Raw genomic sequence first — 56,990 nt, 5'->3', positions numbered from 1 at the left:
TTCACGTTCCATGAGCGGTACCCAGGCAGCGCCCCCGGGATCGCTTGCGTCGCTGGTCTCAAGGCTGCCTGGAACGGCTCGGGCTACGGCGTCACATGGAAGAATCGATGGGTACAAGACGGCGATCAGTTTCTCGCGGAGGCGGACCTCAAGGAGTTCGAGATTCGGAGGCGCAGGGGTGGAGGGCCGACCTCAAGGAGCAGGGTCCAGCATCTGGGGGTCATGAGTTACGCCGCTACCGCGGAGCGCTCGAAGTTCTTCGAGCGGAGCTTGAAGGACAAACTCCTGTCAGATCCGCAGGCTGCCTACGACTTGTTCGAGCTTGAGCCACTTGATGAGGACGAGACCGTCCTGCACCTGAAGCGCGGAGACGTCACCAAGACTTATGTGGTCGAGCGAGGGAACCTGCCCAAGGTTCACATCTCTCTGGGAGAGAACTTGAGCGACGAGGACTTCGTGGGCGCGTGTCTTCAGCACCTCGCGGGACTGGTTGATGTACCCTGGGATCGAAACTGGTGTTCGAAAATCGCCTAGGACGTGAGTCGTGTTCCTCAAGGATGTCGTTTACACCCATTGGAAGATCAGTCTCGCCGACGTAGACGGAAACGGGGGCGGAGACGGCCCCAGGCAACGATCGTGGGGAGTTCAGGTTCTTACACCTCTTGCAGCCGGTGCCCTCGCGCTTCTGCCGGGCCGTGTTTCTGCGTACTCTCTCGAGATACTCAACGGTGTGGCGATTGTGACCGGGTTGCTCTTCTCGACCTTGATCTTCTTGATTCAGTTGAGGCACCAGGTGCGTGTCGACCCAGCCACCAAGGCGGCGCGAAACGAACCCGACAGGGCAAACATCGACAACGGCTTCTTCAGTGCGGCCTACGCCATCGTGGTGGGTGTGGTCATCATCATCGGCCTGATCCTGCAGGGGATGCTTGCCCCGGCCGTCGCCTGGCCTTGGGCTCGGGTCGCTTCGAACTGGCTCATCTACGCCCTCTTCGCCCACTTCCTCATGACGATGTGGCTATGCGTCGTACGCCTCTGGCGCATGTACGAGGTGTTCGGGCTGAACAAGCCATAGGCCGGTGGGCGGTGCCGGTCGCCAAGAGATACGATGCCAGGCAGGCAGGAGGAGGATGGATGGACGCGTTGAGCACGACGGATACTCCCCACCTGCGTAAAGCTCGCGGCGCATACTTCACCCCCGACCTGATCACTCGCTTTGTCGCTCGATGGGCGCTTCGGTCAATGGGTGACCGAGTGCTTGAGCCCTCGGCCGGGGATGCGGCATTCATGGTCGCTGCCGTCGAACGGCTGGCAGAGTTGGGTGCAGCAGAGCCAGTGGTCGACGGCGTCGAACTCCATGAGGCCAGCACCAAGGTTGCACGGGCACGCGTTATGGAAGCAGGCGGGCGGCCGCGGGTCCGCCACAGCGACTTCTTCCTCGTTAATCCCGAGCCGACCTTCGATGCGGTAATTGGAAATCCACCGTACATCCGATACCAAGGGTTCAGCGGCGAGGCACGGGCGAGGTCAAGGGAGGCGGCTCTTCGGGCTGGGGTTGCGCTCACGGGGCTCGCCTCCAGCTGGGCCGCGTTCACCATCCACTCCGCCCTGTTCCTAAAGGAAGGCGGCCGGCTGGGGCTGGTCCTGCCCGCGGAGCTCCTAACAGTGAACTACGCTGCGCCGGTGAGGCGGTTCCTCTTCGACCATTTTCGCGACGTCCAACTGGTGCGCTTCGATGAGCAGGTGTTTCCGGAAGCGGAGGCCGACGTCGTACTTCTGTTGGCCGATGGGTACGGCCAAGGCCCAACCGATCACGCGATCTTCCGCCAGGCCAGGAACGCTGAACAGCTTGGCGTGATGACGACGGGTCAGCCCTGGAAGCCAGCCGACCCCTCAGGCAAGTGGACCGCCAGTCTTGTCGATGCCGGCGCGATGGACGTGTTCCGTGAACTGGCGAACTGCGGCAAGTTCACCACCCTGAGCGCGTGGGGGGAGACCAAGCTCGGAATCGTCACCGGAAGCAACAACTACTTCACGCTTTCGCCTGCACGGGTAGAGGAGTTAGGCCTCAATCGCAAGGAGCTCCTGCGCCTGTCCCCACCCGGCAGTTCCCACCTACGTGGTCTGACCCTCACGACCGCCGACCTCAAGAGGTTGGGCGGGGACGGCAAGCCGATATACCTGTTCCACCCGGGAGATCGGCCCTCCGAGGCTGCTGCCGCGTACATCGAGGACGGGTATCGCGCGGGGGTGGCGAACGCCTATAAGTGTCGCGTCCGGAAGGTTTGGTTCCGCGTTCCGATTGTTGCTCCGGCGGACCTGATGTTGACGTACATGAACGCGGACACCCCACGGCTCACCACGAACGAGGCAGGGGCCCACCACCTGAACTCTGTTCATGGCGTTTACCTGCATGACGCCGTGCGGCGACTCGGGCGGGACCTGCTGCCGATCGCGAGTCTTAACTCGGTGACGCTTCTCAGCGCCGAGATGGTCGGCCGCGCCTACGGCGGCGGCATCCTCAAGGTTGAACCCAGAGAAGCCGACGTGTGGGCCATGCCGTCTCCGGAGCTCGTCTCGGCAGCTGCCGAGGCTTTGAGGGGCATACGGCGGACGGTCGCGCGGCATCTCGCAACAGGTCAACTCACCCGTGCAGTGGAGTTGGTGGACCAAGTTCTGCTTTGCGATTCCTATGCCGGCGGGATCACCCCGCGCCGGTTGGATCTGGTTCGTGAAGCACATCGTGCGCTCTCGGATCGTCGGACATTGAGGGGGGCCAGTGGTCGCCAAGGAAACGGCTAAAGCCAAGGCGTGGGTGATGTTCGACAGGATTATCGCTGACGCGACTCCTGGGGGCCAGCACAGCAACCCCTGGAATACGGCTCCAACAGGGAAGGTGACTTATTCGCCCGACTACGCCACCCTCACGAGGCTTCTCGGTGTCCCACTCTTCATCCAAGCCACCACCCAATCTGGCGTCCCTGCGCTGGCGCTCGATGTATGGATCAGCTACGAACTTCGCCGTGCAGGATTCGATCACGATGCAGTTTGGCCGCGCGCGGTGCATCCGCGGATCCTGCCGCGGGCAGTCGCCAGCCTGCTGGAAAGTCTCCCCCGCAAGGAGCGGGCTCAGCTCGAAGCGCGGCTTGCTAGGACGACTGCGGTGAAGGGGGTGACTGGGTCGAGTGCGAACATCCTCGGCAAGAACTACTTGAAGCAGGTCGACGTCATCGTGACCGACTGGGCCACGGGCCCCGAAGTGCTGATCTCGACCAAGCGGATGGACTCATCCTACGGGAAGAACGCCGCCAATCGCGTCGAAGAGTCCTACGGTGACGCAAGGAACCTTCGGCTTAGGCATCCTTTGGCGGCCCTAGGGTTTGTGTTTGGCCTGCGATCCGACATCCTCACGAAGGAGCCCGAGACGGCCGAGTGGCTGATCGACCTACTCGGCAAACTCGGCCGCGAGGATGACGCTTATCACTCCACCGCTCTGCTCATGATCGAGTACGATGACGCGCTCGTGCCACCTGATGAGACTGGCGAGGAACCGACAAATCCGATCGTCACGCCGGAGGATATCGTGGACGACGAGGCTGAAGAGCCTTCACTGACTTTACCGACTTCGGAAGTGGACGCTGCCCTCGCAGCACTTCCGCCTGTGCGGCTCCGTCATGACGCCGTCCCGCAGGCCCTATCCGCAGCCAGCTTCCTGGAGACGATCGTGAAGCACGTCCTTCAGACCACGCCAGTGAACTACCATCGCGAGGCCCGGCGGAGAATCGGTGGCCTCCCGAACGCATAGTGACGCGGGCAAGTCGTCCGTGCTGCCGGTCACCCAGTTGGCGTGTTCGATCCGGGGGTGTCATATCATAGACCGTCTTCCTGATTGGCTTGTTGTACGGGCCTGGAATCCGGCCGTGTCACCTCGGTCGAACCGACGGCCAAGCAGATGGCGTCCATTCGCAATACTGCTCGCACAGAAGACCGAATATTCGGCGAGCCGTCACGGAAGGCGATGCGATCGGCTGCGCCGCCGGGGGGGCGACTAGCGGTGGCTCCGTGGCTGAGTATTTGCCCGTCTGAGCCGTTGGTTATCGCGTTTGAGCGCCACTGGGTATTGGGGTCGAGCGCCGGGTGGTAGTGCCGGTGAGCGCCACTGATGGTCCAGGCGACGCTCGGCCCATTTGTGGAACTCAGCTGTCCGGGGCTTCGCCCTCCGTGGGTGGGGAAAGGGTTGCTCTCGGGTGCGGGTGGGTGCATGGTGGGGTTGCCGGCTCGGGATCTCCCCGTCTGACCTCGGAGCGGGAGCGCCCGTAACTCAGCTTGGTGGATGAGGGTGTCATCACGGGTTTGGAACCGTGGATTGTTGCCACGCGCACGAACATCAGAATCGAACATTTCTTCCTCGCCCTCTCCCGAGGCGGCGCCGTGCCCTGTGTCCCCCCGGATCATGCGTGAGACACGGGCAGTAAGTCATGCCGGGCCCGGCGACCGTAACCCCTGTCAGCGCCGCCTGAATACTGACCCCCAGGTGCCGAGCGAAAGTTGACCCCCTCGGTCAGAGTGAGGGAGTGATCAGCGTGGAGGATTGGGCCGAGATCAGACGGCTTCATAAGTCGGAGAAGATGGCGATCAAGGCGATCGCGCGCCAGTTGGGGGTGGCGAGGAACACGGTCCGGGCGGCGTTGTCCTCCGATGGGCCCCCGAAGTATGAGCGTGTACCGGCGGGGTCTGTGGTCGATGAGTTCGAGCCGCAGATCCGGGCGTTGCTGTCGAAGACGCCGACGATGCCGGCCACGGTGATCGCGGAGCGGATCGGGTGGACCCGGTCGCCGTCGGTACTGCGGGCCAAAGTCGCCGAGCTGCGGCCGACAACTCGGCCTCATCGACTAGACGAAGGACACCGACCATGGTCGCCCAGCTCGAACCGTTCCCCGACCCCAGCGAACGCATGCTCGCCGCCTACGTCAACCTGGCCTACCTCGCCCGCGGTGGGACCGACGCTGAAGCGATCATGGCCAACGGCGAGATCCTGCCCCGACCCTGGGACCTCACCACCATCGCCGACCCCCACCTGCGATCAGACACCTGGCAGTGGCTCGACGCCTTCGTCATCTGGCTCAACACCCAACACGCCTGGTACTCCGCCGACCACACACCGCCCTGCTGGCCCGAACACCCAGGACTCGTCCGCGAACTCTCCACCCTCGCCGCGCTGCGCTACCAAGCCGGCGAAGCCCTCAGCCCCATCCCACTCGAGGAATGGCACCGCTACGCGCTCCCCAGCTACCTCGACCGCACCGCCGACGAGCGCCGAGCCTGCGACGAGAAGCACCAACCCTGGCCAGGCCGAGCCGCCCACACCCGCCACACAAGCGATGACGCCGCGGCCAGGCGCCTTCGGCTGTTCCGTGACGACGTCGACCCAACCCCCGACGCCGAGCAGACGGTCACCCTGCTGGCTCTCTAGACAAGGACCTGCCCCGATGACTCACCTTCTTCAGCCGTTCCCCGAACCCTCGGAGCGGATACTCGCCGCCCTGGTCGACCTCGCGATCCTCGCCCGCGGGGGAGAGGCCGCCGAGGCGATCATGGCCACCGGCGAGATCCTGCCCCGACCCTGGGACATCACCTCGATCGCCGACCCCGACCTCAGGTGGGACATCTGGCTATGGCTCGACGCCTTCGTCATCTGGCTCAACACCCAACACGCCTGGTACTCCGCAGACCACACCCCATCCTGTTGGCCTGAACATCCACCCCTGGTCCGGGAGCTCGGTACTCTCGCCTTCCTGCGGTTCCAGGCCGGGGAGGCCACCGGCCCGCTGCCGTCGGAGGAGTGGCACCGCTACGCCCTGCCCGGCTACCTCGACCGCAGCCGCGACCAACGCCGCGCGTGCGAGGAGAAGCACCAACCGTGGCCTGGTCGCGCCGCCCACACCCGCCACAACGGCGACGATGCGGTCGCGCGCCGGCTTCGCCTCTTCAGTCGTGATGTCGACCCAACCGCCGAGGTCGAGGACACGATGACACTCAGGGCTCTCTAGCCGCGTGCACTGGTAGAGGCGCCCGGGGCATGTCCATGTCATCTACGTCTCGAGGGTGGAGATCCTGTCGCCACCCACCCAGCCCACGGGGGATCGGTCATCCGCGCGACCTCGGTGGCGGATGCGGTCCCCCCGGTCCGGGGCTCGGAACCGGGCTGTCACGACCCGGTCCAACCCTGGGTCTGTGGTGCGGATGTCAGCCCTTGGTTGCACCGCTTGCCAGGCCGGCGACGATGTATCGCTGGAGGACGATGAAGAGGATGAGGACGGGTGCTGCGATGACGGCGGCTGTTGCCATGAGGTCGTTCCAGGCTGTTCCGTATTGGCCGATGATGCGGTTGAGGGCGACGGTGAGGGGTTGGATTGATTGTTCTGTGGTGAGGGTGAGGGCGAATGTGAACTCTCCCCAGGCCATGAGGAACGCGAAGGATCCGATCATGATGATCCCTGGGCGGATGGTGGGGATGACGATGCGGATGATGGTTCCGATGGCGCTGAGGCCGTCGATTCTGGCTGCTTCTTCGACTTCGTAGGGGAACATCTTGAAGTAGGGGCGGAGCAGGATCACGGCGAAGGGCAGTGTGACGGAGATGTCGGCCAGGATCATGGAGAGGTAGGAGTTGATCAGGCCGGCTTGTCGGAACATGACGAAGAGGGGGACGGATATCGCGATGGCTGGCAGCAGCTGCACGACGGTGAGCATGATCATCATCGAGGTGGTGACCCGGCCTCGGAGTCGGGCGACGGCGTAGCTGGCGGGGATCGCGATCAGCAGGGTCAGGACGAGGACGGATGTGGCGATGATGGTGCTGTTGAGGAACGCTTGCGGGATCCCGTAGGTGGGGGAGAAGACCGCGGCGTATGAGCCGAGGTAGAGGTCTTCTGGGACCATCTGGGGGGGTACGGCGAACATGTCTTTGCCGGTTTTGAGGGACGTGTTGATCATCCAGTAGACCGGGAACAGGTAGGCAGCTGCGATGAGCCACGCGATGGCGGACTTGAGTGCCGCTGAGCGTTTCGCGGTGGAGCGGCGCATTGGGGGGCGGGCGGCTCTCGGGGTGGTTGGAGGCGTGGTCATCTCTCCTCCTCGTTGAGGCTCTTGACGTAGAAGTAGGACAGTGCGAGCGGCAGGATCAGCGTCAGGGCTGATGCGGCTGCGCCGGTGCCGAACTGGAAGAAGCTGAAGGTTTCCAGGTAGGTGTAGATCGGCAGGGTGGTGGTGGAGTTGACGGGTCCTCCGCGGGTCATGGTGTAGATCAGGTCGAACACCTTGTAGGTGTTGATCACTCCGAGGAGCAGTACGGAGATGGACACCGGGGCCATGAGGGGGTAGGTGATGTTGGTGAACTGGCGCCAGCGTGACGCGCCGTCGACGGAGGCCGCTTCGTAGAGGGAGTCGTCGATGAGGTGGAGTCCGGAGAGCAGCAGCAGCATGTTGAAGGGGATGCCGACCCACAGGTTGGCGATGATGACAGCGATCATCGCGGTGGCGCCTTGGGAAAGCCAGCGGACGGGTTCGTCGATGAGGCCGAGAGTGGTCATGAAGTGGTTGAGGACGCCGTAGTCGGTGTCGAAGACCCATCGGAAGACGGTGGCGGTCACGACCGGGGGCAGGATCCAGCCCACCAGCAGCAGCGCGCGGATGGGTCCGTTGCCGGGGAAGGGCTTGCGGAAGAACAGCGCTAGAGCGAACCCGAACACGTACTGCAGCACGAGGCAGGCGACGGTGAAGATGAGGCTGAGGAGCCCGGAGTGCCAGAACTCGGGGTCGGCCAGGACTGTGCCGTAGTTCGCGGCGCCGATGAACTGGAGGGAGCCGGAGATGAGGTTGGCTCCCTGGGCGTCGGTGACGCTGAGGTAGAAGTTGTACAGCAGGGGGAACGCCAGGAACACGGCGATGTAGATGAGTGCGGGGGCGGCCAGGGCCAGGCCCAGGCGCCGCATGCTCGTTGCGTGAGCGGAGCGGCGGCGCCTGGCTGGCGTCGTGGCCTCGGGAGCGAGGCGGGTGGTCATGGGATCAGGGGAGCAGGGGGGTGATCGTCTGGGCGGCTTCGGAGGCGGCGTCTGCGGGGGAAGCTGCTCCGGTGAGGACCTTCTGGAGGGATTCCTGCACGGCGGCCGAGATCTCGTTGTACTTGGCTCCGTAGGCGCGGGCGTGAGCGGAGGCCATCTGGGCTTCGAAGACCTGCATGTCGGGATCCGACGACAGGGCCAGCTTGCCTTCGAGGTCGACGCGGCTGGAGAGCTGACCTGATTCGTCGCAGTAGATCTGTGCGCCTTCGGTGCTGGTGAGGTACTCGAGGAACTGGACCGCTGCTTCGGGCTGGGCGGCTTGGGCGAAGGTCACCACGTTCTCGCCGCCGAGTCCGGTGGCGGGTTCTTCTCCTGCGGCCAGGGGTGCGACACCGTAGTTGATGCCTGCTTCCTTGAGGTTCTGCAGTTCCCACGGTCCGTTGATCATCATGGCTGCCTTGCCGTTGACGAACTGGGTGCGGGCATCCTCCTGGGAGTAGTTCGCCACGGAGCTGGACATCGATCCGTCATCGACCAGGTCCTTGAGGAACTGCAGGGCGGTGGCGCCGTCGGTGTCGAAGCTGTCCAGATCGCCGCCGGTCTGCCACAGGAAGGGCAGGAACTGGAAGGTGCCCTGCTCGTTCTTGACGCCACTCATAGCGATTCCGGCGGTGTCGGCCGAGCTGAGGGCCTTGGCGGTGGAACGCAGTTCGTCCCACGTCGTCGGGGCTTCGAGGCCCGCCCCGTCGAACATGTCCTTGTTGTAGTAGAGGGCCAGGTTGTTGCTGTTCAGCGGCAGTCCGTAGGTTTTGCCGCCGACCTGCGTGCTCGACCAGGGGCCTTCGTAGAAGTCGCTGGCGAGGCCGCCGACCTGCTCGGTGACGTCCTGCAACAGCCCCAGCGAGGCGAAGTTCTGGGTGTCGACCACGTCGACGATGGCCACGTCGGGGACTGAGCCACCGACGCCACCCTGAACGATGGCCTTGGCGAGGTCGCCGTAGGCGAACGAGGTGCGCTTGACCGTGATGCCCGGGTTGGCCTCCTCGAAGGCCGCCACGGCACTCTCCATGGCGGTGTGGCTGGCGCCTTGGCCGAGGTAGTCCCACACTTCCAGGACCACTTCTTCGCTGCTGCCGGCGGCGGTGGCAGATGCGGGTGCGGTGCCTGTGGTGTCTTGGTTGGCGCCGCAGGCGGTGAGGGTCAGGGATGCCAGCGTCAGCGCTGCGATCCCGAATGTGCGCCACTTGGTGGTGCTGTTGCCCATGGAGGTGTCCTTTCGTGGGGCTGGGTTGATCCGGCTCATCCGAGACGGAAGATCAAGGTGTTGTCGTGGGGGGACAGGACGGTGCCCGAGGTGAGCTCGGACGCGGTGGGGGCGTCGCTGGTGGTCCCGGCGACGAGGTGGCTGGGGGAGTGGCCGACCAGGACTGCGTGCCAGGGACGCTGTGTTCCGGTCGCGGTCACGGTGACCTCGTCGCCGTCGCGGGTGACGCAGAACTCGGCGAATCCGCCGGATCGGTGGCGGACCCGCACTGTGCGGGTGCCTTCCTGCGGCCGAACGAGGTACAGGTTGAGCCCGTCGCACCAGTCGTAGTCGGGTCGGTCCGTCGTGGCGCCGATCGGCAGCACTGTGCCGTCGGGGACCAGCACCGGGAGGGTGGTCAGGTCGTGAACCTGACGTACCCAGCCGCGGGTCGGGAGGTGGTCGCCGGTGAGGATGTCGGTCCAGCCGTCGGTGGGGAGGTACACGTCGACGTCCCCGGACTCGGTGAAGACGGGGGCGACCAACAGATCTGGTCCCAGGAAGTACTGGGTGTCCACATGAACCGCGCCGAGGTCGGCCGGGTGCTCCAGGATCGTGTGGCGCATCAGCGGGACGCCGGCGTCGGTGACGTCCTGGGCATGGGTCATCAGGTACGGCATGAGACGGTTCTTCAGCGCGATGAACCGGCGGGCCACCTCGACGGCCGTCTCGCCGTAGTTCCAGGGCACACGGTAGGAGTGGGACCCGTGGAGACGGCTGTGTGAGGACAGCATCCCGAACGGGAACCACCGGATGAATACCTCGTCGTTGGGGGTGCCTTCGAAGCCGCCCATGTCGTGGCTCCAGTACCCGAATCCAGACATCCCGAGGGACAGGCCGCCGCGCAGCGTTTCGGCCATCGACACGAAGGTGGGCTCGGAGTCGCCGCCCCAGTGGACGGGGAAGGCCTGTCCGCCTGCCGTGGCTGCGCGGGCGAACACGATGGCTTCGTCCTGGCCGCGTTCCTCCGCGATGGCCTCGTACGCGGCCTGGTTGTAGAGGTAGGAGTAGTAGTTGTGCATCCGCTGAGGGTCAGACCCGTCATGCCACACCACATCGGTGGGGACGCGTTCTCCGAAGTCGGTCTTGAACGCGTCGACGCCCTGGCGCATCAGCTTCTTCAGTTCGTCCTTCCACCACTGCCGAGCTGCAGGATTGGTGAAGTCGACCCACGCCATGCCCGATTGCCAGTGATCCCACTGCCTGACCGTTCCGTCGGCCCGCTTCAGCAGGTAGCCGTGCTTCATCCCCTCAGCGAAGAGGTGGGACCGCTGTCCGATGTAGGGGTTGATCCACACGCACACCTTGAGACCACGGTCGTGGTAGCGGGCGAGCATCCCTTCGGGGTCACTGAACTTCTGCGGATCCCAGGTGAAGTCGCACCAGTGGGACGGGCGCATCCAGTAGCAGTCGAAATGGATGACGCTCAGCGGGAGCTCGAGCTCCTCCATCTTGTCGACGAAGCCGTTGACGGTCGCTTCGCTGTAGTCGGTGGTAAACGACGTCGACAGCCACAACCCGTAGGACCAGGCCGGGACCTGAGGAGCACGACCCGTCAGCGCGGTGTACTTGCGCAGGATGTCCTTGGGGGAAGGCCCGTAGATGACGAAGTACTCCAGCTGCTGGCCCGGAACGGAGAACTGCACACGCGTGTTGATCTCCGACGCCACCTCGAGCGAGACATGCTCAGGATGGTTGATGAAGACCCCGTATCCGGCTGTGGTGAAGTAGAAGGGAACGTTCTTGTAGGCGTGCTCAGTCGCCGTGCCGCCGTCGTCGTTCCAGATCTCGACACTTTGACCGTTGCGCACCACAGGACCGAAACGCTCACCGAGCCCATAGACACTCTCACCCACGGCAAGCGTCAGCTGCTCGTGCACATAGACCTGACCATCGGGGGCAGTGACCAGGCCGGTGCTGCGGGGAATGGCCGAGGTGAGGGTGCGGCCGCCGCCACGGAACGTCAACGTGTACTGATCGGCACCGGCAACGCTGACCTCCAAATCACCCGCCCGCACCGACCCGGTGCTGCCCTCTGCCTGTGCAGTGTGGGCGACCTCGGGATCAACGGTCAGCGGGAAGTGTGGCGTGCTGTCACCGGCCCCTTGGAAGTGCTCGATTCGCACCCGCACAATGTCAGCGGCAACCGCCTCAACGGTGGTGGTCACCATCGGCGAGTCGAGCTCGTCACCGTGCCGGCGCACCACACGGGTAGGCGAGTAGGCCACGAACCCCGCGCCGGACGGCACCACCTCCTGCACCTGGCGGGGGTGTTCCACGGTGAAGCCCTGCTTCTTCACCCAGTAGCCCTCGGTGAACTTCATGAATCTCCTTATTCGAACCGGTTCGAAGACGTGTCTGAGAACACGGCTTCACTTGTGTATTTGCTTCGTCAGGCCGTCGGCCTGGGGGGTGCCACCGTGGCCAGATCCCGATACTCGGGACTGATCAGGATGGAACGCGCTTCCAACGCGGGATCCTCGAGACGTTCGATCAGCAACGAGACGGCTTGCCGGGTGATCTCCGTAGACGAGTTCACGATCCCCGAGGTCGGAGGCGCGAACTGGAAGCCGAGTTTGTCAATCGACATGCCCACGACCGAGTAGTCCCGGGGGACTTCGTAGCCCGCGGTCTTGAGGGCAGAGAACACGGGCGCCACCGCGGCCTCATGCTGAATCACCAGGCCAGTGATGCCAGCCTCAGTCTCCAACAGCGCTCGGATCGTGGCGATGGTCTCGAAGAAGTCGTTGTGCGCCGGGACCTCGGTGACCCGGACCTGCATCCGTTGCGCGGCTGCAGCGACCCCGTCACGGAACCGGGCTGCGTAGGTCATCCCAAGGTCATACGCGACAGACGGGGCCCCGACCAAACCCACGTGACGATGACCCGCTCCCGCTAGCGCCTCGAGCAGGCTCGTACCGGCCTCCCGCCAGTCCAAGTCAACCCGGTCAAGATCCGTGACACCCTCGGGCATGCCCACCAGGACACAGGCAGCCCCGTTCTCCTGGAGCGCCAAAGCCCGCGGGTCCGAGTCCTCCACGTCGAGGATCACGAACCCGTCCACCTGCCTCGCCCGATCGAGGCGGTCGACACTGGTAAACGCCTCCTCGCCGGTGACCAGGAGGATGTCGTAGCCGAACGAGCGAGCAGACTGGACCACGCCGCTGACGAACTGCAGCGCCACCTCCGGCGTTGCGTTCTCCGCCATCGGGGCCAGAAGAGCAAGGGTGTTGGTCCGCGCGGTGGCCAGCGCGCGACCACTGGCCGACGGATAGAACTCCAACTCCCGGACAGCAGCCTGAACACGAGCTTTCATCTCCGACGAGATCGACCTCTTGCCGCTCAAAGCGTAGGACACCGTCGAGCGGCTCACACCCAAGTGTCGGGCCACATCGCCAATATTTGGCATCCTGCACCTCCTCGTGCGCGCTACTGTCGAACCGGATCGACACCTCATAATATGATTTGATCTGCGCCGTGTCAAATATTGAGAATCCTGGGGCGAGGACCTGTCTTAGTCGCTCTATGACGGAGGTGTGGACCTGCGGCGCGGCAGCCTGTGAGCGGCGTTCCCCGAAGGCGTCGCGTTGGTGCTTGTCGGGGTCTATCAAGTCACCGAAGTGGACACGCATGGCGGTCAGGGTCGACCGGTAGGCGAGTGCCGCCAGGTGGCGCTCCATGATGGCGTCCGGCGCTGCACTGTCGCCTTGATCGAGGGCGTCCATCACGACCTTCATGAGCGAGCCTTCCGCGAGTGGACCTCGCCAGTGGCCGTAGGGCTTCCGCTCCTCGCACAGCACCTCCACCTCATCGAGGAGCGCGTCGTTGACGAGTTCCTCCTTGCGGCAGAACCTGACGAGGGAGCCCAAGTCCCAGCGTTCCCAGCCAGTTGGAGGAGTCGACTGCATGAACAAGCTGTAGAGCAGCGCAGCGAGTCCGCGTTCGCAGGTCGCCTGGGCGGTCAGCACGGCTGCAACCCAGTTGCCCTGGACGAACGCGGTCAAGGTCGCGTCCCAGAGACGTCCACCTTCGACCTGAGAGATGAGCCAGACCGGCTTTCCTCCCTGAGCTCGACGAAGCCCGTCATAGTCGGCGTTCAAGAGGTCGAGGCGCTGCTGCTCGGTCATCACGGACACGTCCATCGCGCAAACGTACTGTCGACATGAGTATCTCAGTCTGTTCCGAGCGCCCCGTCAGTATCGCGGCTCAGCGCAACTAGGGCCGTCCGTGCGTCTCCATTGGGAAGCGTAGAGTCGTGTGACATGACGCCCAAGGCACGTCGGCAGTTCGTCACCCGTGACGACGTGCCGCTGCCGCCGTATGAGTGGAGCCATGTGCGCCGCGGCGCGCGTTCCGCGTGGGGGGTGAGCCTTGCGATCTCGGAGCGGCATGATCTTCAGTTGATGGCTCAGCGGGGCACCGCGGGCCGCTGGTCATGGACTGTCACCGTCTACCGCGCTGGCGGCAACGTCCATGTGACTCGTGTGGCAGGTGGCGTTGAGCCGACGCTGTCGGCCGCGAGACCTGCTGCCGAGGCCGCTGCCGGGCTGTGGGTGAGCGATCAGCTCGACCTCCCCGAGGACACGCTGTGCAAAGGGCTTTCGTCACCATCACCTGGTGACCGATAACCCTCGTTATGTCATTTCGTCGTCATCGTCCCGAGGTCGTTCGGCTGCAGCTGCGCGTTCCCGCCAGCGTTCTGCTCCCTCCGAGTCTCCGCGCGCCGCCGCCAGGTCGGCAAGTTGCACCATTGCTTGACTCAGGGTCTGGTCTGCGGCCATCAGCCACAGCTCAGCTCTGTCGATCTCGTCGGCGGCAACCAGCGCCATGCCTACCGTAGCCATCGCCTTCTTGGCGTCCTCGCCGTCCATCAAGGTGAGCTTCGCCCACCACTTTTGGGCTTCTTCTCGGTTCCCCGCATCCCATTCGACGATCCCGCGCAGCGCGGTGGCTCCGGGGTCGTGAAGGTGCGTGGCCTTCGTCAGCCACGGGTCAGCTTGGGTTGTGTCGCCGCGAGCACTGTAGAGGGCGTACAGCGCAATCATGGCGTCTGCACTCCCGCGGATGCTGGCCTTCTTGAACCAAACCTCGGCCTGATCGGTGTTCCCTTCGCTCCAGTAGTGACGTGCGAGGCCCAGGTAGCTGTCCAAGTCGAACAGCTCGGCACCTTGCCGCCACCAATGCTCAGCCTCGGCGGGATCCTCGGCATGGAGCGCAAGGAGGTGAAAGGCATAGCGGTCATGTTGTGCTGCTGCCCGAAGCCACCAACTCCTAGCTTCGTCACTCTCTCCCCGCGTCGACAGGATCGCGCCAAGCCAGGCCATCGCCCCGGCATGTCCCAGGTTTGACGCTCGGGTGAACCAGGTCTCACGCTGATCGGGTGGCTGCAGTGTGCCGAGGAGGAACAGCGCTTCGGGTTCCTCGAGCTCCGCACTGCGCGACAACCACACTTTGGCGGCGTCATTCTCGTTGCGCACGTAGTGCATCACTCCCCGTGCGAGCAGGTCCCGCGGGTCACTCGGATTATTCGCACGCTCCAGCAGGTCAGCTGCCCGCTCGTGGTCGCCCTCCGCGTCAAGGGTCTCGGCGAGATGCCGCATCGCTTCAGGGTGTCGCATGAATGCTGCCTGATCGAGGAGGTTGCTGCGCATTGTGGCGGACGGGTACTTCAGGCTCCAGGCGTAGCAGTAGTCACCGTAGGGTGTCGCTATCGCTCGGGAGAGCCAGCGCTGACCAAGCTCGGACTCGTGACGCTCAAAGTACATCCGAGCGACTTGGTATTTGGCTCGCGTGTCCTCAGTCCAGGCCGCTCGTAGAAGCCACCGCTCCTCGGCGTCCCGGTCACCCCGGTTCCTGTGATACGCCGCGATATGGCCGAGGGGACTGGCCAGGTTGGGATCGATCTCGGCGGCCCGGAGCAGGTAGTTCTCAGCGTTGACCAGATCTCCCCGCTCGGCATGCAGCTCTGCGAGATCGAAGAGGCTCATGGAAGCTGACAGTTGATCATCGCCGTCGGCGGCCTTCAGGTACCACGCTTCGGCCAAACCAACATTCCCAGCGCGCCGAAACAGACCTGCGAGGACGAGCATCGCATCTGGGTTCCCGGACTCCGCTGCCCGCTCCGCCCACCGCATCTCTTCGGCCAAACCCATGACAGATGCATGTCGAATGACCATGTGGCACGTCTCGGGATCAAAAAGTTCCACGTGGGGAGTGAGGTGTGTCACATCCCAGCGGCCGGGGACCAGGCGCCGAACCAGTGGGTCGAAGAGCCCGTACTGCGGGGCTCCTGGGGAGGTTGGAACAAGGAGCGCATGGGCCGAGCCGGCTCCACCGATGGCTGTTGTCGCCCACTCGAACGCAGGGGGGAACATGAACGGATCCCAGTGACGGGTGGGGAACAGGTGCTGGAAGGCCCAGTGGGTCAGCTGCTCCAACTCGGAGAGCGTCGCTCCAGCCCGATACAGGTAGTGGGCGTCGATCCCCGCCAGCAGGATAGCGGCCAACTCCGGCCTGGCGCGGTTCGCTTTCCCCTGCAGCGCCCGCTCCTCGAGAGCGTCGACCGCTGCGAGAAGCTCGGGCAAGCGCGCCCGCCGCACCCCGATCACCTCACGGAGCCCGTCTCGTTGGGACAACTCTTCAGGGACTCCGTCGAGCTCCTCGTGGCTCAGGGAGGGGAGCAGATCCATCCGGGCGTCGGTCAACATGGCGATCAGCTTTGGAGTGGCGCCGATGGACAACTCCTCACTCCTGCTTGCGCGCGTGCGGTCACGGGCGTAGGAACGCATTTCGTCCAGAGTCTCCTGGTGCAGGGTGGCCACCACGAGCAGTCCCGCAGCCACCGCCCGCCCGAGTGTCTTGTCGTTGACGCCAGACGCGGTGTGGAAGTTGTGACGTTGTAGGTCGTCGAGCAGCACCACGACCTCATCTGCCTCGAATGGCCCACGACGCCCACCATCACTGGCGACGGCGGCGACGGCTGCATCGAGCGCGCCGTCGACGGCGTTGAGCTGCCAGAGCCGACGGTGGGGCAGTGTCGCACGAAGAGCCTCCAGCACACAGCGTGTCTTCCCCGACTTCGGCGGCCCGACGACGACGACCAGCCCGCCGCTCCTGGAGCCTGCCGCATCCTGGATCCGGGTGCGCAGGGCATTGTCGAGCGTGCGGGGAACGTACGGCGGCGTCGCGTCATCGGTCACCCAGGACCCCTGCCAGAAGCCGGCCCGCATCCCTTCAGCTGTTGTGGCCTCCTCGACCCTTCGGTCCGCACTGCCGATGAGGACATCTGCCAGGCGCTCGGTCTTGCGCGCATTGGCCTCCACTGTCCGCGGCACTGGCGCGTCCTCCAAGGCCGCACGAGCAGCGACCCACGCACGATGCAACTCGCCGGGGGCAGTCCACCTGCCCACGCCCTCGGGGGCCCCGGCCGTTCGAGCCGTCTGCTCCATGAGTTGGACCACAGCCGCTTGGAGTCGGGGGTCCTGGGGTGGGAACTGACCTCGGGAGCGCCATGCCGAGACGTTCTTCCGATCCACCGGCTGCGGGGCGCCGCCACCCGCACGCCACGCCAGCGCCTCGATCCGTGAGGCGATCTCCTCGTCGGAGACACCCAGGTGAGCCTTGAGTCCCCGCCACCACGCGGTGATCGACTGACTGAGCTCCTTCGACATCGCATCCCCCCTCGCCAGTCCCATGGTGGCAGAGGCGATCCAATCGCGGCGGCCGACAACCCGCTGATGAGTTCGACGGGACATCACGCCGCCACCAACCAATCGATTCCATCGGGCGATCCGGGCATCCAAGCGGTTTGGGAGGTGAGGTGCCAGCCTCGGCACCACTCACACTGATAGGCACGGATCTCGCGCCGGCCGGTCGTGGCGCCATCGAGCTGAGCGCGGCGTCGTGCGTTGACGGCGTGATGCAGAGACGCGATCGCTTCGTCATGGTCTCGGAATCGGAGCTTCGAGGAGGCGTCGCAGCGCCGGAGATGCTTCGGCTTCCTGCTGGGGCGAGCGGTGGTGACGGACACTTCTAGGACCTTCCTGTGAGCCGCCGGTTGCGGCTGGTAAGTCCACACTCGCGCGTCACAGGCACCAGATCGACGGCTGTAGCGCTGTGACACGGGCCGGTCTACGGGTCCTCGATTTAGCCTCGTCTTGTCTTGGATCGCGGCGTGGGCCTCCATCGCCAGCGCCGAGATTGCCACACGTTGGCTGGTGCTGGAGCGCGCAGAACGACCCGCCCACCTGACGCTGAGTTGGGTGCGCGCTCGTGAGGAAGTCCGGACTGTCCCTCGTTGGGACGCAGGCGGCCGCGTGGCGTGCCCGGCAGAAGCAGGCGGATACGCCTCGGCTCGTTGAGGCGTATCCGGTCGACGCGGCCCGGCAGCGGGCGAGTTTGATCACCGGTCAGGTCACGGGGATGATCGAGCACCTGGGTCAGCAGCTCAGTGTCCTGGTCGACGAGCTCCGCACCGTCGGGGACCCGGAGGCTGTCGAGGCGCAACTTGAAGCGGTTTCCAGCGAGGCCGCCGAGCAGGTCGCGAGCGCCCACGCCCGCGCCACCCGGGCCGAGCAGGCCCAGCGCCGCGCCGAAGCGGAGAAGGCCGAAGCGGACGCGGCCGCTTCCGAGGCCACAGTGTCTCTCGAGCAGCTCACTGCCACCCTCGACCAGGTACGCCTCGACCTGGCCGAGACGACCCAGGCCCGTGACCAGCTGTCGGATGAACTCGCCGCTTTGCGTGCCGCGATGGCCCCCGACCAGGAAGCGGCTCGGGAGGTTCAGGCGAGCTGCGCGGCGACCATGAGGTTGCCCAGAGCGAGCTGCTGGACGCCGTTGAGCAGCGCGACGCTGCCCTCGGTCGCGTCGATGAGGTGCAGCGCGCTCGTGACTCTGCCGAGTCACGCGCCGAGACTGCGATCGCTGAGGCGGAGAACCTCCGGGCGACGGTGGGTGAGCTGCACGGTGTGGTTGCGGGGTTGACTGCGGAACGTGCGATGGGTGGCGGAGCCAGATGGCTCCGCCACCCATCCACGTGCGTCTGCACACAACCCAATCGGAGAAGGCGAGTCGGGGGACGAGGGAGGTCGGGGGGTCGCAGACCCTCGTCCGCACCGCGAGGGGTATTCGTAGGGGCTGGCTAGAGAAGTTGTGCGACCCTGGGTCAGGAACTGTCTTCCCCTGTGGCTAGGTTGATATCGCCTACTCAAGGGGGATGAATGGCCGGCTACACCGTCATTGACTTCGAAACCACGGGGCTCAGCCCGCGCTACGGCGACAGGATCGTCGAGATCGGCGTCGTGAAGGTCAGCCATGAGGGGGAGGTGTACGACGCGTGGAGCACGCTTGTCAATCCCCAGCGGGATGTCGGCGCCTCGAGGATCCACGGAATCACCGCGAAGGACGTGCTGACCGCGCCGACGTTTGATGATGTCGCTCCGGCACTGCTCGACGCTGTTGCCGGCAGGATCGTGGCGGCGCACAACGCGAGCTTCGACATGCGGTTCCTGGCGGCGGAGTTGGAGCGCGTGGGCTACGTGGTGGGGGAGCGGACGCCGCCGTCGGTGTGCACCATGCGCTGGTCCGGAGCGTTCCTCCCGGGATCGAGCCGCCGCCTGCGCGATTGCTGCGCCAGCGCGGGTATCGAGATCGTCGGGGAGCACAGCGCCCTGGCGGACGCCTTCGCCACGGCCCAGCTCCTCGCGAGCTACCTGGACCGATGCGGCGGGCGGCCGATGTGGGGGGACGAGATCAGCGCTGCCCGGGCGTTCCGCTGGCCCGCACCCCGTCCGGCGGCGCACACGCTGACCTACAAGGTGCGGGCGGATCGCCAGCCGGAACGGGCCGACGGGTGGCTCGACCGGATCGTCGCGCGGATGCCACGTTCGGCTGACTCGCGGGTCGACTCATACCTCGCGGTGCTCGAGATGGCCATGCTCGACGGGTACCTATCGCTCCACGAGCAGGATCAGCTTGTGGAGGCGGCGCAGTCCTCGGTGCTGAGCAGGCCGCAGGTGTTGGCGCTCCACGCGGAATACCTGCACGCGATGGCCGCCGTCGCGCTTGAGGATGGAATCCTCACCGCAGACGAACGATCAGAACTGGATCGGGCGGCAGCCTGCCTGGGATTGGCGCAGCACGACGTTGACGACGCCCTGGCAGGTGCGGCCGGCGACGATGGCGCCGATGGGCTTGTCATCTCGGGTATCTCGCTGACGGTTGGGGATCGCGTGACGTTCACCGGTGAGATGCGCATGGAACGCTCAGTGTGGGAGGCGCGTGCGCGCGCGGTCGGGCTGCAGCCTGCCGGCCTGGCGAGGTCGACGAAACTCCTGGTGGCCGCGGATCCGGACTCGCTCAGCGGCAAGGCGTCGAAGGCGCGTTCGTACGGTGTGCCGATTGTTGACGAGGCGGCGTTCGCGAAGCTCATGGATCGCCTTGAGGCTAGCGCTGACTGAACACCCATGGGGTCGGTGCACAAGCAACTCGAGGTCGAGTACTTCCCCGGGGTGCCGATCTGGCGATCGGCGGACCTGGTGGGCTGGACCCAGATCGGCAACGTGCCGGATCGGGTGGAGCAGCGCTGGCAGCTGGGCCCTCGCGCAGGATCTCCGCGTCCACGATCCGGCGCCACGCCGGCAAGTTCTGGGCCGTCACACCAACCTCTCGGACGCGCCAAGCCAGCCCTTCGTCGGGGGCGATGGCGGAGGGTCCTGGTCCGCGCCGCTGCGAATCCCAGGGGGTCAGCTGCCGGTAGACTGGCTTGGCGCGTCCGAGAGGTCCGAGGCGCTGCTGGAACTGCCCACTGTCACCGCGGTCGACCAGGCTGCCACCGTGGCGGCGCTGCGCGGGCTGGGCGTCGAGGCCCGCGCCGGGTTCGCCGACGAGAACCGCAGCGTCCTCACCCACCTGCGCGACGACGGCGACCTCACCCACCTGTACGCGTATCACTTCCTGTACGAGACCGGGGAGCCGACGACGGTGACGCTGAGGCTCCCGGGACTTGGGGTCGTTCACCGCATCGATCCCTGGAGCGGAGCCATCCGTTCGCACGCCTCCCGAGGGTACGGTGACCACACCCTGGTCACGGTCACTCTGGCGCCCGGTGAGGTCGCGCTCTTCACCCTGGATCGCAGTGACGCCCCGACGGACGTGCCCGGAAAGCGGACTGAGGTCATGGCCGATCTGGAGGCCTGGATCGAGAGCTGGGATGCCGGCGACGACGTCACCCTTCCGGAGGACCGGGGCCTGGGGTACGAGACTCGGGAGGTCCTCCCGACGACGGCCGTGACCCGGATCGAGGTGGGTCCCAGTCCGCCGCTCCCGTGGCGGGATATCGACGAGGTGGGGCCCGAGGTGTCGGGCATCGGCGAGTACACGACGACGCTGTCCCTCGACCATGCGCCGCGCCCCGAGGAGCGCCTTACCTCGGCTCCACTGCGGGCGGGCTGGGAGCGGTGAGCGTCAACGGCGCGCGGTGGCACGGCTTCGACACCTCCTGCCCGCGCGTCGACATCTCCGACGAGGTCCGCAGCGGCGAAAACGACCTCCGGGTCCGAGTGGCGAGCTCCCTCAACAACCGGCTCCTCGCGCGCGGCTACTACGACGACACCACGGACTTCCTGGCCATGATGCTGGCGGGCGAGTCCCTGCCCCAGCAAACCCAGGTGCGCGACCATGGCCTCCTGGGACCGGTGCGTCTCCTCAGGATCGGCCAGGATGCGGCCGTGGTCGACGACCAGAGCTCAGAGGGGGAGCTTCAGGAAGCGTGAGTCTCCGCTCGGGCAAGCCGCCGCGGAGGCCTTCGCCCGCCTCGTCGATGCGACCTACGAACGTCGCCGCCCAGCCGTGACGAGCACCATCCACCCCGCCGGGTTCGACACCATCATGCCCACGACCGTGGCCACCGCCGGACGAGGAGTGATCCGACGACCCTCAGGGAGATCGGCCTTCCGCGGCCAAGGTAATGAGCTGTCCGACTACAGGGGAGTGTGACGCTCGGTGAAGGCTGTTACGACCGGAGCGGCGCACCACCCGAGACAAGTGGGTTCCGCTACCCGTCGGCTCGTCGGGGGTTCTTTAGCAGTATAAGGACGGACTGCCGGTCCTCCGTCGCACTGGAAGGAGCCCTGTGATGTCTCAGAGCGCCCGTAGCGAGGCCCGCCTCAAGGTACAAAGCCAGCTCGTGAGACGGCATGAGGAACTGATGGCACGGGAGGCGAGGATCAAGACTGAGGTGCTGGATGCGGCCGCAGCCATCCTGAACCGGGACCGAGCCGTCCGGGAGGCTGAGACTCGCCTCGGCCAAGCCCTCGTCCATCTCACCTCGACCGAGGGAATGCCCGTCGACGAGGCGGCGGAGTTGTGTGGCCTCGACGCCCGCCAGGCCAGGCGCCTGATCCGCGGCATTGGCCATACTGGCACGGTGCGGCAAGCCGATGACTTGCCCGATCCACACCGCAATGGCCAGGTGGAACGCTGATGGCCAGGGCCCCGCGCTCGTCGCAGCCACCCCGGTATGCCACGCTTCCGGAGGCGATTGAGTACTGCAGGTCCTCTCGCAGCTCGCTTGAGCGCCGGCTTGCCGAGGGCAGACTCACCCGCTACAAGAACGGCTACCGCGTGCTGGTGGACCTCAATGAGATCGACGCTCTGCTTCGAGGCGAACGCCCCTTCATGGCGCCTTAGCCGCTCCCGCCGCCATCGCGGGGGCCTGTCTTGTCGGCGTCGCCCGCACTCGCGCAGCGCTGAGCTGTCACTCCGGCGACGGCGATGCGGCTCGTGCGTCCTGCCATCGCAGCGACATGTTCCGGGCTCGTTCAGCGTCACGTTCCCTGGTCGCCGTCTGGTACTTGAGGGCCATGGAGGGCGTCGTGTGGCCCAGCATCGACTGGATCTCCCGCACCGACGCCCCGGCGGCCGCTGCCAGGGTGGCTGCTGTGGCGCGCAGATCGTGATCCTTCAACTCCGCGCGGCCGATGCTGGCTGCGGCCTTCTTCTGCACGCGTCGCAGCACATCGTCGTTGAGTGGCCTGCCGACGTGGTCAGCGAACAGCAACGCAGTGGGCTTGAGCTCGCCCAGTGAACGTCGCCACCGGCGCAGTTCGGGCGTCGTGTCGGGCAGGAGCGACAGCGTCCGAAGTGATGCCCGGGTCTTGGGCGCCTGCACCACCAGCGAGCGTTGCCCCGACTCGCCGATCTTGGCCACAGTCCCGGCGACGGTGACTGTGCCGGCCTCCAAGTCGAGGTCCTTCGCCCGCAACGCCAGCACCTCCCCGATCCTCAGGCCACACGTGACCTGGATGGTCAGCGCCGCGCGCGCCCACGGCAGGTCGATCGCCGCGAGGAAGCGGTCGACCTCCTCCATCGACAACGACTCCGGCTCACGAGACCGCTCGGGTGACCCAGCCCCCCTCAAGGTGCACGGCGTGGTCTCGATCAGCTCGGCCACAACGGCGTCGTCGAAGACCGACACGAGCAGCTCGTACGCCTTCGCTCCCTGGGTTCGGGTGCGGCTGGGCGGCCCGTCCCATCTCCACTCATGGACGTCAGCGCGCCGCACCTCGGTCACCCGCATGCCGCCCAGAGGAGTCCCGGTCACATTCAGCCGTGCGAGCTTGCGATAGTTGTCTGCCGTGGTCTGCTTGATCGGGCGTCGGGACCGGGACTGACGCTCACTGATGCACCTCTCGATCCACTCACTGACCGTTGGAGTGTTCTGGAGCACCTCGATGGCTCGGGCCTCGGCCGCCGCCCGCTCAGCCTCGGCCTGCTCGGCCTCCCTCAGAGCCTCAGCGCGTGCCGCGGGGCTGGTCCAGGCGCCGTACTCCACAAGTCGTCGCTCACCCGTGATCCAGGCCTGGGCGTCTGCCTTGTGGGTGAAGGTGCTGGGGCCGTTGTGCCGCTTCCCATCGGGCCCCAAATAGCTCCCCTGGTACCGGCCGCTCGGGAGCTTGCGAACGTACCCGAACCTCATCTGCCCCACCCCCAGCCGTCAAATTCGTGCGACGAACGTGCGATGAACGTGCGATCAAGATGCTACAGATTGACCCAGTCTGACGGAGCCTGAAGGAGCCCTTCAAAAGCAAAACCCCTAGTCAATCCGGCGTTTCGCCGTTCTGACTAGGGGTCGAGAAAAGTGTCCGAGAGAGGACTTGAACCTCCACGCCCTTAACGGGCACTAGCACCTCAAGCTAGCGCGTCTACCTATTCCGCCACCCGGACGAGTGACACCCCCGATGGGGGAGCGACAAGGAACTCTAGCAGGTCGCGGGTGGGGGTTCGCAAATCGCCGTAGGCTGTGACCCGTCGAGGAGGTCTTATGGTCGTCAACGCCACGTTCGAGATCGAGATCACGCCCGAGGACGGGCTCCTGCCGGGCACGCGCCGCTTCGAGTTCGTCAAGGTCTGGTCGGGCGACGCCGCGGGGGCGAGCCGCGGTTTCATGTTGTCCGCGGGCGAGCCGACGGAGGGCGAGGCCGGCTACGTCGCCCTCGAGATGTTCGAGGGGCAGATCGGCGGCCGCCAGGGATCGGTCGCGTTCCAGCAGTTCGGCAGCATGCGCGAGGGCGTCCAGGAACTCCGCTACGAGCTGGTGCCGGGCAGCGGCACCGGTGACCTCGCCGGCGCCACCGGCACCCTCAGCCTCACCATTGATGACGCGGGCATCCACCACGTCGTCTTCGACGTCGTATGACGGGTCACCGATAGGCGTTGGCGCCGCCAGAGATGTCGTCGAGCGCTGAGACGATGGGCGGCACGAGGGTCTTGTCCTCCGCGTCGAGCAGCTCGGCCAGCTGGTCGGTGGTGCGCGGCCCCACGAGGGCAGATGCCACCTGCGGCGCGTCCCTCACCCACATCAACGCGACCTGGCCCGGGGTCAGCCCCAGGCCCTGCGCCGCGTGCGCGACCGCGTCGACGATGGCGGCGGACCTGGGCTGGAGATACGGCTCCAGGAACCAGCCGAAGTGATCCGAGGCGGCGCGGGAGTCGCGCGGGAGCCGGCCGCCGCGGTACTTGCCCGTGAGCGCGCCGCGACCGAGCGCGGACCACGCCAGCAGCCCGAGGCGGTGGTGCCTCGCCGCGGGCACCACCTCCACCTCCGCGCGACGCGCCAGCAGCGAGTACTCGACCTGGACGCTGCTGATCGGCGTCCTCGCCCGGTCCGCGTCCTGCCACGTCGCGGCGGTGGCCGTCTGCCAGCCCACGAAATTGGACACGCCCACGTACCGCGCCATTCCCCGGGCGACGGCTGAGTCGAGGGCCGACAGCGTCTCCTCGAGGGGGGCGTCGCCCCATGCGTGCACCTGCCAGAGATCCACGTGATCCGTCCCCAGCCGCCGGAGTGACTGCTCGAGGTCGGACAGCAGCGCCCCCCGCGAGGTGTCGATGACGCGCCGCCCGTCGCGGATCACGAAACCAGCCTTGGTGGCGATGACGAGCGCCTCGCGGGGGAGCCCGCCCGCGAGAGCCTTGCCGACCATCTTCTCCGCGACGCCCGCGCCGTACGCGGGCGCGGTGTCCACGAGGGTGCCGCCGGCGTCGACGAAGTCGCGCAGCAGGTCCCTGGCCTGCGGCCATTCGACGTCGCGGCCCCAGGCCATGGTGCCGAGGCCCAGCCGCGACACCTGCAGCCCCGACGAGCCCAGCGGACGGTGCTGCATCTCAGGCCTGCAGGACGCCGGTGAGGATCAGCACGGCGACGACGGCCGCCAGGATCAGGCGGTAGAGGACGAAGATGCGGAAGTTGTGCGTGGAGATGTAGCGCAGCAGCCAGGCGATCACGGCGTAGCCGATGAAGAAGGCGAGGATCGTGGCGACGATCGTCGGGCCCCAGGCGGCGCTCTCGTCGGCGCCGATGTCCTTGAGCTTGTAGATCCCTGACCCGAAGACCGCCGGGATGGCGAGCAGGAAGGCGTAGCGCGTGGCCGCCTCCCGGGTGTATCCGAGGAAGAGGCCGCCCGAGATGGTGGCGCCCGAGCGCGACACCCCGGGGATGAGGGCCGCGGCCTGAAACAGGCCGAACAGGACGCCGTCGCGCCAGGTCAGCCGAGTGAGGTCGCGCGTGTTGTCGCTCGCCATACGGTCCGCCACGGCCAGGAAGATCGCGACCCCGGCCAGCATCGCGACGGTGATCCACAGGTTGCGCAGCGACGTGTCGATCGCGTCCTGGAACAGTAGCCCCAGCACCACGATGGGCACCGAGCCGAGGATGACGAGCCAGCCCATGCGGGCGTCGGGGTCCGAGCGGTCGACCGTGCCGCGGAGGCTGCCGAACCACTGCGTGATGATGCGGGCGATGTCGCGGCGGAAGTACACCAGCACGGCGGTCTCGGTCCCCAGCTGAGTCACGGCGGTGAAGGCGGCGCCGGGGTCGCGGCCCTCGAACAGCAGCTGCCCGACGATCGACACATGGGCGCTCGACGAGATCGGCAGGAACTCCGTCAACCCCTGGACCACGCCCAACACGATCGCCTCGAACCAGCCCACGTCACAGTCCCTTCGTTCAGCCGACCGCCAACTGTACCGCCGGGGCGTTGCGCCGCGACGACTACGCTGGCGGCCATGACGAAGGTGGTGCTGATCCGGCACGGTCGCTCGACGGCGAACGCCGATGGCGTGCTCGCCGGCCGGATGGCCGGCGTGGGCCTCGACGACGTCGGTCGCGCCCAGGCCGCCGCCCTGCGGGACCTGCTGCGCGGGATCCGCGTCGCGGCCGCGTACACGTCGCCCGTCCAGCGCTGCCGGGAGACGGCGGCACTCGCCGGCTTCCCGGACGCCGGCCTGCTCGACGACCTGACCGAGTGCGACTACGGCGACTGGACCGGGTCGTCGCTGGCGACCCTCGCCGGTGACGGACTGTGGTCCACCATCCAGGCCTCCCCGTCGTCGGTGCGCTTCCCGGGGGGCGAGAGCATGCTGGAGATGTTCGAACGGTGCACGTCCGGCGTCGCCGGTGTGGCGACCCGGCACGGCGCCGACGAGGTCGTCGTCGTGTTCTCGCACGGCGACCCGATCAAGGCCGTCCTGGCCCACGCGTGCGGCATGCCGTTCGACGACTTCCAACGCCTGCACGTCGCTCCGGCCGGGGTGAGCGTCGTCGAATACGGGGCCGAGCGGCCGCTGGTGCTTTGCATCAACGCCGGCGGCGACCTCGCCGCCCTGCTGGCGGCCCGTACCGCGCCGAGCGTCGGCGGTGGCGACGTCGCCCCGGGGTCCCGGGCGCGCGGTTAGGCTGGGATCATGCTGCTGGAGTTCGACCGCCCGGACCGCTGCATCATCGGCACCGTCGGCAAGCCTGGGGAGCGGCTGTTCCTGCTGCAGGTCTCCCAGGGCAACCGCCTGGCCGCCGTGGCGCTGGAGAAGCAGCAGGCGCAGCTGCTCGGGCTGCGGGTCGGCGAGGTGTTGGACCAGCTGTCCGAGCTGGGCCACGACGTGCCCGAGCGGCGCGAACCGGCTGACATGGGGCCCCTGGACGCGCCCGTCGAGGTGGCCTTCCGTGCGGCCGCGATCGGTCTCGCCTGGGACCAGGAACGCGGGCGCATCGTCGTGGAGTTGTTCTCGGTCGACGTCGACGACGAGACGGACGAGAACTCGCTGGTCCAGGTGCTCCTCACCCCGACGATGGCGCGGGACTTCTCCGCCCGCGCCGAGCTGGTGGTCGCATCCGGGCGGCCGGCCTGCCCGGCCTGCGGGCAGCCGCTCGACCCGTCCGGGCACATCTGCCCCCGGGCCAACGGCTACCGCGGGCCGCTGTTCACATGACGGCGCCCGCGGGTGACCTCCGGCTCGTCGGGAGGCTGCTCGACGCCTCGAACGGCACCTTCCTCGCCGAGGATTCGGCCGGCACCCGCTGGATCTACAAGCCGGTGGCGGGGGAGACCCCGCTGTGGGACTTCCCGGAGGAGACGCTGGGCAGGCGTGAGGTCGCGGCCTATGCGCTGTCCGAGGCGCTCGGGCTCGGCGTGGTGCCGCCGACGGTGTGGTGCGAGGGCCCGCTCGGCGAGGGGTCCGCGCAGCTGTTCATCGACGCCGGGCCCACCGACGCGATCGACCTCGTCCCGCCGGAGGACGTCACCCACGAGTGGCTGCCCATCCTCAGCGCCGTCACCGACGACGACCGCCCCGTCATCCTCGCCCACCGCGACGACGCCCGCCTGCGAAGCGTCGCCCTCTTCGACGTCCTGGCCAACAACGCGGACCGCAAGGCGTCCCACCTTCTGGCGGCGGGGAATCGGATTCTCGGCGTCGACCACGGGCTGACCCTGCACGCCGAGCCCAAGTTGCGGACGATCCTGTGGGGATGGGCGGGCGACCCGCTGACCGACGGCGAGCTCTCCCTGGTGGGCCTGGTGGCGGATCTGGCGGACCCGTTGGCCCCTGGCCTCACCGACGGGGAGTGGCAGGCCCTGGGGTCCCGCGCCCGCGCGGTGCTCGCCTCCGGGGTGTTCCCGCTCCCGGGAGGGGGGCGTCCCGCCATCCCGTGGCCGCCGCTTTAACCGTCAACCAACACGCTAAGTTGGGGGACATGTATGCCTGGGCCCCTGTCACCGTCCCGACCCTGCCGCCGACCCCGGAGGTGCCCGGGCGGCTGAGCCTGTTCGACACGGCCGCCCAGGCGGTGGTCCCCGTGGGACCGGCCGAGGGCACGGCCAGGATGTACGTCTGCGGCATCACGCCCTACGACGCCACCCACCTCGGGCACGCCAACACCTACGTGACCTTCGACCTGGTCAACCGCGTGTGGCGCGACCTCGGGCTCACCGTCTCGTACACGCAGAACGTCACCGACGTCGATGACCCGCTGCTGGAGCGGGCGGCCGCCACGGGCCAGGAGTGGGAGGAGCTCGCCGAGGACCAGATCGAGCTGTTCCGCAGCGACATGCAGGACCTGCGGGTGATACCCCCGGACCACTACATCGGCGCCGTGGAGTCCATCTCCTGCGTCATCGAACTCATCGAGCAGCTCCTGCCCAGCGGCCTCGTCTACCAGGTGGACGACGGCGACCACCCCGACTGGTACTTCAACACGGTCGCGGCCCCGGGCTTCGGCGGGGTGAGCCACCTCGACGAGGCGCGCATGATCGACGTGTTCCGCGACAACGGGGGCGACCCGGACCGCCCGGGCAAGCGCCACCCCCTGGACGCGCTCGTGTGGCGCTTCGCGAGGCCGGACGAGCCCAGTTGGACCTCGTCCCTGGGCGCGGGCCGCCCCGGCTGGCACATCGAGTGCACCGCAATCTCGCTGCGCTTCCTCGGCCCCGCCTTCGACGTGCAGGGGGGCGGGTCGGACCTCATCTTCCCGCACCACGAGATGTGCGCCGCCGAGGCGGTCGCCGCGTCCCGGGAACCCATGGCGGAGGCCTTCGTGCACTCGGGCATGGTGGGCCTGCACGGCGAGAAGATGAGCAAGTCCAAGGGCAACCTCGAGCTCGTGAGCCGCCTGCGCCACGGCGGAGCGGACCCCATGGCCATCCGGCTGGCGCTCCTCAACCACCATTACCGCACGGACTGGGAGTGGACCGCGGACCAGCTCGACACGGCCACGGACCGGCTCCAGCACTGGCGCAGCATCCTCAACAACCCGACGGCGCTGCCGGCCGGCGAGACCATCGCCGAGATGCGCCGCGCGCTGCGCGACGACCTCGACGCCCCCGCCGCGCTGCGCGCCGTCGACGCGTGGGTGGCGGCCAGCGGCAGCGTCGACAGCGACGACACCGACGCGGTCCGGCAGATGACCGCCGCCGTCGACGCACTCCTGGGCATCCGGCTGTAGACGGTAGGCTGCGGGCCGTGAAGTCCTTCGACCAGCTCTTCGAGCAACTGACCGAGACCGCACGCTCCCGCCCCGAGGGCTCCGGGACCGTCGCGCGCCTCGACGCCGGCGTGCACGCCATCGGCAAGAAGATCGTGGAGGAGGCCGCCGAGGTGTGGATGGCCGCCGAATACGAGTCGAAGGAGCAGGCCGCCGAGGAGATCAGCCAGTTGCTCTACCACCTGCAGGTGCTGATGCTGGCCCTCGACCTGGATCTCGACGACATCTACCGCTACCTCTGACGAAGGCCACCCGTGAGCACTGAACGCCTCCTGCGCATCGCCGTCCCCAACAAGGGCGCCCTCGCCGAGCCCGCCGCGGCCATGCTGCGCGCCGCCGGCTATCGCCAGCGCACCGACGCCAAGGACCTGACGCTGATCGACGCCGACCACGGCGTCGAGTTCTACTACCTGCGCCCCCGCGACATCGCCGTCTACATCGGCCGTGGCCACCTTGACGTCGGGATCACCGGCCGGGACATGCTGCTGGACTCCGGCGCCGAGGCGATCGAGATGATGGCACTGGGCTTCGGGGGCTCCCGGTTCCGGTTCGCCGCCCCCGGCGGGTCCCAGCTCACTGTCGCTGACGTCGCGGGCAAGCGCGTCGCCACGTCCTACCCCGGCCTGCTCGAGGCCTACCTCGACGAGCGTGGCATCTCCGCCGAGATGGTCAAGCTCGACGGCGCCGTGGAGTCGGCGATCCGGCTCGGCGTCGCGGACGTCGTCGCCGACGTCGTCGACACCGGCACGACCCTCAAGCGCGCCGGCCTGGAACTGTTCGGCGACGCCATCTGCACGTCCGAGGCCGTCCTGATCCGCCGCGCCGACGCGGAGCTGCCACCCGGCGTCGCGGGGCTGGAGACCCGCCTCACCTCGGTGCTGGTGGCCCAGAACTACCTGATGATGGACTACAACGTTGAGCAGGAGAACCTGGCCGAGACCATCGCGCTCGCGCCGGGCGTCGAGGGGCCGACGGTCTCCACCCTCGCCAAGGACGGCTGGAGTGCGGTCCGGGTCCTGGTGCCGCGCGAGGGCGCCCACCTCCTCATGGACCGGCTCTACGACGCCGGGGCTCGCGGCATCCTGCTGACCGAGCTCGCGGCGTGCCGCCTGTGAGCGAGCGGCCGCTCCCGGAGCGGCTGTCCTACGCCAGCGGCCCCGCGCTCATGACGGGCGTGGTGCTCTCGATCGTCCTGATGTCGTCGGCGCTGTTCGGCTGGTGGGCGCTCGGCAAAGAGGTCCGCGACCGCGTCACCTGGGCCCAGGCCGGGACGCTGCTGTTCTTCGTGCTCCTCATGGTGGCCATCATGCTGTCGATCGGCTATTCGCGGCTCTGGGCGGACGGCGACCAGGTCGTCGTCCGGAACGGGCCGTTCCTGCACCGGCATCCGGTGGCCAGCATCGCCGGGGTCCGCATGCGCCCCGGGGACGCGTGGGCGTCCCTGCTGATCAAGGGCGACGGCGAACTGAAGCGCCGCCCTGTGCTCGCCATCCAGTCACTCGAGGGTGCCGGCGGTCAGGCCAAGCTGGTCGACCTGCGCCGCTGGCTCGTGGAGCGCGGCGCGACCTCGAGCGACGTCGATCCGGCGCTGCTGGATCCGCCACCGGCGCCGCGGCCCGAGGACGACTGAACGGTCACATGATGCCGCGCTTGCGCAGCAGCTCCTCGATCTCGGCGTCCTCGGGGTCCAATCCCTTGGGTGCCTTCTGCGGCTTCGGCTGCTGAGAGGGCTGGCCGCCCTGGACCTGAGGCCGCGGCGACGACGCCGGCGCGGCCGGCTGCGCGGCCTTCGCCGCGGGACGCCGCTGCCCCGTGGAAAGGAAGGCGCCGATCAGCACCAGCAGCGCGCCGCCGCCGAGCAGTCCGACCCCCCACGAGGTGAGGACCGTCCACGGCGTGCGCTGGAACCAGTCGACGACCGCGAGGGTCTGGTCCGCGGCCAGCTGCGTGAGGCCCGTGAGGTACAGGCCCACCACCACCGCCGCGAGCCCGAGCCCGACGAGGGCCGGCCGGGTGCGATGGGCCCGGGCGGTCAGGCCAGCCGCGACCGCCAGGATGACGATGGTCAGGCCGATGGTGAGCAGCAGCGTCGTGGGCATGGGCCCAGTCTGGCACACGGCCCCGACGCGGGCCCGGGCGATAGGCTCACCGTCATGGCTCAGGAACTGCGCTCGCTCGCCCAGCCGAACTCGCGATTCGCCGGGGACGACGGCGCCCCGGACCCGATCGTGCGCGCCGCCATCGCGCGCTCCGACGGGGACACGCTCGCATACCTGCGCGCCGTCGTCGCGCTGTGCAGCTCGCGGCTGCTGCTGCCGGTGGTGGCCAGCGGGGACGAGACCGACCATCCTGACCCCGACCGTCACGCCGAGCTGGCGGCCGTGACCCTTAACGACGGTGATCAGACGTATCTGGTGGCCTTCACCGGCTACGACTCCCTGCGCGCGTGGCGCGCGGACGCGAGGCCGGTGCCGTGCCTGCTGGACGAATTGAGCGCCACCGTCGAGCCCGCGGGTGCGCACCGGCTGCTGATCGACCCCGCGGGACCCATCCCCTTCGTGGTCGGGGAGGACGTCGTCGCGATGCTCGCCGACGGGCACTCCCTCGTCGAGTTCGACGACGGCCGCTTCGGCTGGGCGCGGGCCGACGACCCGACGATTGGAGTTTGAGGCGGCCGGGGCGTAGACTCCTGCGAGTTATCCGACGGCTTCTGCCGTCCGCACAAGTGGAGTCACCTCCCACCTGAGCCGCCATCGGTGGCCGGGTCGCCCGGGCCGGGTCTACCGTGCCCTTCAGGGTGTCGTGGCCTCCGCCTGCGCGGAGGCCTTTTGCGCGTCGGTGCGCACACCATCTCACCCTGGAGGACCCATCAGCACTGAACCGCGGATCAACGATCGCATCCGAGTACCCGAAGTCCGGCTCGTCGGCCCCAACGGCGAGCAGGTAGGCATCGTGCGCGTCGAGGACGCCTTGCGTCTGGCGGCGGAGAACGATCTGGATCTTGTCGAAGTGGCGCCGATGGCTCGGCCGCCGGTCGCCAAGCTGATGGACTACGGGAAGTTCAAGTTCGAGGCCGCGCAGAAGGAACGCGACGCGCGGCGCAACCAGTCGAACGTGAGCACCAAGGAGATGAAGCTCCGGCTCAAGATCGACAACCACGACTACGAGACGAAGAAGGGCCACGTCGTCCGGTTCCTCAAGGCCGGCGACAAGGTCAAGATCACCATCATGTTCCGTGGCCGCGAGCAGTCCCGCCCCGAGCTGGGCATGGAACTGCTCAAGCGTCTCGCGGAGGACGTGGCCGAGTTCGGCTACGTCGAGTCGGCCCCCAAGCAGGACGGCCGCAACATGCTCATGGTGCTCGGGCCCACCAAGAAGAAGACCGAGGCCCGGGCCGAGCACGCGGCCGATCGCGACCGCCGGATGGCGGAGCGCCAGCACGCCCTGGATGAGGAGCGCCGCCTCGAGGCAGAGCTCCGCGCCCAGGCCGCCCAGGCTGCGGCCGCGAAGAAGAAGCGCGGTCCCGCCGACAACATGGATCCAGACATCGACCTCTGAGGTCGAACAAGAGAGAAAGCGAGCCCGATATGCCGAAGATGAAGTCGCACTCCGGCGCGAAGAAGCGGTTCAAGACGACGGGGACCGGGAAGCTCCTGCGTCGCCAGGCCAACCTCGGCCACCTCAACGCCCACAAGCCCTCGACGCGGCTGCGCCGCCTGTCGACCCCGGAGTCGGTCAGCGCTCCGGACGCCAAGAAGGTGCGCAAGCTCCTGGGCAAGCACAAGGGCCGCTGAGTCGAGCCACCCCGCCCGGTGCGCCGCGGCGATCCATCCCCTGAACCACCCCCACATCCAAGGAGAACCCCATGGCACGCGTGAAGCGTTCTGTGAACGCGCTGAAGAAGCGCCGTGAAGTCCTCGAACTCGCCTCCGGCTACCGCGGCCAGCGCTCGCGGCTGTACCGCAAGGCGAAGGAGCAGATGCTCCACTCCGCCACCTACGCGTACCGCGACCGTCGCGCCAAGAAGGGCGACTTCCGCAGCCTGTGGATCCAGCGCATCAACGCCGCTGTCCGCGCCGAGGGCATGACGTACAACCGCTTCATCAACGGCCTCAAGACCGCTGGTGTCGAGGTGGACCGCAAGATCCTGGCCGAGCTGGCCGTCAACGACACCGCCGCGTTCAACGCCCTGGTCGCTGTCGCCAAGGACAACCAGCCCGCCGCAGCCTGAGGTTCGTCCCCGTGACGACTGAACCGGACGCCGCACCCGGCCTGCCCGCCTCGGTGCTGCGTTCGGTTCGTCGTCTCACCCAACGCCGCGGGCGCGACGTGACCCGCCAGTTCCTCGTCGAGGGCCGCCAGGCGGTGCGGGAGGCGCTCGCCGGCGCCGACATCGTCGAGCAGGTCATCGTCGACGACCCCGCCAAGCACGCCGACCTGTTGGCCGGTGTCTCGGTGCCCGTGTGGCAGGCCGACGAGCACCAGATGCGCCAGCTCAGCGACACCGTCACGCCGCAGGGCATCCTCGCGGTCTGCCGACAGCTCGCATTCGGGTGGGAGGCCCTCGACGGCGCCCGCCTCGTCGTGATCTGCGCGCAGGTCCGCGACCCGGGGAACGCGGGCACCGTCATCCGCTGCGCCGACGCCTTCGGCGCCGACGCGGTCATCCTCACCGCGGGCAGCGTCGAGATCTACAACCCGAAGACCGTCCGCTCCACCGTGGGCAGCCTCTTCCACATGCCGATCCTCACCGGTGTGCCGCTCGCCGAGGCCGTGGCGCGCGTCAAGGCGATGGGCATGCGTGTGCTGGCCGCCGACGGCGAGGGTGCCCCCCTCGACCTCAAGGCCGCTGCGGGCGAGCTCAACGGCCCCATCGCGTGGATCATGGGCAACGAGGCATGGGGTCTGCCCGCGGAGGACGCACGGTTGGCCGACGAGGTCGTCGCCGTGCCAATGTGGGGCCAGGCGGAGAGCCTCAACCTGTCGAGCGCGGCAGCCGTGTGCCTCTACGCCACCGCCTCCGCCCAACGCCGAAACCTGTGAAGGAGGTCCCGACAGTGTCCGGGCCCAATGACAACTTCGACCCCAAGCAGGTCGCCGCACTTGATCCCACCGCCGTCGACGCGGCCGTCGAGGCCGCGCTGGCCGCGATCGCCCAGGCGGCGACGACGGCAGAGCTGAAGGCGGCCCGGCACGACCACGCCGGCGACACCTCGCCGCTGGCCCTCGCCAACCGCGAGATCGGGGCGCTGCCGCCGCAGGCGCGGAAGGAGGCCGGGCAGCGGATCGGCCAGGCCCGCGGGACCGTGGCGCGCGCTATCGCGCAGCGCCAGGAGGAGCTGGCCGCGGCCGAACTCGAGGAGGCCCTGGTGGCCGACCGGGTCGACGTCACCCTTCCGGTGCACCTCGCCCCGCAGGGGGCCCTGCACCCCGTGACCACGCTCATCGACGAGATGATCGACGTCTTCGTCGCCATGGGATGGCAGGTGGCCGACGGCCCCGAGCTCGAGGCCGAGTGGTACAACTTCGACGCGCTCAACCTGGCCCCGGACCATCCCGCCCGGGCCCTGCAGGACACGCTGTGGGTGGACCCGCCGTCGGCCGGCACACTGCTGCGCACCCAGACCTCGCCCGTCCAGGTGCGGGCCCTCCTCGAGCGCGGGGTGCCGCTGTACGTCATCAGCCCCGGCAAGGTGTTCCGCGCGGACGAGTACGACGCCACCCACCTGCCGGTGTTCCACCAGCTCGAGGGCCTGGTCGTCGACAAGGGCATCTCGATGGCGGACCTGCGCGGCACGCTCGATCACCTCGCGCGGGCCATGTTCGGCGACGTCGAGACCCGCATGCGGCCGCACTACTTCCCGTTCACTGAGCCGAGCGCGGAGGTCGACCTCCAGTGCTTCGTGTGTCACGGGGAGTCTGTCGGCAACCCGGACCGCCCGTGCCGCACCTGCCGGTCCGAGGGCTGGATCGAATGGGGCGGCTGCGGCGTCGTCAACCCGCGGGTGCTCCAGGCCTGCGGCATCGACCCGGACGTCTACTCCGGATTCGCGTTCGGCATGGGAGTGGACCGCACGGTCATGTTCCGTACCGGCGCCCCCGACCTGCGTGATTTCGTCGAAGGCGACATCCGATTCAGCCGCTCGATCCTGGGAGGAGCCCGATGAAGGCACCCGTGTCCTGGCTGCGCGACCTCGTCACGCTGCCGCCCGACGTCACCACCGGCGTCCTGGCCGACCGCTTCACGCGCGTCGGCCTGACCGTCGAGCACGTCGAGTCCACCGGGTCGCCCGTGACCGGGCCCCTCACGGTCGGTCGCGTCCTGACCTTCGCCGACGAGCCGCAGAAGAACGGCAAGACCATCCGGTACTGCCGGGTGGACGTCGGCGACCACAACGACGACGCGACCGATGAGTACCCGGCCAGCCGGGGCATCGTCTGCGGCGCCCACAACTTCGCCGAGGGTGACCTCGTCGTCGTGGCGCTGCCGGGGGTGGTCCTCCCGGGCGACTTCGAGATCGCCGCCCGCAAGACCTATGGCCACGTCTCCGACGGCATGATCTGCTCGGAGCGCGAACTCGGGCTCGGTGACGACCACGACGGCATCATCGTGCTGCCCGCCGGCACCGCCCAGCCCGGCGCCGACGCCGTCGAGGTGTTGTGGAGCTCCGACGAGGTGCTCGACATCGACGTGACGCCGGACCTCAGCTACTGCCTCTCGCTGCGCGGACTCGCCCGCGAGGCGGCGATCGCGGCGGGCGTGTCCTACTCGGATCCCTACCGCCAGCCGCTGCCGGAGCCGCACACGGACGGCTACCCAGTCCAGATCGACGGGGACCGCTGCCGCTCGTTCGTGGCCCTGACCATCGACGGCATCGACCCCTCCGCGCCCACCCCGCGGTGGATGGCGGACCGCCTGCGCGCGTCGGGCGTGCGCTCCATCTCGCTCGCCGTCGATGTGACCAACTACGTGATGCTCGAGTCGGGGCAGCCGCTGCACGCCTACGACGGCGCCCGGCTTCGCGGCCCGATCCGGGTGCGCCTGGCCCAGGAGGGGGAGCAGCTGCGGACCCTCGACGGCCAGGACCGCCGGCTGGACGCCGACGACCTCCTCATCACCGACGACTCCGGCCCGATCGGCCTGGCGGGCGTCATGGGTGGCGAGACGACAGAGGTGTCGGCCACGACCACCACCATCGTCCTGGAGGCGGCGCATTTCGACTCCGCGACCGTGTCGCGGACGTTCCGGCGGCACGGCCTGCCGTCCGAGGCGTCCAAGCGGTTCGAGCGTGGCGTCGACCCGCAACTTCCCTATGCGGCGGCGCACCGCGCCGCGGCGCTGCTGGCCGAGCACGGTGGGGGAGCCGTCACGGCGGAGACCGTCGTCGGCGGCGCCCCGGCGGCGCACCGGATCTCGCTGCGCGCGGGGCTGATCGGCGCTGTCCTCGGCACCCGGGTCGACCAGGAGGAGGCCGTGCGCCTGCTCACCGCGGCCGGCGTGGGCGTCACGGCGCTCGGCGACTCGCTGACGCTGGACATCCCGAGCTGGCGGGTGGACCTCGTCGACCCCTACGACATCGTCGAGGAGGTCGGCAGCCACATCGGCTACGACCGGATCGGGCTCCGGCTGCCGGTGCCGCCCGGGGGCGGCGGACTCGACCCCGTGATCCGGGACCGCCGCGCGGTCCTGCGCGCCGTCGCCGCCTTGGGCTTCACCGAGATCCTCACCCTGCCGTTCGCTGGGCAGGAGGAACTCGATCAGCTCGGCATCCCGGCTGACGACCCGCGCCGCCGGCTAATCCGGCTCGCCAACCCTCTCGCGGAGACACACCCCTACCTGCGCACCACGCTGCTGCCCGGGCTCCTGGCCGCCGTGGCCCGGAACACGTCGCGCAGCCTGACGGACCTGGCGATCTTCGAACAGGGCCGCACCTTCCTCGCCGACGGGGAGCAGCGGGTCGCCCCGCGCCCCGCGGTGCATGCGCGCCCGGACGACGCGCTGCTGGCCGAGATCGAGGCGGCCATCCCGGATCAGCCGCACCTCGTCGCGGCCGTGGTGACCGGGAACTGGACGGCCGCGGGATGGTCTGGGCCGGCGGTCAAGGCGGACTGGACGCACGTCGTCGCGTTCGCGGAGACGGCCGCCGCGGCCGTGGGTCGCCGCGTGACCCGGCGCGCCGTCAGCCGGGCGCCGTGGCACCCGGGGCGCTGCGCCGAACTGGCCGTCGACGGTGTCGTGATCGGGCACGCCGGCGAGCTGCACCCCGAGGTGGTGCGCACGCTGCGCGTGCCCGAGCGGACGGCGGCGGTCGAGTTCGACCTCGGCGCGCTGCTGTCGATGGCGAACCGGAGCGGCGCGATCGGGACGCTGTCGCCGTTCCCGCTCGCCAAGGAGGACGTGGCGCTGATCGTGGACCGCGACGTGCCCGCGGCCGAGGTCGAGGCCGCGCTCGTCGAGGGAGCCGGGGAGCTGCTGGAGAGCATCGCCCTGTTCGACGTCTACACCGGCGACCAGATCGGCGAGGGCCGCAAGTCCCTGGCGTTCGCGCTGCGGTTCCGCGGCGACCGCACCCTCACCGACGCCGAGGCGGCCCAGGCCCGCCAAGCGGCGGTGGCCGTCGCGGTCGACAGGTTCGGGGCCGAGCAGCGCGCCTGAGCACCGCTCCGGCACGTCCATCAGGTGCCTCGCGGCTGGGTAGGCTCGGGTCCGTGAACATCACGCGCCACGAGCACCCGGCATCGCCCTCGGATCCCGGGTTCGCGCTCGTCGAGGCCGAGGCGGCGCTGTGGCGTGGCGTCGTCGTCGACATGTTCGGAGACGAGGACCTCGCCGACGGCCCGCTCGCACGCTGGTCCGAAGGGAGCCGCCCCTCCTACTTCCAGCACGTCCGCTACGCCGCGCGCACCGACGACGGACGGGTGGTCGGCGTCGGGACGCTCGAACTGCCGCAGCGCGACAACCTGCACCGGGCCGGCATGAGCATCGTCGTGGACCCCGCGTTCCGCCACGCCGGCGTCGGGACGTCCCTGCACGCAGCCATGCTCGACGAGGCGCGCCGCGGGGGCCGGCGGACGTTCGAGGCGTTCACGTGGGAGCCGCTGGAGCCCACCGGCCCTCGGCGGCTCAGCGGGGTGGAGGGCGACGGCGTGATCGACCCCGACGGCGAGCCCGCGGCGTTCCTCCTGGGCCTGGGCTATCGCCTGGTGCAGGTCGAAACCCTCTCGGGCCTGGATCTGCCGGCCCAGGCGGACCTCGACCGCGACGTGGCGGAGGCCCGTGCGGTGGTCCCGGAGGAGTACTCGCTCGTGCAGTGGCGGGGCGTCACCCCGGCCGAGTGGCGATCCGATATGGCCGAGCTGCAGGTGGCGATGAGCACCGACGTGCCCATGGGTGACGCGGACGCAGAGCCGTCGGTCGTCGACCCGGAGCGCGTACGCAGCGCCGACGAGAGCTTCCTGGCCGGCGGGCGTGACCTGTTGTTCACCGCGGCCCGCCACGACCCCACCGGACGCCTGGTCGCCTTCACCAGACTCGTGCACGAGCAGGGCCGCCCCGTCGCGGACCAGTGGGAGACGCTCGTCGTCCAGGCCCACCGGGGCCACGGGCTGGGACTGCTCACCAAGACTGCGAACCATGCCGCGGTGCCGGAGGCGTGGCCTGACGTGCGCCGGCTCATCACCGGCAACGCCTCGGAGAACCGGTGGATGCTGGCCATCAACCGGCGCCTGGGCTACCGCCCCGTCGCGGCATGTGGCTGGTTCGAGCATCGCCTGGAGACGCCATGACCGGGCTGTGCGTGGGGCACGCATGGCGCTGACGCGGGCGGCGATCGTCGGGGCAGGCCTGGACATCCTCGACCGCTACGGGCTGGCGGACGTGTCCATGCGGCGCGTCGCGGACGCACTGGGGGTGCAGGCGGGCGCCCTCTACTACCACGTGCCCAACAAGCAGTCGCTGCTGGCCGCCGTCGCCGACGAGATCCTGGCCGATGCCCTGGGACCGGGCGACCATCCCTCGCTCGAGGACTGGGTCACGGCCTGGGCGCATACGCTGCGGCGCGCCCTCCTGGCCCACCGAGACGCCGCCGAACTCGTCGCCTCCACCCGCGCCCTCGGCCTGGGTGCGGTCGACCCGTGCGCGGACGGCCGCGAGCGGCTGGCGGTGGGGGGCATCGCCGAGCCGTCGGCGACGATGGCGGCCCTGCTCCACTTCGTGCTGGGGCACGTGACGCAGGAGCAGACCGCCGCCCAGATGGCGGCGCTGGGGCTGACGCCGGCACCTGAGCCGACGGCCGCCGACCGGGACTTCGCGTGGGGCGTGGGCCTGGTCGTGCGCGGGATGACCACCGCCGCCGCCTGAGCCGGGACGGCCACCGGCTGTGGCCCGCCGCCCGCTACCGTGGGTCGTATGGCAGCTACGATCGACGAGGACGGCACAGTCCGGGTGACCGGTCACGCGGAGGTCCTGCGGGTGGTCCGCGATCCCCAGACCTTCTCCAGCGACGTGTCGCGGTTCCTCCAGGTGCCCAATACCCTCGACGGCGAGGAGCACGCCGCGTTCCGCGCCGTCCTCGACCCGTACTTCGCCCCCGACCGCATGGCGACGCTCGCGGGCCCCTGCCGGCGGATCGCGGCCCGCCTCGTCGCGGAGCTGCCGCGGGGGCGCGCCGTCGACGCCGTCTCGGGTCTCGGAGTTCGCTACGCCGTCGAGGCGATGCTGGCCTGGCTCGGGTGGCCGGCGGAACTGGAGGAGGACCTGGTGCGGTGGGTGGCCGACAACGCCGAGGCGACGAGGTCCGGAGAGCTCGCCCGCACCACCGAGGTGGCCCAGAGGTTCGACGAGATCATCGGTCGCGTCGTGGAGCCTCGACTGGCGGACCCTGCGACACAGCCCCGCGACGTCACCGACGAACTCCTGCGCGAAACCGTCGACGGGCGTCATCTCAGCCGCGAGGAGATCGTCTCGGTGCTGCGGAACTGGACCGGGGGCGATCTGGGGTCGCTCGCGCTGTGCGTGGGGGTGATCCTGCACCAGCTCGCCGCGGACCCGGCGATCGAGGCGGACGCGCGGGCCCGCCGCGGTGACCCGGCCCGTCTCGACGCCGCGATCGACGAGCTGCTGCGGCGCGACGACCCGTTCCTCAGCAACCGGCGCGTGGCGACGGCGGACACCGTCGTGGGCGGCTGCCCCGTCACCGCCGGCAGCCGGCTCACCGTCGAGTGGACCGACGCCAACCGCGACCCCGCGGTGTTCCCGGACCCCGACCGGTACGCGCCCGAGACGCACGCGCACGCCAACCTCGTCTACGGCGCCGGCCCGCACGTGTGTCCGGGCCGGCCGCTCGCGACTCTCGAGTTGCGGATCCTGCTCGAGGAGGTCCTGGACCGCACCACCGACCTCGCCCTCGACCCGGAGAGCCGGGGGGAGCGGGCCGTCCGTCCACTGGGCGGCTGGGCCAGTGCACCGGTGATCCTCACATGATGGGTCCGCGTGTCGCCTGACCGCGCCCCCGACGCCGACCTCCGCCGCGTCCTGGGGTCGCTCGTCGCGCCCGTCTACGCGCCGACCCTGGCACAGGCGATCGGCATGACGGCGTCCCTGCCGGTGATCCCGCTCATCGCGCTCGATCTCGGGTTCACGGTCCCGGCCGCCGCGGCCATCACGATGGTGGCGGGCATCGCGGGAGTCCTCGGCCCCATCCCGTTGGGCGCCATGATGACGGTGGTGGGGGAGCGCCGCGCCATGATCGCCACCGGCGTCCTGGTGACGCTCACCCAGCTGGGGGCGCTCGCGGTGGTGGGCGCGGCCTACGACGACGGGCCGGCCGCCTGGCACCGGGCGGCCTTCGTCGCGTCGCTGGTGGTGTCCTCGCTGGCCCGGGAGGTGTGGGTCATCGGCCGCCAGGCCTATCTCGGCGGCGTCCTCCCGCCCCGGCTGCGTGCCCGGGGGATGAGCACCTTCGGGGGCATGATGCGCATCGGACAGGTCTTGGGTCCCCTGGCGGGCGCAGGGGTCATCGCCCTGGGGCACGAGGGATGGGTGCTCGGACTCGACGCGGCCGCGATGGCGGTCGCGACCGTGCTGGTGGCGACTTCCATGCTCCCGCAGGACCGGGGCGCGGTGCGCCCGACCGTGCGGCAGGCGACGGGGCGGCTGGCTCCGGCGCTGTCGCCGCAAGCGCCGGAGCTCACGGCCGGACGCGGGATGCTGCTCGCGGGGATGGTCACGGTGCCGCTGGCGATGTCGCGGGTGGCCCGGCCGCTCATCCTCCCGTTGCTGGGCGCCTCGCTCGGGCTGAACGCCGCGCAGATCTCGATGGTGTTCGCCGTCGCCGCCGTGGTGGAGATCGCGATGTTCGTGCCCGCCGGCAGCCTCATGGACCGCTACGGCCGCACCGCCGTGCTGGTGCCGTGTCTCCTGCTCTCGGGCGCCGGATACGTGCTGCTGGCGATCCTCACCGCAACCGTGGGGAGTGCGCCGTCGACGGCGTTGCTGGTGCTCGTGGCGTCGGCGGCCCTCGTCGCGTTGGGCAACGGCTTCGGGGCCGGAATCGTCATGACGCTCGGCATCGACCTGTCTCCGGAGCGGGACCGCACGCGACACCTCGCCCGGTGGACCACGATCAACGGGGCCGGGCTCCTCATGGCGCCGGGCCTGGTCGCCCTCGTCACGCTCGCGTGGCCCTTGACGGTCGCCGGGGCGCTCGTGGGCGGGCTGTGCTGGGCAGCGGCCGGGTGCGCGGTCCGGGTCATGCCCCGGCTGACGCCCCGGCCGCCGCGCGGCCCCTTCGCCGTCAGGCAGTGAGCAGCCGGACCTGCTCGTCGAACTCGGCGTCGATCTCGGCGTCGGGGCGGGTGGTGACCCGCGACACCGCCACGGCGACGATGAGGTTGAGCACGAAGCCGGGCAGGATCTCGTAGACGTCGAACAGGCCGCCCTCGAGCGTGCCCCACACCGCGACCGTGACCGCGCCCACGACCATGCCCGCCAGCGCGCCCCAGGCCGTCAGCCGGCGCCAGTAGAGGCTGAGCAGCACCGTCGGTCCGAACGCCGCGCCGAACCCGGCCCACGCGAACGCGACCAGCGCCAGGATGGTGTCGTTCTGGTTCCACGCCATCGCGGCCGCGACGACCGAGACCAGCAGCACCGCGGCCCTGCCCAGCAGCACGCCGCTGCGCTCGCTGAGCGGACGCCGGACGAGCCCGTGGTACAGGTCCTCCACCAGCGCGGACGCGGTGACGAGCAGCTGCGACGAGATCGTCGACATGATGGCGGCCAGGATGGCCGCGAGCATGAACCCCGCGATGAGGGGATGGAACAGCAGTTGGCCGAGGGCGATGAACACGGTCTCCGGGTCGGCGAGCCGGCCGCCGTCGCGCTGGTAGACGGCGATGCCGACCAGCGCCGTGCCCGCGGCCCCCAGGCAGCTGAGGATCATCCACCCGATGCCGATGCGGCGGCCGGCCACGGCCTCGCCCGGCGTCCGCAACGCCATGAACCGCACGATGATGTGCGGCTGCCCGAAGTAGCCGAGCCCCCAGGCCACCGACGACACCACGCCCATGATCGTCGTGGTGGCGCCCCACAGCGCGAAGGCGTGCGCGTCCAGGCCGACGACGGTCTCATACAGCGCCACCGGGCCGCCGACGTGCAGCATGCCCACGACGGGCACGGCGATCAGCGCCGAGACCATCATGAGGCCCTGCACCATGTCGGTGTAGGAGACGGCGAGGAAGCCGCCCACGAGCGTGTAGACGACGACGATGCCGGCCACGAGCACCATGCCCAGGCGGTAGTCCATGCCGAACGACGCGTTGAAGAACTTGCCGCCGGCCACCATGCCGCTCGAGACGTAGAAGGTGAAGAACACCAGGATGATGATCCCCGCGGTCACGCGCAGCGTCTGCGTGGTGTCGCGGAGCCGGTTACCGAAGAAGCTGGGGATCGTGATGGCGTCCCCGGCCACCTGCGTGTAGGTCCTCAGGCGCGGTGCGACGTACTTCCAGTTCAGCCAGGCGCCGACGGTGAGGCCGATCGCGATCCAGAACTCGACCATCCCTGCCGCGTAGAGAGCGCCGGGCAGGCCCATGAGGAGCCAGCCGGACATGTCGGAGGCACCCGCGGACAGCGCGGCCGCGACCGGGCCGAGCTTGCGGCCGGCCAGCATGTAGTCGCTCAGGTCGCTGGTGCGGTAGTAGGCCCAGATGCCGATGGCGATCATCGCGACGAAGTACACGACCATCGCGATGCCTTGGTAGGTGACGTCGGACATGACTCTCCTCGAGTGGCGGGAACGGCGGTCAACCTACCGCCTCGCCCGGCCGTCCGCCGAGGGGCTACGAGTTAACGGACGGCGGACGCCGGCCGGGCGCCAGTGCGATGCCGACGAGCCCCACCGTGACGAGGACCCATCCGACGACCTGGACGGGATCCGACCAGCGCAGGAGCGAGTCGACGGCCCCGGCGGTGAGCTGCCCCTGAACGGCTGTCACCAGGCCGGTCCCCTGAGGTGCCGCCACGTCGACGGCGACCCGGCGGGCCAGGGAGAGGGCCACGACGCCGAGCGCGGCCGCGACGGTCAAGGCGACCCACCGGCCTCGGCGCGGCCCCACGGCCAGGCCGAGCAGCGCGAGCGCGATCGCGGCGACGTAGAACCACACCCACCCGCTGACGACGTCCAGCGCGTCGGCGGCCCACGCAGCCTGCTGGGGATCCGGCCGCCCCAGCGCGATGCGTGGGTCGGTCTGCCACTCGAGCCCCGCGACGATGCCGCTCAGCGCCGCGGGCGTCGACTCCATCAGGCGGGTCCGCCCGAGGTCCACGAAGGGCCCCACGTGCAGCCACAGCGTCGGGGCGTCGCCGCCCGAGGCACGGAAGGCCGCGAGGTCGGTGACCAGGTCGATGCGGGAGAGGTCGACAGACCTCGCCCAGGCATCGGCCACGTCGGGGTCGTCCATGGCGTCGTCGACGGCGGACGCGATCAGCTGCTCGATCCGGGCCTGGGCACCGGGCAGGCCGCCGACGACGTCGGGGAGGTCCGCCGCGACACCCTCCGTCAACGTCGCGGCGACGGCGTCGCGGACCTGACCATCGCCCGCGAGCGGGGCCATGATCTCCGTGAGCGGGCCGGAGGTGTGCGCGAGCCGGTCCAGCCACTGTGCCCCCGAGCCGACCAGCGCGACGGCCACCGCGGCCGTGAGCAGGAGGGTCGAGAGCAGTGTGCGGGCGGCGTTGGTCACTGGGCCTCCAGACGGGTCTGTGCGGAAATCCAGGCTAGCCGCGTCTGCGGACAGCTCATCGCGGAGTGAGATGGCGTTCACAGTCGCTGCGGTGGCGCCGGGCTCGCCGGTCGCGCCGGCATCGTTCGCTGAGGTCGCGGCCGACGGCGGAGCCGTCCGGGCGAGTCTCGAAGCCGACGGCACCCCGTTCGCTGAGGTCGCGCCCGACGGCGGAGCCGTCCGGGCGAGTCTCGAAGCCGACGCCGCAGGCGTCGATCTCCCAAGGCCCATCCACTGAAGGTGCGGGGAGCCGTGACCCGTCGCCCGGGCGGCCCTTCTTGTCCGGTGTTGTGTTCGGCCGAGTGCGTCGCTGGGGTCGGGTAGTTGAGGCCGCCCGAGCGTCGACTCCCGTCTCCCCCCACTGGTTCCGACGGTGGCGTGGGCGGGTTCGGGGGCGTGCCGGTGGGGCGGCCCGGGGGTCGGGTCTGTCTAGGCGGGACGCCAGTTTGGTGATCCTCGGGTTGGGCGTCCCTGCGCGCAGCCGCCCCACAGTCCCACCCCCTCGCGGGATTCCCCACCGACGCTGAGGTCGCGCCACCCGTTCGCTGAGGTCGTGCCGACCTCGTTCGCTGAGGTCGCGCCCGACGGCGGAGCCGTCCGGGCGAGTCTCGAAGCCGACGCCGCCCCCAACCCCGCTCGCTGCGGTCGTGCCTGTCCGTTCGCTGAGGTCGCGCCCCGACGGCGGAGCCGTCCGGGCGAGTCTCGAAGCCGACGCCGTAGGCGTCGATCCCCCGGGGCGCAGGTCAGGTGCCGTCGCCCCAGATGTGGGCGGAGCGGCGGATGAGGTCGTCCAGGTCGGGCCGGTCGGCGGCTGACACCTCCGTCTCGGGCGGGTCGACTTCCGGTGGGCCGGTGTCTGGCGGGTCGTCGTCTGGGCAGGGTGGTGCCCCGGCGCGGATCTGTTGGAGTCGGAAGCGGCGGTGTTGCCGTGGTCGTCGGGCGGGGTCGATGTGTCGGGGTGGGGTGAACCACGGCAGCCCGGTCACCGGATCCAGATCGACACGCCATTGTGATTGCTTGGACTGCAACGGGTCGGGTTCCACCAGGCGGTGGTGGTGGGGGCAGAGGAGTACCCCGTTTCCTAGCCTGGTGTCGCCGCCCTGCCACCAGGGCACGATGTGATGCGCCTCGCAACACGCGGGGGTGGCTGTGCAGCCGGGGAACGCGCACCCACCGTCGCGCTGCAGCAAAGCAGCACGCAGGCCGGGAGTGAAGGTGCGGTAGGTCCGGCCGACATCCAGCAGCCGGGATGGTCCGCCCAGCACGACGGGGATGATGGCGGCGTCACACGCCAAGCGACGGACCTCCCCGGGCGACAGGCCGTTGACGTCATCGACCCCGATCAAGCCGGCCTTGCCGAGGCCGATGGTGAGGGTGTCGAGGTCGAGGGTGACGTGCACCTGCGGCCTGTCCCCACCATGCCTGGGCAGCGCTCCGGTGTTGGCGGCCTTCTCGGTCAGCAGGACCAACGCATCCGCGCGACGCGCGTCCCGAGACGGGGCTTCGCCGGCGGAGGTGTAGGTGGAGGCGTCCGGCATCAACGCATCCAACTGCGCGGTCAACAACGCAGCATCCGCAACCGGCAGTTGTCCGGTGATGCGCATCGAGCCGTGATAGTCCGGCGCCAGCCGCAGGAACCTGCCCCGATGCGCCGCCGCTTCCTCCCGAGCCAGGCGCTTCGCGTCATCCGCGTCCGATGCGTCTGGGTCGATCACTTCCACCAGCCGCGCCGCGAGGACCCGCAGCTCAGGCGGGCCGAGGGTGTCGACGTGCTGCAGGATCTCCTGCTCGCAGCGGGTCAGTTCCGCCCGGGTCAGCCGGGCGGGCAGTTTCCGCAGACCGGTGACGATGGCGTCGGCCTGCGCCAGCGAGATCGAGCCGTCGTTGAGCGCGGCGCCGATCAGCGGGAAGCGGTCGCACAGGTCCTGCGCGAGCCGCAACGATGCGGTGGCTTGGGCGGGGGTGGTGCGCACCGACTGCCGCACCCCGTCGATCACGGCCTCCGCGGCGGCGAGCTTTGCCTCGTGCATGAGGTGGAGGCGTAGACCGGCGAGCTGGGCTTCGGCTTCGGTGACCGCGGCGACCAGCCCGCCCAGCCGGTCGACAGTCCTGGCCGCGTCCCGGTCGAGCGTGCCGACGGCGTCCCAGAGCGCGGCGAAGTATCGCTGCCCGAGATCCCGTAAGTCGCTCATGTGACCTATTATTGCGGGAGGCAATGACAATTTCTGATCGGCGGTTCGGTCACGGATCGACGCCTGCGGCGTCGGCTTCGAGACTCGCCCGGACGGCTCCGCCGTCGGGCGGGACCTCAGCGAACGAGACTGGCACGACCTCAGCGAGCGAGCCCCCCAGCACGACACGCCGTCGAACTCCACCCTCAGTGCCCTGGACCGGCCTCGGGTCCGAGTGGGGCTGCTATTCGTGCTGGGGTCGGGTGGATCGACGCCTTCGGCGTCGGCTTCGAGACTCGCCCGGACGGCTCCGCCGTCGGGCGCGACCTCAGCGAACGAGTGGGCGCGACCTCGGCGAACGAGTCAACCCCCAGCACGACACGCCGTCGAACTCCACCCTCAGTGCCCTGGACCGGCGCCGGGTCCGAGTGGGGCTGCTATTCGTGCTGGGGTCGGGTGGATCGACGCCTTCGGCGTCGGCTTCGAGACTCGCCCGGACGGCTCCGCCGTCGGGCGCGACCTCAGCGAACGGGAAGGCGTCGGCTTCGAGACTCGCCCGGACGGCTCCGCCGTCGGGCGCGACCTCAGCGAACGAGTCAACCCCCAGCACGACACGCCGTCGAACTCCGCCCTCGAGGCCCCATGCCGGAGCCGGGCCCGAGGGGGGCTGCTATTCGTGCTGGGGTCGGGTGGATCGACGCCTGCGGCGTCGGCTTCGAGACTCGCCCGGACGGCTCCGCCGTCGGGCACGACCTCAGCCAACGAGGCAGGATCGCGACCCCAGCGAATGGCTGGCGTCGGCTTCTCGGCCGATCATGAATCCTCGAATGGCATAAGTATCGGAGATGTGGAATACTCCCGGCATGACGATATCTGTCGCGGTGGCGGGCTGTACCGGGTACGCCGGTGGCGAGCTCCTCCGCATTCTGCTGCAGCATCCCGAGGTCCGCATCGGCGCCGTCACCGGGAACTCGAGTGTCGGCGACCGCCTCGGCGCGCATCAGCCGCACCTGGCCCCGCTGGCGGACCGCATCGTGCAACCCACGACCGCGGAGGTCCTGGCCGGTCACGACGTCGTATTCCTCGCACTGCCGCACGGCTCCTCGGCGGCGATCGCGGAGCAGTTGGGCGACGCCGCCGTCATCATCGACGCGGGGGCGGACTTCCGGCTCACCGACCCGGAGGCCTGGGAACGTTTCTACGGCTCCCCGCACGCGGGGACGTGGCCCTACGGCCTGCCCGAGCTGCCCGGTCAGCGCGACGCCCTGCGCGGCGCGCGCCGGATCGCGGTGCCGGGCTGCTACCCGACGGCGGTCACGCTGGCGCTGCTGCCGGCGGTGGCCGCGGGCCTGGTCGACGCCTCGCAGCTGGTCGTCGTCGCGGCCAGCGGCACCTCCGGCGCGGGGAAGTCGCTCAAGCCCCACCTCCTCGGCTCGGAGGTCATGGGCAACATGTCGCCCTACGGCGTCGGGGGCGTGCACCGGCACACGCCCGAGATCGTGCAGAACCTCTCGACCGTCACCGACGCCCCCGTCGGCGTGTCCTTCACGCCGCTGCTGGCGCCCATGTCGCGGGGGATCCTCGCCACCTGCTCGGCCCCGATCGCCCCGGGCGTGACGGCGGCGTCGGCCGCCGCCGCCTACCGCGAGGCCTACGCCGGCGAGCCGTTCGTGGAGGTCCTCCCTGACGGGGTATGGCCCCAGACCGCGGCGGTCGTGGGCTCCAACCGGGTCTCGATCCAGGTGACTGTCGACGAGACCGCCGGTCGCCTCATCGCGATCTCGGCGATCGACAACCTCGCCAAGGGCACCGCGGGCGGCGCGGTGCAGTCGATGAACCTGGCACTGGGACTACCGGAAACCACCGGCCTGTCCGCGGTGGGAGTCGCGCCGTGACTCCCACGACCGAGCCCTCGACTGGAAAGCTTGCGCCCATGACCGAAACCACAGGAGTCACCCTCGCCCGCGGCTTCGCCGCGTCGGGCGTCACCGCCGGCCTGAAGCCGAGCGGGCGGCCCGACGTCGCCGTCGTCCAGAACCTGGGCCCCCGCATGGCGGCGGCCGCCGTCTTCACCACCAACCGGGTGTTCGCCGCGCCGGTGAAGTGGTCGCGCCAGGCCGTCGCCGACGGCCAGGTGCAGGCCGTCGTGCTGAACTCCGGGGGAGCCAACGCGTGCACGGGCGCGGCGGGGTTCGCGGACTCCGCGGCCACCGCGTCGCGCGTCGCGGCCGAGCTGGGGCTCATCACCGACAACGTCGCGGTGTGCTCGACCGGCCTGATCGGGCTGCGGCTGCCCATGGACCGGCTGCTGCCCGGTGTCGCGGAGGCGTGTGCGCGGCTGTCCCCGGACGGCGGATCGGCCGCGGCCCAGGCGATCATGACCACCGACACGGTCCCGAAGCAGGCCGGCGTCACTCGCGGCGGGTGGTCCGTCGGGGGGATGGCGAAGGGGGCAGGCATGCTCGCGCCCGGACTCGCCACCATGCTGGTCGTCGTCACCACCGACGCCGACCTCGACGCGGCCACGCTGGACCGGTGCCTGCGCGAGGCCACCCGCGTCACCTTCGACCGGGCGGACTCGGACGGCTGCATGTCGACCAACGACACCGTCCTGCTCATGGCGAGCGGGGCCTCGGGCGTCGCCCCGGACGAGCAGGAATTCGCAGCGGCCCTCACCGAGGTCTGCGCCGACCTGGCGCGGCAGCTGATCGCCGACGCCGAGGGCGCCGCGCACGAGATCGCCATCGAGGTGGTCGGGGCGGCCGACGAGCGCGACGCGGAGACCGTGGGTCGCGAGATCGCGCGCTCCAACCTCTTCAAGTGCGCCATCTTCGGCGGCGACCCGAACTGGGGCCGCGTGCTGGCGGCGATCGGCGTCACCGATGCCGCGTTCGACCCGGACGACCTCGACGTGTCCTTCAACGGCGTCATGGTCTGCCGCGGCGGCCAGATCGGCGACGACCGCGCACTGGTGGATCTCCGCCACCGCGACGTCCACGTCCGCGTCGACCTGCATGCCGGCGACGCCTCCGCGACCATCCTCACCAACGACCTCACGTATGACTACGTCAAGGAGAACGCCGAGTACTCGACGTGACCCGCACCCCGCAGACCCCAGGAACCGAGATGACCAGGACCCGCACCCAGCAGCAGCCGGAGCTCATCGCCAAGGCCGCCACCCTCATCGAGGCGTTGCCGTGGCTCGCCGAGTACGCCGGCCAGACCGTCGTGATCAAGTACGGCGGCAACGCCATGACCGACGATGCGCTCAAGCGCGCCTTCGCCGAGGACATCGTGTTCCTGCGGCGCGTCGGCGTGAAGCCGGTGGTGGTGCACGGTGGGGGCCCGCAGATCTCCGCGATGCTGGGCCGCCTCGACATCGCGTCCGAGTTCCGCGGCGGGCTGCGCGTCACCACGCCGGAGGCCATGGACGTCGTCCGCATGGTGCTGGTGGGGCAGGTCGGCCGGGAGCTGGTGAACCTCATCAACCAGCATGGGCCGTTCGCCGTCGGCATGTCGGGCGAGGACGGCGGGCTGTTCACCGCCAAGCGGCGCGGGCTCATCATCGACGACGAGGAGATCGATCTGGGCCTGGTGGGCGACGTGCGTTCCGTCGACCCTGCGGCGATCCTCGACCTCATCGACGCCGGCCGCATCCCGGTCGTCGCCACCGTCGCCCCTGACCGCGACGGCCAGGTGCACAACGTCAACGGCGACACCGCCGCCGCGGCCCTGGCGGTCGCGCTGGGCGCCAAGCGGCTGGTCATGCTCACCAACGTGGCCGGCGTGTACGCGAACTATCCCGACGAGGAGTCGGTCATCACCCAGATCAGCACCGCGGAGGTGCGGGCGATGCTACCGAGCCTGGACGCCGGCATGATCCCGAAGATGGAGGCGTGCGTCCGCGCGGTGGAGGGCGGCGTGACGTCGGCGACCGTCATCGACGGGCGGGTTCCGCACTGCCTGCTGCTGGAGATCTTCACCGACGAAGGCGTGGGGACCATGGTTACCGACTCCCCGGCCCTGCCCGCGAGAGGAATGCACGGATGAACCAGACGGACCTGACGTCGCGGTACTCCGCCGTCATGATGAACGCCTTCGGCGCCCCGAAGCGGGTCTTCGAGCGCGGTGAGGGCGTCCACCTCTACGACGCCGACGGCAACCGCTACCTCGACCTCCTGTCCGGCCTGGCGGTCAACGCCCTGGGCCACAACCATGCCGGGGTGACCGCCGCGGTCGCGGCCCAGCTCGGCCGGCTCGGGCATGTGTCGAATTTCTTCGCGTCCGAGGGCCAGATCCGGCTCGCCGAGCGGCTGGCCGCGGTCACGGGCGCCGAGCGGAGCCGGGTGTTCTTCACCAACTCGGGCACCGAGGCCAACGAGGCCGCGTTCAAGCTGACCCGACTCACGGGGCGCACCCGCATCGTGGCGATGGAGGGGTCGTTCCACGGGCGGACCATGGGCGCCCTGGCCATCACGCACAATCCCAAGTACCGCGAGCCGTTCGAACCGCTGCCCGGCGACGTCGAGTTCGTGCCCTTCGGAGACGTCGACGCCCTTCGCGGTGCCGTCGACGACCGGACCGCCGCGGTCGTCGTCGAGACGATCCAGGGGGAGAACGGTGTCGTGCCCGCGCCCGACGGCTTCCTGGCGGCCGCCCGCGACATCACCCGCTCCGCCGGCGCCCTGCTGTGGATCGACGAGGTGCAGACGGGCCTCGGCCGCTGCGGCGAATACCTGGCGCACCGGGCCGACGGCGTGGTCGCGGACCTCGTCACGCTGGCCAAGGGCCTGGGGAACGGATTCCCCGTCGGCGCGTGCCTGGCCTCCGGACCCGCGCTCGACCTGTTGCAGCCGGGCCAGCACGGCACGACCTTCGGCGGTAACCCGGTGGCGGCGGCCGCCGGCAACGCGGTGCTCGACGCCCTGGAGGACGGGGTCTTGGACAACGCACGGGCCACCGGCGCCTGGCTGGCCGCCGCGGTCCGCGACCTCGGGCACCCTGTGATCACGGGCGTGCGGGGGCGGGGCATGCTGCTCGGGGTGACCCTGGACCGCGAGGTCGCGCCGGCCGTCGCCGACGCGGCGCTGGACGCCGGCTTCGTGGTCAACGCCCCGCGCCCGGCCGTGTTGCGGCTGGCGCCGCCGCTGATCGCCGTCCCGGCCGACCTGGCGCCCTTCGTCGAGGCGCTGCCGGGCCTGCTCTCGGCTCATGTCTGACGTCACGCGCGCCGGGCGGCTCGCCACGCTGCGCCAGCTGCTGTCGACGGCGCGGTTCGCGTCGCAGGCGGACCTCATCGAGGCGCTCGCCGCGGAGGGCATCACCGTGTCGCAGCCCACGCTGTCGAAGGACCTGCTTGCGCTGGGGGCGATCCGCCAGCGCACGGGCGACGGGTCCCTGGTGTACGCGGCGGGTTCGGACGAGGATCGCGGGGCCGTCATGGACAAACTGGCGCGGCTCTGCGCGGAGATGCTGCAGTCGCTGCGCTCGGCGGGCAACCAGATCGTCATCCGGGTCCCGCCGGGCGCGGCGCAGTACCTCGCCGCGAGCCTGGACGCCGCCGCGCTCGCCGGCGTGATGGGTACGATCGCGGGCGACGACACGATCCTGGTGATCGCCGTCGACGAGGCTTCGGCCGAGGCGGTGGTGGCGCGGATCTCGGAGATGACCAAGAGTGGACGACCAGGTGGAGGACGGCGCGATGAGCACTGACCAGGGACGACTGTGGGGCGGCCGGTTCGCCGGCGGCCCGAGCGAGGCGATGTTCGCGCTCAGCAAGTCCACGCAGTTCGACTGGCGCCTGGCGCTGCACGACATCGCCGGCTCGCGGGCGCACGCCAAGGCGCTGCGAGCGGCTGGCCTGCTGGACGACGAGCAGGCCGCAGCCATGGACGAGGGCCTCGCGGAGCTCGCGCGGCGCGTCAGCGCGGGGGAGTTTGTCGCCGCCGACTCGGATGAGGACGTCCACGGAGCGCTGGAGCGCGGGCTCAAGGAGGTCGTCGGCCCCGAACTCGGCGGACGGCTCCGGGCGGGCCGGTCCCGCAACGACCAGATCGCGACCCTCATCCGCAGCTACCTGCGGGAGGAGATCCGGCTGATCGCCCAGGACGTCGACGGCGTCATCGACGCGCTCGCCGGTCAGGCCGAGCGGCATGTGGGCGTCGTGATGCCGGGGCGTACCCATCTGCAGTCCGCTCAGCCCATCCTGCTCAGCCACCACCTGTTGGCCCACGCCTGGCCGTTGGTGCGCGACATCGAGCGCCTCCGCGACCTCGACCGGCGCCTGGCGCTCAGCCCCTACGGTTCCGCCGCCCTCGCCGGGACCTCCCTGGGCCTCGATCCGCAGCTCGTGGCGCGGGAGCTCGGGTTCGACATGTCGGTGCCCAACTCGATCGACGGCACCGCCGCCCGGGATCTCATCGCCGAGGCGGCCTACGTGCTGGCCCAGATCGGCGTCGACCTCTCGCGCCTCGCCGAGGACGTCATCCTCTGGTGCACGGCGGAGTTCGGGTTCGCGACGCTCGACGACGCCTGGTCGACCGGCAGCTCGATCATGCCGCAGAAGAAGAACCCCGACGTGGCCGAGCTGGCCCGCGGCAAGGCAGGGCGGCTCATCGGCAACCTGGCGGGCCTGCTGGCCACCCTCAAGGGGCTCCCGCTCGCCTACAACCGTGACCTGCAGGAGGACAAGGAGCCGATCTTCGACGGCATCGACCAGCTGCACGTCCTGCTGCCCGCCGTCGCGGGGATGGTCGGCACCCTGACCTTCCACCCCGAGCGCATGGCGCAGGTGGCACCGCGTGGGTTCTCGCTGGCGACCGACGTGGCCGACCATCTGGTCCGCACCCGGGTGCCCTTCGCCGTCGCCCACGAGGTGGCGGGCGAGACGGTGCGCTACTGCGAGGAGCGGGGCATCACGTTGCAGGATCTGACGGCCGAGGACCTCCCGCGCATCTCGCCCCACCTGGACGCCGGCGTGCTGGAGGTCCTCACCGTCGAGGGGTCCGTGGCGGCCCGCGATGGGCGAGGGGGGACCGCCCCGGTCCGCGTGCGGGAGCAGGCCGCCGAACTGCGCGCGGCCCAGCGGCAGCTGGGTGCCTTCGCCCGCGGCTGACGCGAGCGGAGGCGTCGCGACGTCGGCGGCTATGCTGACCCGCGTGAACGCACTCCTCGACGACCTCCGTTGGCGTGGGCTGATCGCCCACTCGACCGATCCGGACGCGCTGGCCGCGCACCTGGACGCGGGCCCGGTGAAGTTCTATGTGGGGTTCGACCCGACCGCGCAGAGCGTGCACACCGGCAACCTGGTCCAGCTGCTGCTCGCCAAGCGTCTGCAGGACGCCGGCCACCAGCCCTACATGCTGGTCGGAGGCGCCACCGGGCTCATCGGCGACCCGAAGGAGTCGGGCGAGCGGATCATGAACTCCGTCGAGACCGTGGCCGGCTGGGTCGAGCGCATCCGCGGCCAGGTCGAGCGGTTCGTGTCGTTCGACGGGCCCAACGCGGCGACGATGGTCAACAACTACGACTGGACCGCCGAGATGTCGGTCCTCGACTTCCTCCGCGACGTCGGCAAGCACTTCCCGGTGAACCGGATGCTGGCCCGTGACGTCGTGGCCAGGCGCCTCGAGAGCGGCATCTCCTACACCGAGTTCTCCTACGTCCTCCTCCAGTCGATGGACTTCCGTGAGCTGTTCCGCCGGCACGGCGTGACGCTCCAGACCGGTGGGTCGGATCAGTGGGGGAACCTGACGGCCGGCGTCGAGCTGATCCGGCGCAGTGATCAGGGCCGCGTGCACGCGATGGCCACTCCGCTGTTGACGAAGGCCGACGGCACCAAGTTCGGCAAGACGGAGGCGGGGACGGTGTGGCTCGACGGCTCGCTCACGTCCCCGTACGCCTTCCACCAGTTCTTCCTCAACGCCGAGGACGCGAAGGTCATCGACTACCTCAAGGTGTTCTCGTTCAGGTCCAGGGAGGAGATCGAGGACCTCGAGCGGGCCACGGCCGAGACGCCGCATCTGCGCGTCGCGCAGCGTGCACTGGCCGACGACGTGACGGACCTCGTGCACGGCGCGGCGGAGCGCGAGGCCGCGGTCGCGGCCGCGGCGGCGCTGTTCGGCAGGGGTCGTCTCGACGAGCTCGCCCCCGAGGTCCTCGACGGTGTGCTGCGGGAGGTGGGGGCCCCGACCGTTACGGACCAGCTCACGGTCGTCGATGCGATGGCCTTGTCGGGTGTCGTGGACTCCAAGGGGGCCGCGCGGCGGGCGATCACGGAGGGTGGCGCCTACCTGAACAACGAGAAGGTCACGGACCCGGACCTCGTGCTCACGCCCGATCGGCTGATCCACGGGCGGTTCGCGGTGCTGCGGCGAGGTCGCCGCACCGTCGGCGGGATCGTCGCGGGCTAAGCGCGCTCAGTCAGCCCTTCGACGCCGAGCGAGAGGAGCGTGCGGCGCGTGCGCTCGGCCGACGCCCTCATCTCCGCCTCCAGCGGCGTCCCGGCGGCCAGCGCGTCGCTGATGAGGTGGACGCGTGCCGGGCGGCCCCCCGCCATGCTGCTGATGAAGGTGGGGGCGAACTCGGCGGCCGTGGCCTCGAACCCGCCGTCGGACTGCTCGGTGAACGTGATGTCGACCATGACGCCGTCGTAGGTGCGCGGCTTCGCTGGGCCGCTGGCGGCGATGAGGTTCCCGAGGCCGTAGATCACCCAGGTGCCGTTGACCTTGTCGACGGGCTGCACGACGTGGGCGTGTTGTCCGAAGACCAGGTCGACGTCGGGGGACGCGGTGACGGCCTCGGCGAAGGAGCGCTGCTGGGCGTTGACATCCGAGGAGTACTCATCGCCGGCGTGCATGTGCACCGCGACGATGTCCGCCCCGGCGGCCTTGGCCGCGCGGGCCTGGGCGATCGCGAGGTCCGCGTCGAGCAGCTCGACGCTCCACTCCCGCCCCTTCGACTTCGGGAGCCCGTTGAGACCGTACGTCTGGCTGATGACGGCGATCCGGACCCCCTCGTCGGTGGTGTGGATCACCGGGGTCCGGGCCGCCTCCTCGGTGGCGTAGGTGCCCGCCGTCAGAATCCCCGCCGCCCGGTGGACCTCGATGGTCCGCACCAGGCCGTCCCAGCCGGCGTCCATCGTGTGGTTCGACGCCGTGGTGCACAGGTCCCACCCCGTGGCGGCCAGCGCGGGCGCGATCTCCTGGGGTGCCGCGAACATCGGGTAGTTCTTGTACGGCCCGGCCGGCGGCGCGAACGGCACTTCCGAGTGACAGATGCCGAGATCCGCCTCCGACACGTACGGTCCCAGCGCTGCCAACTGGGGGGCGAAGTCGAACTTCGCCGCGCCGGTGGCCTTGGCGTCCAGCGCGGCGCTGTCCCAGAGGCTGTTGTGCCACAGGAGATCGCCGCTCACGTTGATGGTGGCGACACGCGACGGTGAGGGGGAGGGGGACGGCGACGGCGACTCCGCGGTGGGTGACTGCTCCGCACGGGTGGGCGACTGGACGACCCCGGTTGGGGCGGAGTCCTCGGGTGGCGCCGCGGGTTGGCCCGGTGCCGGGGCGCACGACACGACGGCCAGTAGGGCCAGAAGCACCGGGGACGCTTTCATGGGCACAGCCTACGACGGCGACCCGGCGACGATTTGCGCCCCGCGGGCCGGTGTGGGTAGTGTTCACCTCGCTTCGCCGGTGCACCGGACGCAAGGACGGACCCGAAGCCACATCCCTTTTCTCCTCTTGTTGGGGCGAGTGTGCGTTCAGAAGAACCCGCTCAAGGCCCCGATGGCTGAGAGCCGCGGCCCGAGTTGATCGGAGGCCCCGGGACGGGTAATGTGAACCAGGCCGCTTCGGCGGTCCCAACAACTCAACAGCGATCGGATGATGTCCCCCGAATTTGACGGGGAGGCAGTCGCCCGGTAGAGTAGGCCAGGCCGCTACGGCGGTGTCGACCAGCAAAGCCCCTAGTCAGGTGGCAACTGCAGCTCTTCGGGAAGCCCGGAACTGATCCTCACGGATTTGACCGGCCGATCGCGACAGAGTAAGGTTGGACGAGTCGCCTCGAGCGGATGACCACTAGGTCGGAAGCGCGTGAGCAACCGAAACTTGAGAACTCAACAGCGTACTTTAAAAGTCAATGCCAATTTTTGCAGGCATGGTTGTTTGTGGCTGTGTCTGTGTTTTTCCCGTGGCTGGCCCTCTTTTGGGGGTTGGTTTGGGATTCCTTTGATGATTGATTGATTGATCCAGTTTTTGGGTCTTTGTCAGTGGTTGAAGTTTTTGTTGATTGAAACATTTTTGGCTGGCTGCTGCCTTTGGTGGTGGTTGGTTTTTGTTTTTTCGACGGAGAGTTTGATCCTG

General features: G+C 69.2%; 54 protein-coding genes, 1 tRNA gene and 1 pseudogene (1 of these 56 running past the window's edge). 40 read left to right on the top strand and 16 right to left on the bottom strand.

Features of this window, described 5'->3' with window-relative positions; translation table 11 throughout:
* The 7 genes and pseudogenes from BCR15_RS13785 to BCR15_RS15400 all read left to right on the top strand — a co-directional run.
* A protein-coding gene (locus BCR15_RS13785) for a hypothetical protein (RefSeq protein WP_068752797.1) crosses the window boundary here: on the top strand, positions 1-534 show its 3' portion. Its footprint begins 348 nt before the window's first position; the window shows 534 of its 882 coding nt (coding positions 349-882); the start codon falls outside the window, past its left edge; the stop codon is at positions 532-534.
* Positions 535-544: 10 nt separating this feature from the next.
* Positions 545-1,075 (top strand): hypothetical protein, encoded by a 531-nt coding sequence (locus BCR15_RS14785; RefSeq protein ID WP_141680156.1) that lies wholly within the window; start codon positions 545-547, stop codon positions 1,073-1,075.
* A 59-nt stretch (positions 1,076-1,134) separates the two neighbouring features.
* Positions 1,135-2,802: an HsdM family class I SAM-dependent methyltransferase gene (locus tag BCR15_RS13775; protein ID WP_068752795.1), complete on the top strand. Its 1,668-nt coding sequence runs from the start codon at positions 1,135-1,137 to the stop codon at positions 2,800-2,802.
* A complete protein-coding gene (locus BCR15_RS13770) occupies positions 2,780-3,805 on the top strand; it encodes a hypothetical protein (protein WP_068752794.1) in 1,026 nt (341 codons plus the stop codon). Before BCR15_RS13775 ends, BCR15_RS13770 begins: the two co-directional genes overlap by 23 nt.
* 769 nt (positions 3,806-4,574) lie before the next feature.
* Positions 4,575-4,886 (top strand): annotated as a pseudogene (locus BCR15_RS15410) (helix-turn-helix domain-containing protein); the annotation flags it as partial.
* A 26-nt stretch (positions 4,887-4,912) separates the two neighbouring features.
* Entirely contained in the window at positions 4,913-5,473 is a 561-nt protein-coding gene (locus BCR15_RS15405; protein WP_068752792.1) for a hypothetical protein, read from the top strand.
* 16 nt (positions 5,474-5,489) lie between these two features.
* Positions 5,490-6,050: a hypothetical protein gene (locus tag BCR15_RS15400; RefSeq protein WP_068752791.1), complete on the top strand. Its 561-nt coding sequence runs from the start codon at positions 5,490-5,492 to the stop codon at positions 6,048-6,050.
* A gap of 196 nt (positions 6,051-6,246) precedes the next feature.
* Here BCR15_RS15400 and BCR15_RS13750 read toward each other — a convergent pair whose 3' ends face one another.
* The 5 genes from BCR15_RS13750 to BCR15_RS13730 all read right to left on the bottom strand — a co-directional run bounded on the left by BCR15_RS13750 (position 6,247) and on the right by BCR15_RS13730 (position 12,775).
* Positions 6,247-7,128: a carbohydrate ABC transporter permease gene (locus BCR15_RS13750; protein WP_218058966.1), complete on the bottom strand. Its 882-nt coding sequence runs from the start codon at positions 7,126-7,128 to the stop codon at positions 6,247-6,249.
* Complete coding sequence (locus tag BCR15_RS13745; protein WP_068752789.1) at positions 7,125-8,063, bottom strand: carbohydrate ABC transporter permease; 939 nt, start codon at positions 8,061-8,063, stop codon at positions 7,125-7,127. The genes BCR15_RS13750 and BCR15_RS13745 overlap by 4 nt, the downstream gene beginning before the upstream one ends.
* A 4-nt stretch (positions 8,064-8,067) precedes the next feature.
* Complete coding sequence (locus tag BCR15_RS13740) at positions 8,068-9,327, bottom strand: sugar ABC transporter substrate-binding protein (protein ID WP_068752788.1); 1,260 nt, start codon at positions 9,325-9,327, stop codon at positions 8,068-8,070.
* A 35-nt stretch (positions 9,328-9,362) separates the two neighbouring features.
* A complete protein-coding gene (yicI, locus tag BCR15_RS13735) occupies positions 9,363-11,690 on the bottom strand; it encodes an alpha-xylosidase (RefSeq protein WP_068752787.1) in 2,328 nt (775 codons plus the stop codon).
* A gap of 68 nt (positions 11,691-11,758) precedes the next feature.
* The gene (locus tag BCR15_RS13730) at positions 11,759-12,775 is read right to left on the bottom strand and encodes a LacI family DNA-binding transcriptional regulator (RefSeq protein WP_256094673.1); all 1,017 of its coding nucleotides are present in this window, start codon (positions 12,773-12,775) and stop codon (positions 11,759-11,761) included.
* An 853-nt stretch (positions 12,776-13,628) separates the two neighbouring features.
* Here BCR15_RS13730 and BCR15_RS14780 point away from each other — a divergent pair.
* Positions 13,629-13,994, top strand: a complete 366-nt coding sequence (locus BCR15_RS14780; RefSeq protein WP_141680155.1) for a hypothetical protein — start codon at positions 13,629-13,631, stop codon at positions 13,992-13,994.
* A 6-nt stretch (positions 13,995-14,000) separates the two neighbouring features.
* Here BCR15_RS14780 and BCR15_RS13725 read toward each other — a convergent pair whose 3' ends face one another.
* The gene (locus BCR15_RS13725) at positions 14,001-17,036 is read right to left on the bottom strand and encodes an SEL1-like repeat protein (RefSeq protein ID WP_141680154.1); all 3,036 of its coding nucleotides are present in this window, start codon (positions 17,034-17,036) and stop codon (positions 14,001-14,003) included.
* Between the two features lie 751 nt (positions 17,037-17,787).
* Between BCR15_RS13725 and BCR15_RS13720 the strand changes: the two genes are divergently transcribed.
* The 5 genes from BCR15_RS13720 to BCR15_RS13700 all read left to right on the top strand — a co-directional run bounded on the left by BCR15_RS13720 (position 17,788) and on the right by BCR15_RS13700 (position 21,847).
* Entirely contained in the window at positions 17,788-18,348 is a 561-nt protein-coding gene (locus tag BCR15_RS13720) for a hypothetical protein (protein ID WP_141680153.1), read from the top strand.
* 236 nt (positions 18,349-18,584) lie between these two features.
* Positions 18,585-19,823 (top strand): exonuclease domain-containing protein, encoded by a 1,239-nt coding sequence (locus BCR15_RS13715; protein ID WP_068752783.1) that lies wholly within the window; start codon positions 18,585-18,587, stop codon positions 19,821-19,823.
* A 376-nt stretch (positions 19,824-20,199) separates the two neighbouring features.
* Positions 20,200-20,826: a hypothetical protein gene (locus BCR15_RS15010; RefSeq protein WP_068752782.1), complete on the top strand. Its 627-nt coding sequence runs from the start codon at positions 20,200-20,202 to the stop codon at positions 20,824-20,826.
* Complete coding sequence (locus tag BCR15_RS13705) at positions 20,823-21,137, top strand: hypothetical protein (protein WP_068752781.1); 315 nt, start codon at positions 20,823-20,825, stop codon at positions 21,135-21,137. The genes BCR15_RS15010 and BCR15_RS13705 overlap by 4 nt, the downstream gene beginning before the upstream one ends.
* 362 nt (positions 21,138-21,499) lie before the next feature.
* Entirely contained in the window at positions 21,500-21,847 is a 348-nt protein-coding gene (locus tag BCR15_RS13700) for a hypothetical protein (RefSeq protein WP_068752780.1), read from the top strand.
* A 273-nt stretch (positions 21,848-22,120) separates the two neighbouring features.
* Here the strand turns inward: BCR15_RS13700 and BCR15_RS13690 are convergent, their stop codons facing one another.
* Both BCR15_RS13690 and BCR15_RS13685 read right to left on the bottom strand, forming a co-directional pair.
* Positions 22,121-23,341, bottom strand: a complete 1,221-nt coding sequence (locus tag BCR15_RS13690) for a site-specific integrase (RefSeq protein WP_141680151.1) — start codon at positions 23,339-23,341, stop codon at positions 22,121-22,123.
* Between the two features lie 163 nt (positions 23,342-23,504).
* Positions 23,505-23,589: transfer RNA gene (locus tag BCR15_RS13685), tRNA-Leu, on the bottom strand.
* Between the two features lie 97 nt (positions 23,590-23,686).
* On the opposite strand from BCR15_RS13685, the gene BCR15_RS13680 reads away from it, so the two are divergent.
* Positions 23,687-24,061 (top strand): DUF3224 domain-containing protein, encoded by a 375-nt coding sequence (locus BCR15_RS13680; RefSeq protein WP_068752777.1) that lies wholly within the window; start codon positions 23,687-23,689, stop codon positions 24,059-24,061.
* A 4-nt stretch (positions 24,062-24,065) separates the two neighbouring features.
* Here the strand turns inward: BCR15_RS13680 and BCR15_RS13675 are convergent, their stop codons facing one another.
* Together BCR15_RS13675 and BCR15_RS13670 are read right to left on the bottom strand one after the other, a co-directional pair.
* Entirely contained in the window at positions 24,066-25,028 is a 963-nt protein-coding gene (locus tag BCR15_RS13675) for an aldo/keto reductase (protein WP_068752776.1), read from the bottom strand.
* 1 nt (position 25,029) lies between these two features.
* The gene (locus BCR15_RS13670) at positions 25,030-25,854 is read right to left on the bottom strand and encodes an undecaprenyl-diphosphate phosphatase (RefSeq protein WP_068752775.1); all 825 of its coding nucleotides are present in this window, start codon (positions 25,852-25,854) and stop codon (positions 25,030-25,032) included.
* Positions 25,855-25,929: 75 nt separating this feature from the next.
* Between BCR15_RS13670 and BCR15_RS13665 the strand changes: the two genes are divergently transcribed.
* The 7 genes from BCR15_RS13665 to BCR15_RS13635 are packed head-to-tail and all read left to right on the top strand — an operon-like array spanning position 25,930 to position 30,809.
* A complete protein-coding gene (locus BCR15_RS13665; RefSeq protein ID WP_068752774.1) occupies positions 25,930-26,598 on the top strand; it encodes an MSMEG_4193 family putative phosphomutase in 669 nt (222 codons plus the stop codon).
* Positions 26,599-26,607: 9 nt separating this feature from the next.
* Complete coding sequence (locus BCR15_RS13660) at positions 26,608-27,129, top strand: DUF3090 domain-containing protein (protein ID WP_068752773.1); 522 nt, start codon at positions 26,608-26,610, stop codon at positions 27,127-27,129.
* On the top strand, positions 27,126-27,863 hold the full coding sequence (locus BCR15_RS13655; RefSeq protein ID WP_068752772.1) for an SCO1664 family protein: 738 nt from the start codon (positions 27,126-27,128) through the stop codon (positions 27,861-27,863). Before BCR15_RS13660 ends, BCR15_RS13655 begins: the two co-directional genes overlap by 4 nt.
* 29 nt (positions 27,864-27,892) lie before the next feature.
* Positions 27,893-29,140, top strand: a complete 1,248-nt coding sequence (gene mshC / locus BCR15_RS13650) for a cysteine--1-D-myo-inosityl 2-amino-2-deoxy-alpha-D-glucopyranoside ligase (protein ID WP_068752771.1) — start codon at positions 27,893-27,895, stop codon at positions 29,138-29,140.
* Positions 29,141-29,157: 17 nt separating this feature from the next.
* Complete coding sequence (locus BCR15_RS13645; RefSeq protein ID WP_068752770.1) at positions 29,158-29,421, top strand: phosphoribosyl-ATP diphosphatase; 264 nt, start codon at positions 29,158-29,160, stop codon at positions 29,419-29,421.
* Between the two features lie 12 nt (positions 29,422-29,433).
* The gene (hisG, locus tag BCR15_RS13640) at positions 29,434-30,294 is read left to right on the top strand and encodes an ATP phosphoribosyltransferase (RefSeq protein WP_068752769.1); all 861 of its coding nucleotides are present in this window, start codon (positions 29,434-29,436) and stop codon (positions 30,292-30,294) included.
* Positions 30,291-30,809 (top strand): hypothetical protein, encoded by a 519-nt coding sequence (locus BCR15_RS13635; RefSeq protein ID WP_068752768.1) that lies wholly within the window; start codon positions 30,291-30,293, stop codon positions 30,807-30,809. Before hisG ends, BCR15_RS13635 begins: the two co-directional genes overlap by 4 nt.
* A 4-nt stretch (positions 30,810-30,813) precedes the next feature.
* Here the strand turns inward: BCR15_RS13635 and BCR15_RS13630 are convergent, their stop codons facing one another.
* A complete protein-coding gene (locus BCR15_RS13630; RefSeq protein ID WP_068752767.1) occupies positions 30,814-31,278 on the bottom strand; it encodes a hypothetical protein in 465 nt (154 codons plus the stop codon).
* A 54-nt stretch (positions 31,279-31,332) separates the two neighbouring features.
* Between BCR15_RS13630 and BCR15_RS13625 the strand changes: the two genes are divergently transcribed.
* The 11 genes from BCR15_RS13625 to BCR15_RS13575 all read left to right on the top strand — a co-directional run bounded on the left by BCR15_RS13625 (position 31,333) and on the right by BCR15_RS13575 (position 41,984).
* Positions 31,333-31,848, top strand: a complete 516-nt coding sequence (locus BCR15_RS13625; protein WP_078919608.1) for an SseB family protein — start codon at positions 31,333-31,335, stop codon at positions 31,846-31,848.
* Positions 31,849-32,017: 169 nt separating this feature from the next.
* A complete protein-coding gene (gene infC, locus BCR15_RS13620) occupies positions 32,018-32,737 on the top strand; it encodes a translation initiation factor IF-3 (RefSeq protein WP_197971684.1) in 720 nt (239 codons plus the stop codon).
* 29 nt (positions 32,738-32,766) lie between these two features.
* Positions 32,767-32,973: a 50S ribosomal protein L35 gene (gene rpmI / locus BCR15_RS13615; RefSeq protein ID WP_068752766.1), complete on the top strand. Its 207-nt coding sequence runs from the start codon at positions 32,767-32,769 to the stop codon at positions 32,971-32,973.
* A gap of 71 nt (positions 32,974-33,044) precedes the next feature.
* The gene (gene rplT / locus BCR15_RS13610; protein WP_068752765.1) at positions 33,045-33,410 is read left to right on the top strand and encodes a 50S ribosomal protein L20; all 366 of its coding nucleotides are present in this window, start codon (positions 33,045-33,047) and stop codon (positions 33,408-33,410) included.
* An 11-nt stretch (positions 33,411-33,421) separates the two neighbouring features.
* Positions 33,422-34,222 carry a TrmH family RNA methyltransferase gene (locus BCR15_RS13605; RefSeq protein WP_068752764.1) on the top strand — a complete coding sequence of 267 codons (801 nt, stop codon included), beginning with the start codon at positions 33,422-33,424 and terminating at the stop codon, positions 34,220-34,222.
* Positions 34,223-34,236: 14 nt separating this feature from the next.
* Entirely contained in the window at positions 34,237-35,346 is a 1,110-nt protein-coding gene (pheS, locus tag BCR15_RS13600; RefSeq protein WP_068752763.1) for a phenylalanine--tRNA ligase subunit alpha, read from the top strand.
* Positions 35,343-37,835, top strand: a complete 2,493-nt coding sequence (pheT, locus tag BCR15_RS13595) for a phenylalanine--tRNA ligase subunit beta (protein ID WP_068752762.1) — start codon at positions 35,343-35,345, stop codon at positions 37,833-37,835. Before pheS ends, pheT begins: the two co-directional genes overlap by 4 nt.
* A gap of 53 nt (positions 37,836-37,888) precedes the next feature.
* Positions 37,889-38,965, top strand: a complete 1,077-nt coding sequence (locus BCR15_RS13590) for a GNAT family N-acetyltransferase (RefSeq protein ID WP_068752761.1) — start codon at positions 37,889-37,891, stop codon at positions 38,963-38,965.
* A gap of 22 nt (positions 38,966-38,987) precedes the next feature.
* The gene (locus BCR15_RS13585; RefSeq protein WP_068752760.1) at positions 38,988-39,539 is read left to right on the top strand and encodes a TetR family transcriptional regulator; all 552 of its coding nucleotides are present in this window, start codon (positions 38,988-38,990) and stop codon (positions 39,537-39,539) included.
* Between the two features lie 48 nt (positions 39,540-39,587).
* Positions 39,588-40,661 carry a cytochrome P450 gene (locus BCR15_RS13580; RefSeq protein ID WP_068752759.1) on the top strand — a complete coding sequence of 358 codons (1,074 nt, stop codon included), beginning with the start codon at positions 39,588-39,590 and terminating at the stop codon, positions 40,659-40,661.
* Positions 40,662-40,670: 9 nt separating this feature from the next.
* The gene (locus BCR15_RS13575; RefSeq protein WP_197971683.1) at positions 40,671-41,984 is read left to right on the top strand and encodes an MFS transporter; all 1,314 of its coding nucleotides are present in this window, start codon (positions 40,671-40,673) and stop codon (positions 41,982-41,984) included.
* Here the strand turns inward: BCR15_RS13575 and putP are convergent.
* Both putP and BCR15_RS13565 read right to left on the bottom strand, forming a co-directional pair.
* Positions 41,974-43,452 carry a sodium/proline symporter PutP gene (gene putP / locus BCR15_RS13570; protein ID WP_068752758.1) on the bottom strand — a complete coding sequence of 493 codons (1,479 nt, stop codon included), beginning with the start codon at positions 43,450-43,452 and terminating at the stop codon, positions 41,974-41,976. The genes BCR15_RS13575 and putP overlap by 11 nt on opposite strands.
* Positions 43,453-43,516: 64 nt before the next feature.
* Positions 43,517-44,419 carry a hypothetical protein gene (locus tag BCR15_RS13565; RefSeq protein WP_068752757.1) on the bottom strand — a complete coding sequence of 301 codons (903 nt, stop codon included), beginning with the start codon at positions 44,417-44,419 and terminating at the stop codon, positions 43,517-43,519.
* 70 nt (positions 44,420-44,489) lie between these two features.
* On the opposite strand from BCR15_RS13565, the gene BCR15_RS13560 reads away from it, so the two are divergent.
* Entirely contained in the window at positions 44,490-44,696 is a 207-nt protein-coding gene (locus tag BCR15_RS13560) for a hypothetical protein (protein ID WP_068752756.1), read from the top strand.
* 505 nt (positions 44,697-45,201) lie between these two features.
* Here the strand turns inward: BCR15_RS13560 and BCR15_RS13555 are convergent.
* Positions 45,202-46,650, bottom strand: coding sequence for an HNH endonuclease signature motif containing protein (locus BCR15_RS13555; protein WP_068752755.1), 1,449 nt, complete (start codon positions 46,648-46,650; stop codon positions 45,202-45,204).
* An 842-nt stretch (positions 46,651-47,492) separates the two neighbouring features.
* On the opposite strand from BCR15_RS13555, the gene argC reads away from it, so the two are divergent.
* The 7 genes from argC to tyrS are packed head-to-tail and all read left to right on the top strand — an operon-like array spanning position 47,493 to position 55,040.
* Positions 47,493-48,524, top strand: a complete 1,032-nt coding sequence (gene argC, locus BCR15_RS13550) for an N-acetyl-gamma-glutamyl-phosphate reductase (protein ID WP_068752754.1) — start codon at positions 47,493-47,495, stop codon at positions 48,522-48,524.
* A gap of 38 nt (positions 48,525-48,562) precedes the next feature.
* A complete protein-coding gene (gene argJ, locus BCR15_RS13545; RefSeq protein WP_068752753.1) occupies positions 48,563-49,726 on the top strand; it encodes a bifunctional glutamate N-acetyltransferase/amino-acid acetyltransferase ArgJ in 1,164 nt (387 codons plus the stop codon).
* A 29-nt stretch (positions 49,727-49,755) separates the two neighbouring features.
* Positions 49,756-50,679 (top strand): acetylglutamate kinase, encoded by a 924-nt coding sequence (argB, locus tag BCR15_RS13540; protein WP_068752752.1) that lies wholly within the window; start codon positions 49,756-49,758, stop codon positions 50,677-50,679.
* Positions 50,676-51,848 (top strand): acetylornithine transaminase, encoded by a 1,173-nt coding sequence (locus BCR15_RS13535; protein ID WP_068752751.1) that lies wholly within the window; start codon positions 50,676-50,678, stop codon positions 51,846-51,848. The genes argB and BCR15_RS13535 overlap by 4 nt, the downstream gene beginning before the upstream one ends.
* Positions 51,841-52,341, top strand: a complete 501-nt coding sequence (locus BCR15_RS13530) for an arginine repressor (protein WP_068752750.1) — start codon at positions 51,841-51,843, stop codon at positions 52,339-52,341. The genes BCR15_RS13535 and BCR15_RS13530 overlap by 8 nt, the downstream gene beginning before the upstream one ends.
* Positions 52,331-53,743 (top strand): argininosuccinate lyase, encoded by a 1,413-nt coding sequence (argH, locus tag BCR15_RS13525; protein WP_068752860.1) that lies wholly within the window; start codon positions 52,331-52,333, stop codon positions 53,741-53,743. The genes BCR15_RS13530 and argH overlap by 11 nt, the downstream gene beginning before the upstream one ends.
* A 43-nt stretch (positions 53,744-53,786) precedes the next feature.
* A complete protein-coding gene (gene tyrS, locus BCR15_RS13520) occupies positions 53,787-55,040 on the top strand; it encodes a tyrosine--tRNA ligase (protein ID WP_068752859.1) in 1,254 nt (417 codons plus the stop codon).
* Here the strand turns inward: tyrS and BCR15_RS13515 are convergent.
* Positions 55,037-56,242, bottom strand: coding sequence for a CapA family protein (locus BCR15_RS13515; protein ID WP_078919605.1), 1,206 nt, complete (start codon positions 56,240-56,242; stop codon positions 55,037-55,039). The two genes, tyrS and BCR15_RS13515, sit on opposite strands and share 4 nt — an antisense overlap.
* 521 nt (positions 56,243-56,763) lie before the next feature.
* Positions 56,764-56,990, bottom strand: a 227-nt coding sequence (locus BCR15_RS15160; protein ID WP_218058965.1) for a hypothetical protein, incomplete at its 5' end; no start/stop codon positions are given.

Source organism: Tessaracoccus lapidicaptus, from assembly GCF_001693815.1.
Taxonomy (GTDB): domain Bacteria; phylum Actinomycetota; class Actinomycetes; order Propionibacteriales; family Propionibacteriaceae; genus Arachnia; species Arachnia lapidicapta.
The sequence above is the reverse complement of the archived record's forward strand: the minus strand, read 5'-3'. Positions and strand labels throughout refer to the sequence as shown.

Bases quoted from the DNA above. Each gene is read 5' to 3' on its own strand.
- BCR15_RS13775 (WP_068752795.1), top strand. From the start codon at position 1,135: ATGGACGCGTTGAGCACGACGGATACTCCCCACCTGCGTAAAGCTCGC.
- BCR15_RS15405 (WP_068752792.1), top strand. From the start codon at position 4,913: ATGGTCGCCCAGCTCGAACCGTTCCCCGACCCCAGCGAACGCATGCTC.
- BCR15_RS15400 (WP_068752791.1), top strand. From the start codon at position 5,490: ATGACTCACCTTCTTCAGCCGTTCCCCGAACCCTCGGAGCGGATACTC.
- BCR15_RS13750 (WP_218058966.1), bottom strand. From the start codon at position 7,128: ATGACCACGCCTCCAACCACCCCGAGAGCCGCCCGCCCCCCAATGCGC.
- BCR15_RS13745 (WP_068752789.1), bottom strand. From the start codon at position 8,063: ATGACCACCCGCCTCGCTCCCGAGGCCACGACGCCAGCCAGGCGCCGC.
- BCR15_RS13740 (WP_068752788.1), bottom strand. From the start codon at position 9,327: ATGGGCAACAGCACCACCAAGTGGCGCACATTCGGGATCGCAGCGCTG.
- yicI (WP_068752787.1), bottom strand. From the start codon at position 11,690: ATGAAGTTCACCGAGGGCTACTGGGTGAAGAAGCAGGGCTTCACCGTG.
- BCR15_RS13730 (WP_256094673.1), bottom strand. From the start codon at position 12,775: ATGCCAAATATTGGCGATGTGGCCCGACACTTGGGTGTGAGCCGCTCG.
- BCR15_RS14780 (WP_141680155.1), top strand. From the start codon at position 13,629: ATGACGCCCAAGGCACGTCGGCAGTTCGTCACCCGTGACGACGTGCCG.
- BCR15_RS13725 (WP_141680154.1), bottom strand. From the start codon at position 17,036: ATGTCGAAGGAGCTCAGTCAGTCGATCACCGCGTGGTGGCGGGGACTC.
- BCR15_RS13720 (WP_141680153.1), top strand. From the start codon at position 17,788: ATGATCGAGCACCTGGGTCAGCAGCTCAGTGTCCTGGTCGACGAGCTC.
- BCR15_RS13715 (WP_068752783.1), top strand. From the start codon at position 18,585: ATGGCCGGCTACACCGTCATTGACTTCGAAACCACGGGGCTCAGCCCG.
- BCR15_RS13700 (WP_068752780.1), top strand. From the start codon at position 21,500: ATGTCTCAGAGCGCCCGTAGCGAGGCCCGCCTCAAGGTACAAAGCCAG.
- BCR15_RS13690 (WP_141680151.1), bottom strand. From the start codon at position 23,341: ATGAGGTTCGGGTACGTTCGCAAGCTCCCGAGCGGCCGGTACCAGGGG.
- BCR15_RS13680 (WP_068752777.1), top strand. From the start codon at position 23,687: ATGGTCGTCAACGCCACGTTCGAGATCGAGATCACGCCCGAGGACGGG.
- BCR15_RS13675 (WP_068752776.1), bottom strand. From the start codon at position 25,028: ATGCAGCACCGTCCGCTGGGCTCGTCGGGGCTGCAGGTGTCGCGGCTG.
- BCR15_RS13665 (WP_068752774.1), top strand. From the start codon at position 25,930: ATGACGAAGGTGGTGCTGATCCGGCACGGTCGCTCGACGGCGAACGCC.
- BCR15_RS13660 (WP_068752773.1), top strand. From the start codon at position 26,608: ATGCTGCTGGAGTTCGACCGCCCGGACCGCTGCATCATCGGCACCGTC.
- BCR15_RS13655 (WP_068752772.1), top strand. From the start codon at position 27,126: ATGACGGCGCCCGCGGGTGACCTCCGGCTCGTCGGGAGGCTGCTCGAC.
- mshC (WP_068752771.1), top strand. From the start codon at position 27,893: ATGTATGCCTGGGCCCCTGTCACCGTCCCGACCCTGCCGCCGACCCCG.
- BCR15_RS13630 (WP_068752767.1), bottom strand. From the start codon at position 31,278: ATGCCCACGACGCTGCTGCTCACCATCGGCCTGACCATCGTCATCCTG.
- BCR15_RS13625 (WP_078919608.1), top strand. From the start codon at position 31,333: ATGGCTCAGGAACTGCGCTCGCTCGCCCAGCCGAACTCGCGATTCGCC.
- rpmI (WP_068752766.1), top strand. From the start codon at position 32,767: ATGCCGAAGATGAAGTCGCACTCCGGCGCGAAGAAGCGGTTCAAGACG.
- rplT (WP_068752765.1), top strand. From the start codon at position 33,045: ATGGCACGCGTGAAGCGTTCTGTGAACGCGCTGAAGAAGCGCCGTGAA.
- pheT (WP_068752762.1), top strand. From the start codon at position 35,343: ATGAAGGCACCCGTGTCCTGGCTGCGCGACCTCGTCACGCTGCCGCCC.
- BCR15_RS13585 (WP_068752760.1), top strand. From the start codon at position 38,988: ATGGCGCTGACGCGGGCGGCGATCGTCGGGGCAGGCCTGGACATCCTC.
- BCR15_RS13580 (WP_068752759.1), top strand. From the start codon at position 39,588: ATGGCAGCTACGATCGACGAGGACGGCACAGTCCGGGTGACCGGTCAC.
- putP (WP_068752758.1), bottom strand. From the start codon at position 43,452: ATGTCCGACGTCACCTACCAAGGCATCGCGATGGTCGTGTACTTCGTC.
- BCR15_RS13560 (WP_068752756.1), top strand. From the start codon at position 44,490: ATGGCGTTCACAGTCGCTGCGGTGGCGCCGGGCTCGCCGGTCGCGCCG.
- BCR15_RS13555 (WP_068752755.1), bottom strand. From the start codon at position 46,650: ATGAGCGACTTACGGGATCTCGGGCAGCGATACTTCGCCGCGCTCTGG.
- argC (WP_068752754.1), top strand. From the start codon at position 47,493: ATGACGATATCTGTCGCGGTGGCGGGCTGTACCGGGTACGCCGGTGGC.
- argJ (WP_068752753.1), top strand. From the start codon at position 48,563: ATGACCGAAACCACAGGAGTCACCCTCGCCCGCGGCTTCGCCGCGTCG.
- argB (WP_068752752.1), top strand. From the start codon at position 49,756: ATGACCAGGACCCGCACCCAGCAGCAGCCGGAGCTCATCGCCAAGGCC.
- BCR15_RS13535 (WP_068752751.1), top strand. From the start codon at position 50,676: ATGAACCAGACGGACCTGACGTCGCGGTACTCCGCCGTCATGATGAAC.
- BCR15_RS13530 (WP_068752750.1), top strand. From the start codon at position 51,841: ATGTCTGACGTCACGCGCGCCGGGCGGCTCGCCACGCTGCGCCAGCTG.
- argH (WP_068752860.1), top strand. From the start codon at position 52,331: ATGAGCACTGACCAGGGACGACTGTGGGGCGGCCGGTTCGCCGGCGGC.
- BCR15_RS13515 (WP_078919605.1), bottom strand. From the start codon at position 56,242: ATGAAAGCGTCCCCGGTGCTTCTGGCCCTACTGGCCGTCGTGTCGTGC.